Below are 56,590 nucleotides of genomic sequence, written 5' to 3' on the forward strand. Positions count from 1 at the left end.
GCCCGCGCCCGCGGCACCCGGTCGTCGCGCACCAGCTCACGCTCGGCGAGCAGGGCGGGCTCCTCGGGATCGAACAGATAGGCCAGCATGTGCATGCTGATGCCGTCGACACGGCAGGACAGCTCGGCTCCGGTCACCAGCGTGAGCCCCCGCGGCAGCGCGGCGACGGCCTCGGCATGTCCCCGGGTGGTGTCGTGATCGGTCAGCGCGACGACGTCCAGGCCGGCGGCACCCGCGTTGCGGACCAGCTCGGCCGGGGTGTCCGTACCGTCGGAGGCCGTGGAGTGGCAGTGCAGATCGATGCGCACGACGCAGGCTCCAGGCGGTGACGGGACGGAAGGGGACGCTCCAGCATAGCCGGTAATCAACCCACTCCTGTCACACCCAAAACCACCGAGCACCCCCTACACGGGCGGCACCGAAACCTCCAGGAGCACGGGGACGCCGGGACGCGCCGATCGCCGTGGGCGATCAGGGGCGCGGTGAACTGCGCGACCGGCCATGGCGGCGCCGCAGACAACCAGGACCGCCGGCGCACCACACCCGGTCCCGCAACGCAGCGGAGCGCTACGGCTTCAGCAGGCGCGGCGACAGCGCCCCGCACGGCACCAGTTCCAGCTCGGCCCCCGCGTCCCGCAGATCCGTGAGCACCAGCTCGTCGTACATCAACAGCCCGGACTGCTCGGGCCACACCACCGCCCACAGCCACAACCCGCACGCCTCCCCCGCGAAGACGGCCCGGTCGTCCGGTGTGGCGGAGACATGCCAGAGCGGGGTGGGCCGGCCGGCGGCCAGGACCTTGGCCTGCGGGGGTTTCTCGACGCTCATGTACGGACCCGGGTCCGGCCCGTCGACGCCGGCATAACGCGCGCCCAGCCCGACGCCCAGCTCCTCGGCGACCAGGATCAGCTCACCCATACCGCCGAGCGGGCCCGGCCCGGAGCAGGCCACCGCGGTGGCACGGCCTCCACTGCGGTCGTCCCCCGCGTACGTCACGCCCGTGAAGAGCCAGCCGACCGGCAGCGGCCACGGCATCCACACCGGTACCTGCGTGCGATGCACGACGACGCTGAGAGCCTCGACGCTGGGCGGGATCACGGGCTGAAGCGGATGCACCGTCCCGTGCACATCGCACTGCCAGGAATCGGCGAAGAGTCCGGGAGCCCTGACCCGGCCACCACACTTCGGGCAACTGGGTTCGCCCCTCATAGAGCCCCACGGTCCTACCCGAGCACGCCCACGTCAAGGACGATCACCCGTCCGGACGGAACCGACCGCCCCGCGACCGCCTCGGCCCTCCACCTCCGGCATAGATGTAACTTGCATTAATTAGGCGATCTAACTTATCGTGTGTATATACCAACTACCTTCCGAGGGGTGAGCGGAACCATGGATTCATTCGATGCGGGAGCCGGAAGCATCCTGCGACAGCCGAAGGCGGTGTGGGCGACGGCCGGCGCGTCCGTCGTCGCCTTCATGGGCATCGGCCTCGTCGACCCGATCCTGCCGTCCATCGCCCAGGGGCTGGACGCCACGGCCGGCCAGGTCTCCCTGCTCTTCACCTCGTACTTCCTGATCACCGCGTTCGCGATGCTGGTCACCGGCTTCGTCTCCAGCCGCATCGGCGGCCGCAGGACGCTACTGGTCGGCCTCGCCCTCGTCATCGTCTTCGCGGGCCTCGCGGGCACCTCGGGCTCGGTCGGCGAACTCGTCGGCTTCCGGGCGGGCTGGGGGCTCGGCAACGCGCTGTTCGTGTCGACCGCCCTCGCGGTGATCGTCGGCGCGGCGGCCGGCGGCAGCGCGGCCGCCATCCTGCTGTACGAGTCCGCCCTCGGCCTCGGCATGGCGTGCGGACCGCTGCTCGGCGCGCTGCTCGGCGACGCCAGCTGGCGCTACCCGTTCTTCGGCACCGCGTTCCTGATGGCGATCGGCTTCCTGTGCATCACGGTGTTCCTGAAGGACCAGCCGAAGCCGGCCCGGAAGATCTCCGTCCTGGACCCGATCAAGGCGCTCGGGCACGGTGGCCTCGCCTCCGCCGCGGCCTCGGCGTTCTTCTACAACTACACGTTCTTCACCGTGCTGGCCTTCACCCCGTTCGTGCTGAACATGACCCCCTACAAGTCGGGGGCGGTGTTCTTCGCCTGGGGCGTACTGCTCGCCGTCTTCTCGGTTCTCGTGGCGCCGCGGCTCCAGGAGCGGTTCGGCTCGCTGAAGGTGCTCGGCGGCTCGCTGGTGCTGCTCGCCGTCGACGTGTTCGTCCTCGGGTACGGCGACCACACCACGGCGATCGTCTGCACGATCCTGTCGGGCGCGTTCATCGGCGTGAACAACACCGTCTACACCGAGTTGGCGCTCGGCGTCTCGGACGCCCCGCGTCCGGTGGCGAGCGCCGGCTACAACTTCGTGCGGTGGTTCGCCGCCGCGGCCGCTCCCTACTTCGCGCCGAAGATCGAGGAGTGGACCGACATCCATGTCCCGTTCGCCGTCGCGGCGGTCACCGCGCTGCTCGGCGCGGTCGTGGTCGTCGTCCGACGCAAGGCGCTCACCGGCGAAGCCGAGGAACTGGAAGCGCGGCACGCGACGCAGGACGGGGTCTCGGTCTTCGCCGACTGAGCCGACCGGGCGTCAACTGACGATCGAAGCCCGAGCGTTGGTGACATCGGTCACCCGGACCTCAATCGAGCGGGACGGACCTGCGGGACGGATCCCGCAGGTCCGTCCCGTTCGTCAGCCAGCGCTCCTGGAGGGCCTGGGCGCCGTGCACGCGCTTCCAGGCGGCCTCGTTGGGGGTCATGGGGAGCAGGGGCAGGAAGCGGACCGGATCGAGGGGCTCGTCGAGGGCGAGATCCTCGACCAGGCCGCCCGGCTCGGCGACCAGGACCGAGGTGAACGGGGCACCCGGCCACAGGGGTTCACCCACGTCGAGGGAGCTGCCGGGAGCCACGACCACACCTTCGACCTGCGGGGACGCGGCGAGCACGGCCAGCGGGCGGAGCACCTTGTCGGTGTCGGACGCGCCGGGCCGGACGGACAGCACCAGCTCGGCACGCGGTCCCTCGACCGGGTCGGCGAGCATCGCCGTCGGGTCGCTCATCGGCTGCGCGGACATGCCGAGCGTGGCGTAGCGGACGACGTCGCCCTCGTGAAAACGCAGCACCTCGAGGCGGTCCGTACCGAGGAAGGTGACCGCGGCGCGGGCGTCCGGCTCGCCCAGCGCGCTGCGCAAACGAGCCTCGACCAGAGGAAGAACATCAACCATGCGGCGAGCATAGAACTCGTCGGTGCTGGGCAAAGCAGCGCCTTGACACTTCAGTCGACTGCTATTCTGAGCCGGTGGTTCGGGGCAGCACGCAGAAGCGTCGCGATCTTGCCCCGACGCAGACGAGACTCCCTTACGAGGGACCGGCTGGAGGAGGTGGGGCTGTCATGGATCGAAGTCACCCGTGCAGTACCACTCGCTCTTCCTGCCGCTGACGCAGCTGCTCCGGCTTCTTGGCCCCCGGCTGGTCGCCACCTCTCGCGCTCATCTTCATGCGGAAGAGCACTTCGTTTCCTTTTTCACCTGATCTGCTCGATCTGTCTGATCTGCCAGATCTCTCCGGTCTGATTCAGTAGCGAAGCTCGCCACCGCGACGGAGCGGTGCTCCCCGCTTTGTGGACGTGCCAAACCTCCGCTCTCAGGACGTCCTCATTCCGGGCAGTTCCACGCGTCGTGGCGGTCTTTCTTTGCTAGTCGCGAAGGAGCCTGCCATGTCGATGATCCGCGACCTCCGTGCCGTTGTCCGCCCGGCCCGTCCCTCCCTGCGCAAGGGGGGCGGGCGTACGGACACCGGCGCCTACGACACCACCCGCGACCCCGCGACGCCGTCGGCCGTCGTCGACTGCGCGGTCTACCGCGACGGCGCGCGCGTCACCTACGCGCAGCCCCCGACCCCGCAGGAGGCAATGCGCCGGGTGCGGCGCGACGGAGGCTTCGTGTGGATCGGTCTGCACGAGCCGACCGAGGCCGAATTCGCCGGTATCGCCAGCGAGTTCGGGCTGCACCCGCTGGCCGTGGAGGACGCCGTGCAGGCGCACCAGCGGCCCAAGCTGGAGCGCTACGACGACTCGCTCTTCACGGTCTTCAAGACCATCCACTACATCGAGCACGACCGGCTCACGGCCAACAGCGAGGTCGTCGAGACCGGTGAGGTCATGTGCTTCACCGGCAAGGACTTCTTCATCACCGTCCGGCACGGCGGCCAGGGCTCGCTGCGCGCGCTGCGCCACCGCCTCCAGGACGACCCCGAGCTGCTCGCCAAGGGCCCCTCGGCGGTGCTGCACGCCATCGCCGACCACGTCGTCGACGGCTACATCGCGGTCGCGGACGCCGTCCAGGACGACATCGACGAGGTCGAGACGGAGGTGTTCTCGCCGGGACGCAAGGGCACCCCGCGCGGCACGGACGCCGGCCGGATCTATCAACTCAAGCGTGAGGTACTGGAGTTCAAGCGCGCGGTGTCGCCGCTGCTGCGGCCGATGCAGCTGCTGAGCGAGCGGCCGATGCGGCTGGTCGACCCCGACATCCAGAAGTACTTCCGGGACGTCGCCGACCACCTCGCCCGGGTCCAGGAGCAGGTCATCGGCTTCGACGAGCTGCTCAACTCGATCCTCCAGGCCAACCTCGCGCAGGCGTCCGTCGCGCAGAACGAGGACATGCGGAAGATCACCTCCTGGGCCGCCATCATCGCCGTACCGACGATGGTGTGCGGGGTGTACGGGATGAACTTCGACTACATGCCGGAACTGCACTGGAAGTTCGGCTATCCCGTGGTCATGTCGGCCATGGTGGCGCTCTGTGTCGGTATCCACCGCACGCTGAAGCGCAACGGCTGGCTGTGAGTGCCCCGGTACCGGCTGGCTAGGGTTGAGCCATGACAAGAGAGCTGCTGCTCGACCAGGCCCTCGTCGAGGAGGCCACCAAGAAGTCCGGCCTCGTCTGGGTCCAGGGCGCCGGTGAACCGGCCGCGCGTGCGCTGTGGCACGTGTGGCACGAGGGCGCGGTCTGCCTCGTCGGCGACGGGCCCGGGGAGCAGCCGCTCGCCGGGCTGACCGAGGGCGGTGCGGCCGAGGTCACCGTCCGCAGCAAGGACAAGGGCGGCCGGCTGGTCTGCTGGACGGCGAAGGTGGTCGCCCTCGCGCCGGGCTCCGAGGCGTGGCAGGCGGCCGTCGCCGAGCTCAAGGGCAAGCGGCTGAACGCGCCCGACGGCGAGGCGATGACCGAGCGCTGGGCGCGCGAGTGCCGGGTGCTCCGCCTGGAGCCGACGGGGGCCACGCTGCCCCTGCCCGAAGGGGATCTGGCGGCACGGCCCGTGCCCTCGCCCGCCACCACCCGGGAGCCGGCGCCTGCGGGGCTGCCGAAGCTGCTGCTGCGCAAGCGCAAACGCGCGTAGCCGGTACCGCGAGCGGTCGGGAGCCGGTGCCGCGAGCGGCGGCTCACGAGGTCGGGAGCTGCTTCCCGTAGTCCACCGTCTCGTCCTTCGCCGGTTCCTTCAGGGCGAAGTCCTTGCCCCAGGAGGAGAAGCTCAGCGTTCCTGCTCCGCCGGCGCGTTCCAGGCGCAGCGGGTAGGGCTTGCCCTCCAGCGACACGTCCAGCTTGCCGCCGGAACCACCGTCGCCCGTGATGCGGATCGTCCGGACGCCGGACTGCTCGTGGTGGCCGTCGGTGGCCAGCGAGCCGTGCAGCGTCAGCAGACCGTCGAGGAGGAGGTCCTTGTCCGTGAAGCCGCTGAACTTCTTGTACGAGGGGTCGCCCGTCGGCACCTTCACGTACTTGCCGTCGAGCTTGTCGGCGGCCGCCGTGTCCGAACCGTCCTCGCCGGACTTGCCGTCCTCCTTGTTCCAGAACGCCGCGTCGGCCTTCAGGTACAGCTGCTCGCCGACCCGCAGCAGGTGGAAGGTGGCGCCCTCGGCAGTGACCGACCCGGTGCCGCCGTCCGCCTTCAGGCTCATGTCCAGCTTGTACGTGTGCCCGCTGGTGACCACGCTCCCGGCGAGCCGCACCGCGTCCACGGCGCCGGCCGCGGCCTTCGTCTTCGCCTGGATCTGCGCGGCGGACAGCTTGCCCACCCCGTTCGTGCCCGCGTCCGGATCCTCGCCGCATCCCGTCAGTCCCATGCCCACGACCAGTGCGCACATCGCGCTCACCAGCGAGGCTCGGCGAGTTCGGCCCTGGGGAATCGCAGTCACAGAGAAGGCCGCCTTTCTGCGGGGGTGTGCTGAGCGGCGTACGGCAGCGTACCGGGGTCGCGGTGCGCGAGCGGAGCCAGTCCGTCCGGACCGCCCACCAGGGCGGATCCGATCGGGACGGGCTAGCCTGAAGCCCGCACGAGCGGGCAATTGGGAAAAGAACATCACCGGCAACAGGCCTGACGGCAGTACGGAAGAAGGAGGTGCGGTCATGGTGGCGGGCGCCCCGCGGATCTTCGTCTCGCATCTCTCCGGCGTTCCGGTCTTCGACCCGAGCGGCGACCAGGTGGGGCGGGTACGCGATCTGGTCGTCGTGCTGCGGGTGCGGCGGAGGCCGCCGAGGGTGCTCGGGCTGGTCGTCGAACTGTCCACCCGGCGCCGCATCTTCCTGCCCATGACCCGGGTGACCGGCATCGAGTCCGGCCAGGTCATCACCACCGGCGTGCTCAACGTCCGCCGCTTCGAACAGCGGCCCACCGAGCGCCTCGTCTTCGGGGAGCTGCTCGACCGGCGCGTCACGCTCGGCGAGACCGGCGAGGAGGTCACCGTCCTCGACGTGTCGGTGCAGCAGCTGCCGGCCCGCCGGGACTGGGAGCTCGACCGGGTCTTCGTGCGCAAGGGGAAGAAAGCGAGCGCCTTCCGGCGGGCGAAGGGCGAGACGCTGACCGTGGAGTGGTCGGCGGTCACCGGGTTCTCGCTGGAGGAGCACGGACAGGGCGCGGAGAGCCTCCTCGCCACCTTCGAGCAGCTGCGCCCCGCCGACCTCGCCAACGTCCTGCACCATCTGTCGCCGAAGCGGCGCGCGGAGGTCGCCGCCGCGCTCGACGACGACCGGCTCGCCGACGTCCTCGAGGAGCTCCCGGAGGACGACCAGATCGAGATCCTCGGCAAGCTGAAGGAGGAGCGCGCGGCGGACGTCCTGGAGGCCATGGACCCCGACGACGCGGCCGACCTGCTCTCCGAACTCCCGGAGCAGGACCAGGAGCGGCTGCTGAGCCTGATGCAGCCCGACGACGCGGCCGACATGCGGCGCCTGATGTCGTACGAGGAGCACACCGCGGGCGGGCTGATGACCACCGAGCCGATCATCCTGCGCCCCGACGCCACCGTCGCCGACGCCCTCGCGCGGGTGCGCAACCGCGACCTCTCCCCCGCCCTCGCCGCGCAGGTCTACGTCTGCCGCCCGCCCGACGAGACCCCGACCGGCAAGTACCTCGGCACGGTCCACTTCCAGCGGCTGCTGCGCGACCCCCCGTACACGCTGGTCAGCTCGATGCTCGACGACGATCTCCAGGCCCTGGCGCCGGACGCGGCGCTGCCCGTCGTCGCCGGGTTCTTCGCGACCTACGACATGGTCGCGGCGCCCGTGGTCGACGAGGCGGGCTCGCTGCTGGGCGCGGTGACCGTGGACGACGTCCTGGACCACATGCTGCCGGAGGACTGGCGGGAGACGGAGTTCCACCTCGACGAGGACGCGACCGAGGACGCGACCGAGGAGGTGGGCCCGCATGGCTCCTGACCGCGAGAGCGGGCGCGTCGAGCGCACCCCGGCCGGCGCCACGGCGACCAGCCGTCCCCGGGCCCGGCTGGACCAGCCGCGGCCGCCCCGGCACCGGATCCTGCCCGAGTGGGACCCGGAGGCCTTCGGGCGGCTGTCGGAGCGCATCGCGCGGTTCCTGGGCACCGGGCGGTTCATCGTCTGGATGACGATCGTCATCATCGTCTGGGTCCTGTGGAACATCTTCGCCCCGCGCGACCTGCGCTTCGACAACTACCCCTTCATCTTCCTGACCCTGATGCTGTCGCTCCAGGCGTCCTACGCGGCCCCGCTGATCCTGCTCGCGCAGAACCGCCAGGACGACCGTGACCGGGTCAACCTGGAGCAGGACCGCAAGCAGAACGAGCGGTCCATCGCCGACACCGAGTATCTGACCCGGGAGATCGCCGCCCTGCGGATCGGTCTCGGCGAGGTCGCCACCCGGGACTGGATCCGCTCGGAGCTCCAGGACATGGTCAAGGAACTGGAGGAACGGCGGGACGGGCATCGCGAACATGCCGTATTCCCGGCAGAACGGTCGCGGGGACGTGACGTAGAAGACCGGTGACGGGCTTACCGGCGCCCCCGCCGGGCGCCGTACCATCGTTCCTATGGCTAGCGAAGACGCGGTGCGCGAGGCACTGGCGACGGTGAACGACCCCGAGATCAACCGGCCCATCACCGAACTGGGGATGGTGAAGTCGGTAGAGATCGGCGTGGACGGGACGGTCGCGGTCACCGTGTACCTGACGGTCTCCGGCTGCCCGATGCGCGAGACGATCACGCAGCGGGTGACCGACGCGGTCTCCCGGGTCGACGGTGTCACCCGCGTCGACGTCACGCTCGACGTCATGAGCGACGAGCAGCGCAAGGAGCTGGCGAACGCCCTGCGCGGCGGTCAGACCGAGCGCGAGGTCCCGTTCGCCAAGCCCGGCTCGCTGACCCGGGTGTACGCGGTCGCGTCCGGCAAGGGCGGCGTCGGCAAGTCGTCGGTGACGGTGAACCTGGCGGCGGCGATGGCGGCCGACGGTCTGAAGGTGGGTGTCGTCGACGCCGACATCTACGGCCACAGCGTGCCGCGCATGCTGGGCGCGGACGGCCGTCCCACCCAGGTCGAGAACATGATCATGCCGCCGTCCGCGCACGGTGTGAAGGTCATCTCCATCGGCATGTTCACCCCGGGCAACGCCCCGGTCGTCTGGCGCGGCCCGATGCTGCACCGCGCGCTCCAGCAGTTCCTGGCCGACGTGTACTGGGGCGACCTGGACGTGCTGCTGCTCGACCTCCCGCCGGGCACCGGCGACATCGCGATCTCCGTGGCGCAGCTGGTCCCGAACGCCGAGATCCTGGTCGTGACGACCCCGCAGCAGGCGGCGGCCGAGGTGGCCGAGCGGGCGGGCTCCATCGCCGTGCAGACCCACCAGAAGATCGTCGGCGTGGTCGAGAACATGTCCGGCCTGCCCTGCCCGCACTGCGGGGAGATGGTCGACGTCTTCGGCACCGGCGGCGGACAGTCGGTGGCCGAGGGCCTCACCCGCACGACCGGCGCGAACGTCCCGGTGCTCGGCTCCATCCCGATCGACGTCCGGCTGCGCGAGGGCGGTGACGAGGGCAAGCCGGTCGTCCTGACCGACCCCGAGTCCCCGGCCGGCTCCGCCCTGCGGGCCATCGCGGGCAAGCTGGGCGGCAGGGCGCGCGGTCTCTCGGGACTGTCGCTCGGCATCACGCCCAGGAACAAGTTCTAGCCCGGCGCTCCGGCCCGGCCGCGAGTCCCGTACATCGCCTTCCCACGACAGCGGGGGCGCCGTCCAGCACGGACGGCGCCCCCGCTCTCGTACGGCTGATCAGGCGTAGGTCTCGATGTCCTTGATCATGGCGAAACCGAGGCCGTACGCGCTCATGCCCCTCCCGTACGCCCCCACGTGCACCCCTTGCGAGGTAGAGCCGGCCAGCACCCAGCCGAACTCCGACTCGCGGTAGTGGAAGGGCGTCGGCACGCCGTCGACCGGCAGGGACAGCGTCGACCAGTCCGGCCCCGCGAGGTCGTCGGCGAGGACCCACGCCGTCTCGGTCTGCTGGTCCAGCCAGTCGTCGCGCAGGCTGTGGTCCATCTGGCCGGGCCAGGTGAAGGTCAGCAGGCCCACCCCCGCCAACCAGGCCGCAGAGGACACCGAGGTGGCCTCCAGCAGGCCCGTGCCGTCCGGGCTGCGCCGTACGGGGTTCGCGGCGACGGTCACCACGACCGCGAACTTCCCGCGGTCCTCACCGGCCGTCTCGTGCCGTACGGAGGGTTCGTCACCGTGGCCGATGGAACCGTGCTCGACGGCCCCGTCGGCCGCCGCACCCACCTGCATCAGCCAGCGCGGCCCCGTGAAGGCCTCGTCGAGGCCGTACCAGGGGAAGGGTGCCTCCAAGTAGCCGTCGACCGTACGCCGCGCGGAGGGGACCTGTTGTCCGCCCTCCGCGGCCGGCGTCTGCTCGACTGCCCGACTCGTCGTCTCCATGTGCCCGGACGCCTCCTCGTTCTCGACGGAACGACCGGCCCGCCCCCCTTCGGGCGTACTCGTCCGCTCCGCACAACAACCAGGCAGCATAGCCACCCCGCTCCGCACTGCCGGGAAGCCGCCCGGCGCGTGCGGCGTGCGCCCCCTCACATCGGGGAGCGCGAGTCGCTCAGGTGGCGTCCGCGTCGTAGGGCGGACGGTCGTCCTTGGCGGGCTCCTCGGGCTTCTTGGTCATGTCGATGCGACCGTCCCCCGAAGACGCCGCCGAACCCGACGAAATCGCCGAGGCGGCCGAACCCGAGACGGCGGCGTCCGTGTCGCGGCTGTGGACCGCGTCCGTGACCTCGGCCATCTCCTTCTTCAGGTCGAAGCCGTTGCGGATCTCCTTGAGCCCCAGCTCGTCGTTGTCCAGCTGCTTGCGGATGAACGTCTTGGGGTTGAGGTCCTCGAACTCGAAGTCCTTGAACTCCGGACCCAGTTCGCTGCGGATGTCCGCCTTGGCGCTCTCCGAGAACTCACGGATCTTCCGGACGGTACGCATCACGTCCTGAATGACCTTCGGGAGCTTGTCCGGACCGAAGACGAGCACGGCCAGGACGACGATCGTCACCAGCTCGAGCGGTCCTATGTCATTGAACACCTGAAGCTCCTTGCGATGTCCGCGGCCCTCGGCCCTCGGCCCTCGGTGGTCAAGTCGGGTCTTCCGTGGTCCGGGCCGGGTCCACGGTACCTGTCGCACCTGTCCGACCGGTACCGTCCGGGGACGTCCGAGTACGTGTACGCGGCCGGTTTTCCGCGTTGTTTGCCTTGTGGGACCGGGTTTCGGGGCCCGACCTGTGACGTTTCTGTCAATCCCTGGGAAAGCGCCGGAAAAGGGGGCGGGCCGCGTCAGCCGCCGCCGGACGAGCCGAGGACCAGGGTGAGGGTGCGTTCCCCGCCGTCCCGTTCGATCGTCAGCGCCAGCCGGTCGCCGGGACGGTGGGCGCGGGTCTTGACGATCAGCTCCTCGCCGGAGTGGACGCGCCGGCCGTCGATCTGCGTGATGACGTCCCCCGCGCGGACGCCGGCCCGGTCGGCGGGCCCGCCCGCGGTGACCGGGTCGCCCGCGGCGCCGTCCGCCGTACCGACCCGGGCGCCGTCGCCCGCGTAGTCCATGTCGAGCGTGACGCCGATGACCGGGTGGGTCGCCCTGCCGGTATTGATCAGCTCCTCGGCGACGCGCTTGCCCTGGTTGACCGGGATGGCGAAACCCAGGCCGATCGAGCCTGCCCGGGCGGTGCCGGAGTCGGTGCCGTCGTCGGCGGAACGGATGGCGGAGTTGATGCCGATGACATGACCCTGCGCGTCGAGGAGGGGGCCGCCGGAGTTCCCCGGGTTGATCGGTGCGTCGGTCTGCAGGGCGTCGACGTACGACACGTCACTCCCGTCGCCGCTCCCGCCGCCGGCGGTGATGGGCCGTTCCTTGGCGCTGATGATGCCGGAGGTGACGGTGCCCTCGAGATCGAAGGGGGCACCGATGGCGACGACCGGGTCACCGACCCGGACGTTGTCGGAGTTGCCGAGGTACAGGGGCTTCAGCCCTTTCACCCCGGTCACCCTCACCACGGCGAGGTCGTAGCCGCTGTCCCGGCCGACGACCTCGGCCTCGGCGGTCTGGCCCCCGTTGAACACGACGGTTATCCGGCCGTCGCCTCCGGCGGGCTCGACGACGTGGTTGTTGGTGAGGATGTGGCCGAGCGAGTCGAGTACGAAACCGGTACCGGTACCGGACTCCTCGCTTCCGCTGACGTGCAGCGTCACGACGCCGGGCAGGGCGCGCGCGGCGATGCCGGCCACGCTGTCCGCGGACCGCCCGGTGGGCGCCGCGGCGGCCTGCGGCAGCTCCACCGGGTCGAGCCCGCCGTTGCGCTCCAGATAGACGCCCACGGCTCCGCCGAGCCCGCCGGCGACCAGCGCGATGGCCAGCGCTCCACCGACCAGCCGCCCCCGCAGCTGCCTGCGCTGCTGGGACTCGCTGAGGACGCCCGCCCCGGGGTACCGGCCGAGCCCGCCCGCACCCTGGTACTGAAGCGGCCCACCGACGAGCGCTCCGCGCCCCGGACCTCCGGAAGCCGCGGCCCCGGCAAGGGGGTCGGCGGACCAGGGGTCGTAGCGCTGCCAGGGGTCGGCAGGGAGCGCGGCACCGGGATCCCCACCGGAGACCTGCCCCCCGACGGAACCGACGGCAGGTGCGACGGGCGGCGCGGTGGGTGCGGCAGACGAGAGGGGCACGGCAGGCGCAGTGGCCGTCGTTCCGGGGCCCGTGGGTTCCGACGTCATCGGCACCGTGGCGAGCGCGGGCGCGGGTGTGGCCGACGCGGCGCCATGTGCGGCCGGAGCGGGCGTGGAGGTCGCCGTCGGGTGCTGGACCGGCGGCGCGGGCGCCCAGGGGCCCGGTTCGCCGTACGGCGGGGTGCTGTAGGGGTCGGGGTCGTGCAGGGGCTTGGGCCGCTCGTCGGTGACCGACGGCGGCTCGGTGGCAGGCACCTCGACGGAGGCGACGGCGTCGGCTCGACCGGCCGCAGCCTCCGTGCCGACCTGCTCCGCCGGGGCCCCCGGGCCAGCCAGGACCTCTGGAACAGCCGAGGCGTCCGGGACAGCCAGGGCCCCCGAAGCAGCCGGAGCAGCCAGAGCCTCCGAGGCCGCCCAGGCGTCCGGGACAGCCGAGGCCACCGGAACAGCCGGCGCAGCCGCAGCAGCCAGAGCCTCCGAGGCCCCCGGGGCAGCCGAGCCCTCCGGAGCAACCGGAACAGCCAGAGACTCCGAGGCAGCCGGCGCAGCCGCAGCAACCGGGGCCTCCGGAGCCGCAGCCTCAGCAACCGGGGCCGCAGGCGCAGGCGACGGGACTGGGGGTGGCGGCGGAGGAGTCGTTTCTGTTGCGGGGCGGCTCAGTTCGTAGTCGCCGTCGTCGGTGAGGGGTACCGGCCGTGCGGGTCGGGCCAGTTCGAAGTCGCCTTCGTCCTCGGTCCTGGTCGACGGCTCGGGGCCGACGGTCTCCTCGGGGGCCGGCTCCGCCGTCGTGGCGTCGACCGGGTCCGCGGGGCTCTGTCGCCCCGGGGACGCCTGCGGTCGAGGCCGGCTCCACCACTTCGCCCTCGTGGGCTTCCCGTCGTCCATGCTCTCCCCCACCCGCCTTCGCGCCCGGCTGCCTGGCAGGGCGCGGTCCTCCCCGGATCCTCCCTGGATTCAACCAGGTTCGTGGCGGAGCGGCGCAGGGCCCGGGTCAGCGGGTGTTCTGCGAGGAAGGCGAGGTGGTGGTGGCGGGGACGGGTGCGGCGAGCAGACCGAGCCCGGTGACCTCCGGAGCGGTGGTCAGGGAGGTCAGGGTGATCGGCGGGGTGGTGCCGAGCGGGCGTATCAGCGGGGACATCACCGCGGCGCCGGCCACCATGGGCGAGGTGAGCCGGTGCAGGGCCTGCTCGACCGGACCGGTGGCCGGGGCGGGCACGCCGGGCAGCAGCGGTGCGGACACCTCGGTCGGGGCGACCGGGGTGTCGCCGAGCTGGCCGCCCTGGGAGAGCAGCGGGCCGACGGAACGGCGGCGCTGGTTCTCGGGCGACGTCGCCGAGCCCGTGCCCGGAGTGCGGGCCGGTGTCACATTGCTGCCGGAGCCCGAGCCCCCGCGACCGTCCGCGGTGGTGTCGATCGGCGCGACGGTCGTCATGCCGCCCAGCGCGATCGCGGCCAGCGACACCGCGCCGGCGGCGACGAACGCGAACCGCATACCGCGCGAACGCTCGGCGTCATGGCGGTCGCCACGGCCGACGGGGTGGATACGGAAGCCCCGGTCCGAGGCCGGTGACAGGAAGGAGCCGTGGCCATGGGCGGGTACGTAGCCGAACTCGAACGGCTCGTCCCGTCTTGTTCCACTGACTCCGAAGACTCCGTCGCCGAACCCGCCCCCGCCCAGCGGCGTACCGCCGCCGTCCGGGTCGCCTCCCCCGGGGAGCCCCTGGAGGCGGGCCAGGAAGCTTTCGGAGGGGGTCGGCGGGGCGACTTCCGCGAAGACGTTCTTCAGCCGACGCTGTGCGTCGACCTCCGACTTGCATTTCGGGCAGGTCGCCAGATGCGCCAGCACCCGCTCGCGGGTGTCGTGACCGAGTTCGCCGTCCACCAGGGCGGAGAGCCGGTCTCCGAGGTGCTGCTCGGCGAGGAGCCTCTCGGCGGAGTTGTGTCGGGATCCACTCACGCGGTCGCTCCCCTTCCTCCTCCCAGAGCGGGCACGCGGGGTACGAAGGAGCGGCGCTCGGCACGCGCTTCGGGCGAGCGGTGCGCGAGAGCCTTGCGCAGCTGCGAACGGCCGCGGTGGATACGCGAGCGGACCGTGCCCAGCTTGACACCCAGGGTCGCGGCGATCTCCTCGTAGGACAGGCCTTCGATGTCGCAGAGGACGACCGCGGCGCGGAACTCCGGCGCGAGGGTGTCGAGGGCCTGCTGGACGTCCGCGTCGAAGTGGGCGTCGTTGAAGAGCTGCTGGGGGGTGGGCTCCTTGCTGGGCAGCCGCTCGGCCGCGTCGTCGCCCAGCGCGTCGAAGCGGATGCGCTGCTTGCGGCGGACCATGTCCAGGAAGAGGTTGGTGGTGATGCGGTGCAGCCAGCCCTCGAAGGTGCCCGGGGTGTACGTGGAGAGGGAGCGGAAGACGCGGACGAAGACCTCCTGGGTGAGGTCCTCGGCGTCGTGCTGGTTACCGGTCAGGCGGTAGGCGAGCCGGTAGACCCGGCCGCTGTGCATGCTGACGATCTCCTCCCACGTGGGCGGAGTCCACGCCTGCCCGTCCGCGTCGGTGGAGAAGGTCGCGGTCTGGGCGGGGCCGGCGGCGGTGCCTGCGGCCTGGCTGTGGTCAGCAGCGGTGTCGTTCACGGATTTCGGCCTGCCTGCCGAACCGAGAAAGCGCCGCAGCACTCCTCCCCGATCCACGGGCGCGGCCGCACCTCCCCTGTCGGCTCTGGTGGTGATGTCCAGTGGAGCCCCTACCATAGCCACCTCGCCCGTTAGCTCCGGATAAGCGGTTTTACGAGAAATTGATCTGTGCTGATACGGCTCATACGGCTGCGTCAGCACTTGCTCGACACCCGGTCCCTCGTCGTGATCCAACTGTGTCCCCCCGTTGTCGTTCCCACCCCTTCAAACGCGCGGTCCCATCTGCGGGTTCCCGGCGGCAACGGATACAGTCACGCCCAGGCAACCACGGGGACAGGAGAGGGTCATTAGCGGCAACCGGCAGGCAAGCTGGGCGTTCGCCGACGCCTATGCCGCCGAGGACGAAGCGCTGCACTGGGCCCGTGACCGGGCCCGCGAGGCAGGGCTGCGCTCGGTGTCGCCGAGCACGGGCGCCGCGCTGCGGATGCTCGCCGCCACCGTGGACGCGAAGGCTGTCGCGGAGATCGGTACCGGCACCGGCGTCTCCGGGATCCACCTGCTGCACGGGATGCGCCCGGACGGCGTCCTGACGACCGTCGACCCCGAGCCGGAGCACCAGCAGTTCGCCCGCCAGGCCTTTCGCGCCTGCGGCTTCGCCAGCAACCGGGCCCGGTTCATCCCCGGCCGCGCGCTCGACGTCCTGCCCCGCCTCGCGGACGCGGGCTACGACCTCGTCTTCTGCGACGGCGACCGCCTGGAACTGATGGAGTACCTCGCTGAATCGTTGCGCCTGCTGCGGCCGGGAGGACTCGTCGTCTTCGAGGGTGTCTTCGCCAATGGCCGCACGGTCGATTCGGGACCGCAGCCCACGGAGGTCATAAGGATCCGGGAGCTGCTGCGGGCGGTGCGCGAGAGCCAGGAACTGGTGCCTTCGCTGCTCCCGGTGGGCGACGGACTGCTGTGCGCGGTCAAACGCTGAGTCCGCAGGTGCACGGATCGCGGCCGGGAGGCACGTGGTCGGCAGGCCCGTGGTCGACCCTTGGGCCTTTCGGGCCATGCGGCCCCGACGGACCGCGGGAAGGCTGACAAAACAACCGCTCCGGCACCCTGAAGGATGCCGGAGCGGTCGAAAGAGTAGGGTCGCTTGCGCGTCAGCCGACGACCTTCTTGAGGGCGTCGCCGAGCGCGTCGGCCTCATCGGGGGTCAGCTCGACGACGAGTCGACCGCCGCCTTCGAGCGGAACGCGCATGACGATGCCCCGCCCCTCCTTGGTCACCTCGAGCGGGCCGTCACCCGTTCGCGGCTTCATGGCCGCCATGCTCGTTCCCCTTCCTGAAACCAGCTCATCGCCAAAGCCGACGGCCCCGTGGAGGGCAGCCGCGGTCCAGCGTGGGACACACGACACCGGCATCGAACACATTGCTTCCAGGCCATTATCCCGCATCTCAGGACCCGATGACCAACATCAGTCGGCATCGCTTGGGCAACGCGCGCGAGCAAAACCACTCAATTCGGCGATGTGACTGCGATACTGCACCGCCGCACGGACTTCCACGCACCGGAAACCGTCCCGAATTCTTTGACGCAGGTCACATGTCGGGTCCGGTCCATGGACGGTGATCTCCGCCATGCTGTCCTCGTACACCGGACGTACTGACCAGTAGTACGCCGGAGCCGCGACACGGAGGGGAAACGCCATGGCCGACACCGTGCTCTACGAGGTGAGCGACGGGCTCGCGACGATCACGCTGAACCGCCCCGAGGCGATGAACGCGCTGAACGTCGCGACCAAGGTCGCCCTCCGGGACGCGGTCCAGTCCGCGGCCGCAGACGACGCCGTACGGGCCGTCCTGCTGACCGCCGCCGGCGAGCGGGCGTTCTGTGTGGGGCAGGACCTGAAGGAGCACATCGGGCTGCTGGCCGAGGGCTCGAAGCAGGTCATGAGCACGGTCGCCGAGCACTACAACCCGATCGTGCGGGCCCTGACCGAGGCGCCCAAGCCGGTGGTCGCCGCCGTGAACGGGGTCGCCGCCGGAGCCGGTTTCGGTTTCGCGCTGGCCGCGGACTACCGCGTCGTGGCCGACACGGCGTCCTTCAACACCTCGTTCGCGGGGGTCGCGCTCACCGCCGACTCCGGTGTCTCGTGGACCCTGCCCCGGGTGATCGGTCCGGGCCGGGCCGCCGACCTGCTGCTCTTCCCGCGCAGCATCACGGCCCAGGAGGCGCACGAGCTGGGCATCGCCAACCGGGTCGTACCGGCGGCCTCGCTGCGCACGGCGGCCGAGCAGCTGGCGCGGATGCTGGCCGAGGGGCCGACGGTGGCGTACGCGGCGATCAAGGAGGCGGTGGCCTACGGGTCCTCCCACTCGCTCGCCGAGACGCTGAACCGGGAGGACGAGCTGCAGACGCGGGCCGGGGCCTCCGAGGACCACGCGATCGCGGTGCGGGCCTTCGTCAACAAGGAGGAGCCGAAGTATCTGGGCCGCTGAGCCCGGTCACAGGAGCGCAGGAGCGGCTTCGGGGGCTTCGTGGGGGCGGGACCGGCGTGGCCGGTCGCGCGGCTCCCCGTGCCCCTCATGGGGCGGTTCTCACCACGCAGGTCTCCAGGTGGTCGTCCACCAGGCCGCAGGCCTGCATCAGCGCGTACGCCGTCGTCGGGCCCACGAAGCGCAGGCCCCGCTTCTTCAGGGCCTTGGACAGGGCCGTCGACTCCTCCGTCACCGCCGGCACGTCGGCCAGGGTCTTCGGGACCGGCCGGCCGGCCGGGTCGGGAGCGTGCGACCAGATCAGCTCGTCCAGGTCACCGGGCGCCCAGTCGGCCAGCACGCGCGCGTTGGCGAGGGTGGCGTCGACCTTGGCGCGGTTGCGGATGATGCCCGGGTCGGCGAGCAGGCGGGTGCGGTCCTCGTCGGTGAAGACGGCGACCGAGGCGATCTTGAAGTCGGCGAAGGCGGTGCGGAAGCCGGGGCGTCGGCGCAGGATCGTGATCCAGGACAGGCCGGACTGGAAGGCCTCCAGGCTGAGGCGTTCGAACAGCGCGTCGTCGCCGTGGACCGGGCGGCCCCACTCCTCGTCGTGGTAGGTCACGTAGTCCGGCGTGGACAGGGCCCAGGGGCAGCGCAGCGCGCCGTCCGCGCCGGCGAGGGCACTCCCGTCGCTCACTGCTGGTCCTCCGGGGCCGGCTTCTCCATGGAGACGTGGCCGCCGCCCGCCGGGGTCCTGGCGCCCGCCAGGGCGGACTCCAGGTCGGCGATGCGCGCGTCACGCTCGGCGAGTTCGGCGGCGACGCGGTTGAGTGCGTCGTCCACGTCGGCCATGCGGTAGCCGCGGACGGCCAGCGGGAAGCGGAGGTGGTCGATGTCGGAGCGGTCGACCGGGCGGTCCTGGGGCAGCGGGTCGTGCAGCCGCTCGGGGGCGACCTCCGGCAGCGGGCCGGTGCCCTCGCCGCCGCCCACCACGGCGAGTGTCACCGCGGCGACCACGACGGCGAGCGCGATGACCAGGAACAAGAACATAACCATCGGTGGGTCCCCACGCTCGGTGTGCTCGGAGTGGATGTGCTTGGGTCCGATCGTGCCATGCGGGTCCGACAGTTAGGGTCGCAGGCGGTGGATGTGCAGGACGTACTAGGAGAGGTCACAGGGGATGCTCAGGCTGGGCAGGCGTGAATTCGGCGCGCACGAGCCGGTGATCATGGCGATCGTGAACCGGACCCCCGACTCCTTCTACGACCAGGGGGCTACCTTCCGTGACGAGCCTGCCCTCGCACGCGTGGAGCAGGCGGTGGCGGAGGGTGCGGCCATCATCGACATCGGCGGCGTCAAGGCCGGGCCCGGTGAAGAGGTCACCGCACAGGAGGAGGCCCGGCGGACCGTCGGCTTCGTGGCCGAGGTGCGGCGGCGCTTCCCGGACGTGATCATCAGCGTGGACACCTGGCGGGCCGAGGTCGGCGAGGCGGTCTGCGAGGCGGGGGCCGATGTGCTCAACGACGCCTGGGGTGGCGTCGATCCGCGGCTCGCGGAGGTCGCGGCGCGGTACGGGGCGGGGCTGGTGTGCACGCACGCGGGGGGCGCCGAGCCGCGGACCCGTCCGCACCGGGTGACGTACGACGACGTCATGGCCGACATCCTGCGGGTCACCGTGGGGCTGGCGGAGCGGGCGGCGGACCTGGGCGTGCCGAGGGAGTCGATCATGATCGATCCGGGGCACGACTTCGGGAAGAACACCCGGCACAGCCTGGAGGCGACCCGGCGGCTCGGGGACATGGTGGAGACGGGGTGGCCGGTGCTGGTGTCCCTGTCCAACAAGGACTTCGTGGGCGAGACGCTGGACCGGCCGGTGAAGGAGCGGGTGGTGGGGACCCTGGCGACGACCGCCGTGTCGGCGTGGCTGGGGGCGCAGGTGTACCGGGTGCACGAGGTGGCGGAGACCCGGCAGGTGCTGGACATGGTGGCGTCGATCGCCGGGCACCGGGCGCCGGCGGTGGCACGGCGGGGGCTGGCGTAGTCTCCTCGCCCCCGCCGCCCCTTCCCGTCCCGAACCTGGGGGCCGCCGCCCCCAGACCCCCGCTTTCGGCCGAAAGGCCTCGTCCTCGAGCGCCGGACAGGCCGATCCGTCAGCGGCCCGCCTCCTTCGACACCAGGGCCACCGCCTCCTCCACGTCGTCCGTGACGTGGAAGAGGAGGAGGTCCTTCTCGGAGGCCTTGCCCTGGGCGATCAGGGTGTTCCGCAGCCAGTCGATCAGGCCGCCCCAGTACTCCGTGCCGAAGAGGACGATCGGGAAGCGGGTGACCTTCTGGGTCTGGACGAGGGTGAGTGCCTCGAAGAGTTCGTCCAGGGTGCCGAGGCCGCCGGGCAGGACCACGAAGCCCTGCGCGTACTTCACGAACATCATCTTCCGCACGAAGAAGTAGCGGAAGTTCAGGCCGATGTCGACGTACGGGTTGAGGCCCTGCTCGAAGGGGAGCTCGATGCCCAGACCCACCGAGATGCCGCCCGCTTCGGACGCCCCCTTGTTGGCCGCCTCCATCGCGCCCGGGCCGCCGCCCGTGATCACGGCCCAGCCGGCGTCGACGAGGGCACTGCCGAGCCGCACGCCCGCCTCGTACTCCGGGGAGCCCACCGGTGTGCGGGCGGAACCGAACACGCTGATCGCGGGAGGGAGTTCGGCGAGGGTGCCGAAGCCCTCGATGAACTCCGACTGGATCCGCAGCACCCGCCAGGGGTCCGTGTGCACCCAGTCGGAGGGCGCCCGTTCGTCCAGCAGCCGCTGGTCCGTGGTGCTCGACTGCACCTGGTCCCGCCTACGGAGGACGGGTCCCAGGCGCTGCTCGTCCGGTGGCTGCTTCTTGCCCTCGGGGTTCCCTGTAGCCATGGTGAGCTCCCTCCGCGATTGGGGCCTCCCCGGCTCGGGCGAAGCCGAGAGCTGGGGAAGTTTGTTCCACCTCAGCGTAGATCTACGCGGGTTACGGACGGGGGACGTCGGCGTGTCCGCCCTGAAGCGCCCCCGCGCCGGACGTCTCCTCAGGCGGTGAGCCAGGCCCTCAGCCGCTCCTCGCCCGCCAGGATCTTGGCCGTCTCCACGCGCTCGTCCCGCTTGTGCGCCAAGTGCGGGTTGCCGGGGCCGTAGTTGACCGCGGGGACGCCCAGCGAGGAGAAGCGACTCACGTCCGTCCAGCCGTACTTGGGCATCGGGGTGCCGCCGACCGCCTTGATGAAGGCCGCCGCCGCCGGGTGGGAGAGGCCGGGGAGGGCGGCCGGGCTGTGGTCGTCGACGACGAACTCCGCCACCCCGCAGTCGGCGAAGACCTCGCGGACGTGGGCGACGGCCTCCGCCTCGCTCCGGTCCGGCGCGTAGCGGAAGTTGACGGTGACGACGCACTCGTCGGGGATGACGTTGCCGGCCACGCCGCCCGTGATGCCGACCGCGTTGAGTCCCTCGCGGTACTCCAGGCCGTCGATGACCGGGTAGCGCGGCTCGTAGGCGGCGAGGCGGGCCAGGATCGGGGCCGCCGCGTGGATGGCGTTGGAGCCCATCCAGCTGCGCGCCGAGTGGGACCGCTCGCCCTTGGTCTTCAGCAGGACCCGCAGGGTGCCCTGGCAGCCGCCCTCCACCTGGCCGTCGGAGGGCTCCAGCAGCACCGCGAAGTCGCCCGCCAGCCACTCCGGACGGTGCTCGGCCACGTGCTTGAGGCCGTTGAGGTCGGCGGCGACCTCCTCGTTGTCGTAGAAGACGAAGGTCAGGTCGCGGTTGGGCGCCGGGACCGTCGCCGCGATGCGCAGCTGGACCGCGACCCCGGACTTCATGTCGCAGGTGCCGCAGCCCCACAGGACCCCGTCCTCGTCCAGCCGCGAGGGGACGTTGTCGGCGATCGGGACGGTGTCGATGTGGCCGGCGAGGACCACACGCTCCGCGCGGCCCAGGTCCGTGCGGGCGATCACGTTGTTGCCGTAGCGGTCCACCGTGAGGTGGGGCAGCGCGCGCAGGGCGGCCTCGATCGCGTCCGCGAGCGGCTTCTCGGTGCCGCTCTCCGAACGGAAGTCGACGAGCCGCGCGGTGAGTGCGGCGGCGTCCAGAGTGAGGTCAAGGGTGGTGTCGGCCATGCCGTCGACCCTAACGCGCCCGCTGCGCGTCCAGCTTTTCCGCGCTCAGCGCACGGGCCTCCTGCTCCTCAGTACTCTCCAGTACCTTGTACGCGTGCCAGAGCCGTCACCCTCTCCCAAGCGCCGCGGCCGCCTCCTCCGTTTCGGGGCGGCCTGCGTGGTCCTGTCCGCCGTCGCGGGTTATGTCGTGGTGCAGTACGTCACCGGCGGCACCGACGATCCGGGCTGCCGGGTCGTCTCGGGCGGCGCGAACGGGGCGACGTACGAGTTCACGCCGGAGCAGGCGGTGAACGCGGCCACGATCGCCGCCGTCGGCACCAACCGGGCCATGCCCGAGCGCGCCGTGGCGATCGCGCTCGCGACCGCCCTCCAGGAGTCGGGGCTGCGCAACCTCACCCACGGCGACCGGGATTCGCTGGGCCTGTTCCAGCAGCGGCCCTCGCAGGGCTGGGGCACCGAGAAGCAGGTCACGGACCCGGCGTACGCGGCGAACATCTTCTACGAGCACCTCGCGAAGGTCCGCGACTACACCGAGCTCCCGCTCACCGTCGCCGCGCAGCGCGTGCAGCGCAGCGGCTACCCGGAGGCGTACGCCAAGCACGAGCCGGACGCCACGGTGCTGGCCGCCGCGCTGACCGGGACGGCGGCGGCCACGCTGACCTGCAACGGCCGCTCGGCCACCACGCCGACGACCACCGGTCCGGACGCGGTGCGGGCGGCGCTGGTGCGGGACTTCGGGCGGGACGCACTGCAGCAGGCGGGCTCGGAGGCCGACGCGCAGGACGTCTCGTCCACTCCCCCGGCGGACCCGGACGCGCCGGCCGCCGAGAGCGCCGGGCGGACCGTGACGCTGCCCGTGACCGAGACCACCACCTCCGGTGGGCGCAGTGTCGGCGAGCGCGGCTGGCAGCTGGCGCACTGGGCGGTGGCCAACGCCTCGGCGCTGCGCATCGAGAGCGTGTCGTACGCGGGCCGGGAGTGGGTCTCCGGGAACACCGACAGCCGGTGGCGGGCGGCCGGCTCGACCAGCGCGGAGGCCGCCGGGGCGACGGGGGCGGGCGGCGGAAGCGGCAGCGTACGGATCGTCACCGCGCAGTAGACCGCGCAGCAGTACGGGTCGTCACTCGATGGGGTCACGTATGGACCGTTCGGGCGACCTGGTGCTCAGGTTTTCGCGCCGTCACCCCCGCATCCGACGAATCCCTTGCGGACAAAGGGCTACAGGGGTTTGACGGACTTTCACATCGGGCGGTTTTTGCCCGTTTTTATCCGCAGGCGATAATGCGACGCATTGCCAACTCTTTACGTTGGCCGTGCGCAACCTTCGCGGGGTTCGAGCGGTAGTCACTGCGTCCGGGCCCGGACAGACAGACAGTCACAGCAGTCACAGACAGTCCTTGTTCTCTCCCGTCGAAGGAGCATCATGTCCCTCCCCCTGACCCGCCGGATCGCCCGTGCCGCGCTGCTTGTCGCTGCGGGAGCGGCCGCCGGGGTCGGTGCGGCCGGCTCCGCCAGTGCGGCCCCCAGCCTTCCCGCCGCTCCGAACCTCGGCGGACTGACCGCCCTGGACGCGGCGAGCGTCGGCACCACGGTCGACGGCGCGGCGCAGAACGTCACCGGACTCGCGGGTGAGACCGGTGGCAAGGCCGTGAAGCAGACGGTGCCGGCCGCGGGCAAGACCAGCGGCAAGGCCGTGAAGAAGGCGGCGCCCGCGGCGCAGAAGACGGCCGGCGAGGCGGCGGGCTCCGCCGGGGGCCTCCTCGGTGACACCGCGTCGACCGCCACCAAGGGCGGACTGCCGACGGACTCGCTCACCAAGGGCGGGCTGCCCGGCGCCGAGACCCTCCCGGTGAAGAGCCTGCCGCTCGGCTGACGCCCGCGGCCCTCGAGCCGGTGACGGGGTCCAGGGTGCTCCCTGGGCCCCGTCTCGTCGTCGTGGCAGGCGGGCGGGCGCGGGAGGCGTCCTAGCGGGCGAGCCGGGCCACCGCCGCCGCGATCCGCTCGTCCGTCGCCGTCAGGGCCACACGGACGAAGTTCTCGCCCGCCTCGCCGTAGAAGTCGCCGGGGGCCACCAGGATGCCCAGGTCCGCCAGGTGGGCGACGGTGGTCCAGCAGGACTCGTCCCGGGTGGCCCAGAGGTACAGGCTGGCCTCGCTGTGCTCGATGCGGAAGCCGTGGGCGAGCAGTGCCTCGCGCAGCGCGGTGCGGCGGGCCGCATAGCGTTCCCGCTGCTCACGGACGTGGGTGTCGTCGCCGAGGGCCGCCACGGCCGCCGCCTGCGTGGTCGCCGACGTCATCATGCCGCCGTGCTTGCGGATCTCCAGGAGCGGGGCCAGGACGGCCGGGTCGCCCGCCAGGAAGGCCGCCCGGTAGCCCGCCAGGTTCGAGCGCTTGGACAGCGAGTGGACCGAGACGATGCCCTCGTACGAGCCGCCGTTGACGTCCGGGTGCAGGACCGAGACCGGATCGGCCTCCCAGCCCAGCTCCAGGTAGCACTCGTCGGAGAAGAGCAGGACGCCGTGCTCACGGGCCCAGGCCACGATCCGGGTCAGCTCGTCCTTGGAGAGGACCTGGCCCGTGGGGTTGGACGGCGAGTTCAGCCAGAGCAGCTTCAGCCCCTCCGGGTCCAGCTCCGTGGGGTCGTCGTAGACCTCGTACCCGGCGCGGGCCAGCCGGGCGCCGACCTCGTAGGTCGGGTAGGCCAGGCGCGGGTAGGCGACCCGGTCGCCGGGGCCGAGACCCAGCTGGGTCGGCAGCCAGGCGACCAGTTCCTTGGAGCCGACGATCGGCAGCACGTGCCGGTGGGTCACACCGCGGGCGCCGAGCCGCCGCTCCACCCAGCCGGTGATCGCGTCGCGCAGCTCGGGCGTGCCCCAGACCGTCGGGTAGCCGGGTGAGTCGGCCGCGTCGATCAGGGCCTTCTGGATCAGCTCGGGGACCGGGTCGACGGGGGTGCCGACGGAGAGGTCGACGATGCCGTCCGGGTGGGCCGCGGCCGTCGCCTTGTACGGCGCCAGCTTGTCCCAGGGGAAGGTGGGGAGACGGTCGGAGACTGCGGACACGGCTTCTGGCTCACTTTCTGGTACGGGAGCTGCCCCTTACGGCAAACGCCTCGGCCCCGCACGGCGATCTCAGGTGATCAGGCCGTACGGGACCGAGGCGGCACGAGGTGCGGGCCGCTTTACTGGTTCTGCGGCGGCAGCGCGGCGACGAAGGGGTGGTCGCGCTCGATCAGCCCCAGCTTGCTGGCGCCGCCGGGAGAGCCGAGCTCGTCGAAGAACTCGACGTTCGCCTTGTAGTAGTCCTTCCACTCCTCCGGAGTGTCGTCCTCGTAGAAGATCGCCTCGACCGGGCAGACCGGCTCACAGGCGCCGCAGTCGACGCATTCGTCCGGGTGGATGTACAAGGACCGCTGGCCCTCGTAGATGCAGTCGACCGGGCACTCTTCGATGCACGCCTTGTCCTTGACGTCGACACAAGGCTGCGCGATGACGTAGGTCACGCTGTCGTTCCTCCTCGATAGGGCGCCGGCGGGCCTCCTCAGGCTCCGCCGCCTGGCGCGCGGGAGCGCGGCGTCGTCGATGCCCGCCTCTAGTATCTCCGTTCCTGGGCATGATCCGAACAGGAGGGGTGAACTGACCTGTGGAAATCTCGGCCGCCGGACGCCTCGAGGTCCGCATCACCACTGCTGACGTGGGCAAACGTGTCTCCGTACGCTGCCTGACCGAGGCGGGTACCGCCGGGGGGAAATTCACCGACACGGTAGGCGTTCTCACATCATGGGACGCCGGTGTGCTGGTGATCACACGGAAGAGCGGCGAGAGCGTCCGCGTTGACGCATCCTCGCTGGTCGCCGGGAAGGTCGTACCGGCCGCCCCGGCGCGCCGCCGGGGCCCCGCCGCCGGGTACGAGGAGCTCGCGCAGGTCGCCTCCCGGGCGTGGCGTCCGCTGGAGAGCGCGCGGCTCGGCGAGTGGGAGCTGCGGGCCGCCGCCGGGTTCACCCGCCGGGCCAACTCGGTGCTGCCGCTCGGCGCGCCGGGCGTCCCTCTCGACGAGGCCCTGGACGTCGTACGGCATTGGTACGGCGAGCGCGGGCTGCCCGCCTACGTACAGACCGCGACGGGGGCCGAGGGCACCCAGGAGCTGCTGTGCGCGGAGCTGGAGCGGCGCGGGTGGGTGCGTGAGGTGAGCGCCGAGCTGTGGATCGGGGCACTGGCGCCCCTCGCCGACCGGGCGGAGGCTGAGGGGGTGGTCCTGGCCCGGGAGGCCGACGAGGCGTGGCTGGCCCGGTATCAGCGCAAGGGGGTGAGCGAGGTGGCCCTGAAGGTACTGGGGAGCGGGGCCTCGGTGTGGTTCGCGTCGGTACCCGGGAAGCCCGGCGAGGCCCCCGCCGCCATCGGGCGGTGTGTCGTGGACGGGCGCTGGGCCGGGTTCGCGGCGGTCGAGGTCGATCCGGCGCAGCGGCGGCGGGGGCTGGCCACCGTCGTGATGGCCGCGCTCGCCCGGCAGGCACTGGAGGAGGGCGCGTCGGCGGCCTGGCTCCAGGTGGAGGAGCAGAACGCGGGAGCACGGGCGTTGTACGCCGGGATGGGCTTCGCGGCACATCACGCGTACCACCACTATCGGGAGCATGCGTGAGCGGGTTCGAGGCCGGGGAGGTACGGCGGCGGTTCGCCGAGGAGGCGCGGGCCGAGCGGCCCGATCTGGCCCTGCTGTGCCTGCTGATCGGCGCGGAGCCGGACCGGGAACTGGACGAGGCCGCACTGGACGCCGCGCAGATCGAACTGGACCGGCTGGCGGGAGAGCTGCCGTACCGGCCCGGCGGGCCGCGCGAGTGGGCGGTGGCGCTGCGGGAGCTGCTCGGTGAGCGGTACGGGTTCCGTGGCGCGGCCGCGGACTACGAGCGGCTGGAGTCGTCGCTGCTGCATCGGGTGCTCGTACGGCGGCGGGGCCTGCCGATCCTGCTGTCCGTGGTGTGGGTGGAGGTGGCGCGACGGGCCGGGGCGCCGGTGTACGGGGTCGCGCTGCCGGGGCACTTCGTGGTGGGGTTCGGGCCGCCCGCGGACCGGGAGCGCCAGGTGCTCGTCGATCCCTTCGACGGGGGCCGGATCCTGTCGGGCGATGACGCCGAGTCGCTGGTCACCGCGGCGACGGGGGCGCGGCTCGAGCCGTCGATGCTGGTCCCGGCGGAGCCGTTGGACGTCGTGATGCGGATCCTGAACAACATCCGGTCGTGGGCCCTGGCCCGGCCGGAGCGGTCGGATGTCGCGCTGTGGGCCGTGGAGCTGGCGCTGGCGGTGCCCTCCCATCCGGCGCGGTTGCGGTACGAGAAGGGGCAGTTGCTGGTGCAGCGGGGGGACTTCGTCGGCGGGGCCGTGGAGCTGGAGGAGTACGCGGGGCTGGTGGAGGTCGTGGACGAGGGGACCGCGGAGCGGGTGCGCAAGGAGGCGTTCGCCGCGCGGGCGATGCTGAACTGAGGCCCGCGGGAGGCTCGTCGGACGGCCGTCGGACGGCCGGTGGGGGACGTCGGAGGCTGGTGGGGGCGCTGCCCCTCACAGCCAGCCCTTCTCCCTCGCGGTCCGCACCGCCTCGGCCCTGTTGCGTACCGCCAGTTTCTGTATCGCCGTCGACAGGTAGTTGCGGACCGTGCCCTGGGACAGATGCAGGGCCGCCGCCAGTTCCGCGTTCGTCGAACCGTCGGCCGCCGCGCGCAGGACCTCGCGTTCGCGGTCGGTGAGGGGGTTGGCGCCGCCCGCCAGGGCCGCCGCCGCGAGCGTGGGGTCGATGACCCGCTCGCCCGCCAGGACCTTGCGGACCGCCGCCGCGAGCTGCGCCGCGGGCGCGTCCTTGACGAGGAAGGCGTCGGCGCCGGCCTCCATGGCACTGCGCAGATAGCCGGGGCGGCCGAAGGTCGTGAGCACGACCAGCTTCAACCCCGGTAGTTCCTTGTGGAGTTGCGCGGCGGCCTCGATGCCCGTCGCGCCCGGCATCTCGATGTCGAGGAGGGCCACGTCGACGTCGTGCGCGCGGGCGGCCGCGAGGACCTCGTCGCCGCGCGCCACCTGGGCGACCACCTCGATGTCGTCCTCGAGGCCGAGCAGGGCCGCCAGGGCCTCGCGGACCATCGACTGGTCCTCGGCCAGCAGGACCTTGATCATGCCACCACTCATGAGCCGGATCCTACGTCCGGCACCGGGCCGGCCGGGACCCGGGCCGTCAGCCGGAAGCCGCGCCGGACGCGGCCCGCCTCCAGGGTGCCGCCGGCCTTCTCCAGGCGCTCGGTGAGGCCGGTGAGGCCGTTGCCGGGGCCCTTGCCGGAACCGCCGGACCCGTCGTCCTCGACGGAGAGTTCGAGGACGGGGCCGTCCAGGGTCTGGCGCCGCACCAGGTCCACCGTGCAGCGGGTGCCGCCGCTGTGCCGCACGACGTTGGTGATCGCCTCGCGCAGGGTCCAGGCGAGGGCGGACTCGCTCTCCTCGGGGACGCCGTCGAGGTCCGGTTCGGCGGGGATCACGGCGGTGATGCCGGCCGCCGTCAACGCGACCTGCGTGCCCGCGAGTTCGGCGGCGAGACGGGGCCGCCGATAGCCGGTGACGGCCTCCCGGACGTCCACCAGGGCCTGGCGGCTGACCTGTTCGATGTCGGCTACCTGCTGCGCGGCCTTCTCGGGATGGCCGGGGAGCATCCGGCCGGCCAGCTCGCTCTTGAGGGTGATCAGGGAGAGCGAGTGGCCCAGCAGGTCGTGCAGGTCCCTGGCCAGGCGCAGCCGTTCCTCGTTGGCGGCGAGCTGGGCGACCGTCGCGCGGGCCTTGCGCAACTCCACCGTCGTGCGGACCAGTTGGCTCACCCCGGTCATCGCGAAGCCGATGAGCAGGACCAGCAGGAGGAGGTTGAGCGCCTCGTCCTCGTCGGTGCGCAGGCCGACGAGGAGCATCACCGCGGCGGTGCCCGGGATCGTCCAGAACGCCACCCGCAGCGGGAGCACCATCCCGCAGGCCACGGAGACGTAGCAGTACAGGCCGAGCCAGGCGGAGCCGAGGGTGAGGCACAGGACGGTGGCGAGCACCGCCATGGAGCCGATCAGGGCGGCGACGAGCCTGTCGGGGTAGGGCGCGGCCCCCATGTCCCGGAAGAGCAGCGACAGGTAGACGGTGACGAACACCGCCAGGCCCAGCCAGCCGGCCACCGTGCCGCCGGTGGTGTGGTCGCCCGAGACGAGGTCGTGGACCGGCGAGCTGAGGAACACCAGCCAGACGCCGATCCACAGCACCTTGCGCCGCCACAGCTCGCGCGTCGTGCGGGCGGTCTGGCCCAGCGCGATCGGCGATCCGCCCCGGGCCTTCTCCGACAGCCGGTCGTCCGTCATGACGCTCACGCCTTCAGCGTGTCCTTCCGGTACAGCCAGGCCGCGCCGCCCGTGAACAGGGCGAAGAAGACGACCAGGATGACGATGTCCTTGGCATGCGGGGCCTGACTCTGCTCGATGGACTGCCCCAGGGCAGCGTACGCGTGCGTCGGCACCCACTTGGCTATGTCCTGGAGCCAGGTCGGGAAGGTCGTCGTCGGCATCCACAGGCCGCCGAGGATGGACAGGCCGAAGTAGGTGATCATCGTGATCGGGCGGACCGCGTCCCCGTTCGCGAGGTAGCCGATCGCCACGCCCAGGGCGGCGAAGACCAGGCTGCTGGCCCAGATCGCGCCGGTGAGGGCGCACCACTGCCAGGCGTCCAGCCGTACGTCCTTCACGGCGGCGGCGACGGCGAAGACCACGACGATGGACGGCAGGCTGACCACGGCCGCGCTCGCCGTCTTCGCCAGGACGTAACCGCGGCCCGGGAGCGTGGTCAGGCGCAACTGCCGCACCCAGCCGCTCTGGCGCTCCTTGGCGATGCGTTCGCTGTTGCCCATCAGGACGGCCGTGAGGGCGCCGAAGGAGGCCATCGAGACCATCATGTAGGTCGGCAGGGTCAGGCCCGTGCCGTCGACCTTCTCCGTGCCGTCGGCGCTGCCCGCGATGAGCAGGAACAGGACCGACGGGTAGATCACCGAGAAGAACAGGAACTTGCGGTTGCGCAGGGCGCGGGTGAGTTCCAGTCTGATCAGGCCGTTCACTTGGACTTCGCCTCCTCGGCGGTGGTGAGGGCGACGAAGGCCTGCTCCAGGCCGAGCCCGGCGACTTCGAGGTTGCGGGGGTAGAGCCCGAGGCCGTAGACCGCGTGGACGGTGGCGTCGGCGTCGGTGGACTGGATGCGGACGGTCCGGCCGGAGCCCGCGCCGGAGCCGCTGTGGGACACCGTCAGGCCGGTGAGGAACGGCAGGGCGCGCAGGGCTGCCTCGTCGATCCCGTCCGCCAGGTCGAAGGCGATCCTGCGCGCCCCCGCCTTGGCCTTGATCTCGGCCGCCGTGCCGTCGGCCAGGAGCCGGCCCCGGTGCAGGACCAGCACCCGGTCGGCGATGGCGTCGGCCTCTTCGAGGTAGTGGGTGGCGAACAGGACCGTGCGGCCCTGGTCGGCCTGCTCGCGCATGGTGGCCCAGAACGCCTGCCGGGTGGTGACGTCCATGCCGGTGGTGGGCTCGTCCAGGACGATCAGGTCGCTGTCGCCGGCGGTGGCGAGGGCGAACCGGACGCGCTGGGCCTGGCCGCCGGAGAGCTTGTCGACCTTGCGGTCGGCGATCTGGGTGACGCCCGCGCGGGCCAGCACATCGGCGACCCGGTACGGCTTGGGGTGCAGTCCGCAGGCCAGCGCGACCAGTTCGGCGACCGTGACCTCGTCCATCAGGCCGCCGCTCTGGAGCATCGCGCCGACCCGGCCGGCGACGATCGCCTCACGCGGGCCGGTGCCGAAGATGCGGACCGTGCCGCTGTCGGGCTGCTTGAGGCCGAGCAGCAGATCGAGGGTGGTCGACTTGCCCGCGCCGTTGGGACCCAGCAGCGCCACGGTCTCCCCCGGGCGCAGGGCGAGTGTCAGGCCATCCACGGCCCGCACGTCCCCGAAACTCTTGCTCACCTGGTCGAACCCGACCACCGGTGCTGTCGTCGTCATGACAGCGATCGTCGCCCCGGGGGCCGGGCGGGCGGCAGTGTCTGCCGTCCTCGGTGCCGCATGACAGATGTCATGCGGCACCGCCGTCGGATCAGCTCGGGTCGGTGTCGATGACCCCGGTCCGCTCCGTCTCGCTCTTCAGGGCCGGGCGCAGGGCGCTGATGACGTCCTGGACCGTGACGGCCGTCTTCTGGCCGGTGCCGCGGGTGATCAGCACACCGTTGAAGGTGCCGCCGTAGAGCTCCGTCAGCGCGGCCTGGTCGTAGCTCTCGACGAGCTTGCCGTTGACCGCCTTGACCTGGAGGAACTTCCAGAGGGAGTTCTTCGGGCTGAAGGAGACCGTGTGCGCCGCGTCGGTCATGACGGTGACCTTGCCGGACATCGCCGGTTCGGCGAACTCCTTCATCATCCGGTCGACCTCGGCGTCGGAGATCGTCGGCTGCTTGTCGGTCGTCGGGACCTTCACCCCGGCGGCCGTACCGGTCTCCACCTGGGTGCGATAGGCCTCGACGACGGCCTCCTGGGCCTGCGCCGCGTCGATGCCCTTGCCCGCCTTGCCGTAGACGGCGACGGCCTTGCCGGACTCGAACTTGATCGTGCCGTCGGTGGCCGAGCCGGAGCCGCCCGCGGCGGACTCGAGGGCCGCCTGGAGCTTCTCCTCGTCGACCGGCATCGCCGGCTCGACCTCACGGTGCTGCCCGAACAGCGAGCCGATCACGGAGACCGGGTTGTAGTCGCTCTTGGCGGCGTCGTCGACGGTGGCCTGCAGGTCGAACTGGAGGCCCGCCTGATCCGGCTTCAGGGTGACGGTGCCGCCGTCGACGGACAGCTTCAGTGCCTGGGTGACCCGCTTGCCGAAGGCGTCGTCGAGCTTCTTGACGGCGTCGTCGCTGGTGCCGCCGCCGACGTCGACGCCGAGCACGGTGGTGCCCTTGGGCACGTCGGAGTGGTTCATCAGCAGGCCGGCGCCGTAGAGGCCGATCCCCGCGACGACCACCAGGCCGCCCAGCAGGGGCAGCTTGCTGCGGCCCTTCTTCTTTTTCTTCTGGGAGTTCCTGGATTCGCCCGCGGGCGCGCTCTGCGGGGCCGGGGCCGGTCCCTTCGGCGGGGTGTGCGGCAGCGGACCGTCGGTGCGCGTACCGCCCTGGCCGCCGGGCACGACGGGGATGCCGCTGGTGACGGTGTTCCCGGAGACGTTGTCGACGGGACGGCCGCCGTAGCCGCCCGCGCCCGGTTCGGGGGCGGGCTTCTGCGGGGTGAGGATCGCGGTGTCGTCGCTCAGGCCACCGCCGGGGAGACGACCGGTGCCGGGGCCGGTGCCGGGGCCGGGGCCGGGGCCGGCGCCGAGGGCACGCGGACCGCCGGGACCTGCCTGGCCACCGGGGCCGGCCGGACCACCCGGACCGCCACGGCCGTTGGGGCCGCCGGGGCCACCAGGACCGGAGGGGGCGCCGGGCGGGCGGGTCACACCGGGAGCGCCGGGAGCGCCGTGCGGGACGCCGCCCATCGGAGGCACCATCGGGCCGTCGCCGGTGACCGGACCGCCGGTCGGGCCCGCGGGGCCGCCCTGCGGGCCGCCACGGCCGCCGGGACCGCCGGGTCCGTCCGGGCCGTTGAAGTCGTAGGAGCCGCCGGGACCGGCCGGGAGACCGCCCTGGGGGCCCGGGCCGTGCGCGCCGTTCGGCACGCCGAAGCCCTGCTGGCCGTACTGGCCGTTCTGACCCTGCCGGCCGTTCTGACCGTTGTCGGAGAAGTACGGCAGGTTGTCACGCCGCGGCTCGGCGCCGCTGGCGCCCTGCCCCGGCCCCGGTGCCGACCCCGGCCCCTGTCCCTGCACCGGCGGCTGGCCCGGCTGGCCCGGCCGCGGGCCGTTGCCGAGCGGGCCCGCGGCGAGTGCCTCGGTGACGTCGAAGGAGCCCGTGCCGCCGCCGTGTCCCGGAGCCACGGGACCGCCGGTGGCGCCACCGGGGACCCCGGCGCCGTTGGTGCCGCCGGGACGCGAACCGCCCGGCACGCTCATGGAGCCGACCACACCACCGGGACGTCCGTTGCCGGGCCGCGCGCCGCCGGGCGCACCTGCGCCGGTTCCGGCACCCGGTCCCGCCGCGCCGGCGGGGGCACCCGTGGGCGCGGCCGTACCGGCGGCGGAACCGCCCGGCAGACCGGCGCCGTTGGTGGAGCCACCGCCCTGCCCGCCCTTGCCCGGCCCGGACTTGCGGGGCGCGAACCAGTTGCTCGTCTCCGCGGCGGGCGCGGGTTCGGCGGGCAGCTCGAACGAGCCCGTGTCGGACGAGGAGTGGCCGACGGCGGGCGCGGACGGCGCCGACTGCGCGTCGGCACCGGCCTGGGCGTTGCCGTCGGGGCTGTCACCGCCCTTGCTCTCGGTGTCCGCGACGGGCGTGCGCATCACGACCGGCGGAATCGGCCGCGAACCCGGGATGTTGATGCGGATCCGGGTCGTCAGCGTGGTCTCGGTCTTGCGTTCCTCCGGCTGCGCGGACGAACGGCCCGCGTCCGCACCGCCGTCGGACACCACGGGGGTGCCGTACGGCGGCGTGCCCGAGGGGTATGCGGCTCCGCCGCGCCCGTTGGGCCCGGAGGACGGACTGTCAGTTTCACGACTCAAGGCAGGTTCTCCAGGTTGGCTCCGCCGCCCGCACGGCCTCACGGGCAGCTCGGCGGCGCGCACCACCATACTGGCCACTTCTGGCCCGTATCCCACGACCGCCGGGGAAACCCACACCGGACTCCCACGGGCACGCCACGGTGAAGTGGTACGTCACTTGCCAAGTCGGACGTCGCCGCCGACCGGTTGCCGCCCCAAACCAATGGTGGCGCAGATCACAGCAAGTGCCATGCCGCCGAGCAGGAAGAGGTACGAACCGCCTCCCGCGCCGAACAGGAAGTCACCCTCGGGACGGCCCGCCGTGCACAGGATGACGGAGATCATCCAGCCGGCGGCGGGCGCGACGGCCCCGGCGCGGCTGCCGAGTGCCCGTGCGCCGCCGAGGAACAGCCCGGCCGCGCCCACGAGCGCGAGGAGCAGTCCGCCCGGGAACCAGCCGGCCTGGACGAGCGCCCCCGCGAGACCGGTGACGGCGCCGAGCAGCAGGAGCCCCGCACAGGCGGCGATCCGTCCGGCGGGGGGCATCCGCAGCGGCTGGGCGAGCATCGAACCACGGTCGGCCATCACGCCACCTCCGTCGCGTCGCCCGTACCGGCGAACAGGTCGGTCTCCCTCTTCCCGGCGGGCTCCCCGCGTACGAGTTCGTAGTACTCGATCGGGAACAGGGGCTGCGCGAGCTCGTTGGAGAGGGCGAAGTACTGCTCGCCGGGGGCGACTTCGACCTGGGTGGCATGCGCGCGCATCGCGGCGGCCTTGGCGGCGGTGTGCGTCGGACCGCCCTCGATCGCGGCGGTGACCAGGCCGTCGTCCACCACGCCCGGCACGTCGGAGACGACGGCGCTCTTGGCGAAGGGCAGTCCCGGCAGTTCCTCCCGGAGCCGCGCGAAGGCGGCCCCGACGACGGAGCGCGGGACGCGGTTGACGTACACCTTCGGGATGCGCCACCCGGCGTCCTCGGCCAGCTCCGCGGCCCGCATGGCGACGCGGTGGGCCTGGATGTGGTCGGGGTGGCCGTAGCCGCCGTCGTCGTCGTAGGTGACGAGGACGTGGGGGCGCACCTCGAGGACGACCTGGACGAGGGACGCGGCGGCCTCGTCGACGTCGGCCCGCCAGAAGCAGGCGGGGTCGTCGTTGTCGGGGAGGCCCATCATCCCGGAGTCGCCGTAGCGGCCGGGGCCGCCGAGCAGGCGGAAGTCGTCGACGCCGAGTTCGGCCATGGCGGCGGCGAGTTCACCGCGCCGGTGCTCCCCCAGGGCGGCACCGGTCAGATGCCGCAGCTCCGGCGGGATGACCTCGCCGCGTTCACCGAGGGTGCAGGTGACCAGCGTCACATGGGCACCCTCGGCCGCGTACCTGGCCATGGTCGCGCCGTTGTTGATCGACTCGTCGTCCGGGTGCGCGTGCACCAGCAGCAGACGCCGAGCGGCGCGAGCTGGGGGTCCCCCCGGCCGGAGGTTGGGGGAGGGGAGTTCCGTCATGGGGCCAACCCTACGAGGCAGGACTACATCTCCCGCGCAGGGGCAGACGCAGGGTCGGCACGCGTCAGAACTTGATGCTGCCGATCATGCTCGCCACGCTCGTCGTCAGGTCGCTGATCGTGGGCGCGATCGTCGAGGAGGCCAGATAGAAGCCGAGCAGGATGCAGACGACCGCGTGACCGCCTTTCAGCCCCGACTTCTTGACCAGCAAGAAGACGATGATCGCCAGCAGCACCACCGCCGAAATCGAGAGTGCCACGGCGGTTCACCTCCAAGGACCCGGGAACGTGGGGGCAAAAGCAGAACAAGGGAACTTGTAAATCCATACATCAGCCAGCAGGTTCATACCCACACAGCGCTAGTGATCATAACTATGTGTGGGTGCGCATCTCGCGGCGCACAGCCGCACAAGGGGGTCGCATGGCCAATATGGTCGGAGGATGACGACCGAGTCCGACTCCTTCCCCCGCAGACACGCCCGCACCCAGCGTTTCACCCTCGGCGCGCCGCGTTCGTTCACGGTGGCCCCCGACAGCTCCCGGGTCGTGTTCCTGCGCTCCGGCTCCGGCACGGACCGCGCGGGTGCGCTGTGGGTCCTCGACCCCGCGGACGGCACGGAGCGCCCGGCGGCCGACCCGCGCGCCCTCCTCGGCGGCACCTCGGAGGACCTCTCGCCGCAGGAGCGCGCCCGCCGCGAGCGCAGCCGTGAGGGCGGCGCCGGGATCATCGGCTACGCCACCGACGAGGCCGTCGAGCTGGCGTCTTTCGCCTTGTCAGGGCGGCTTTTCACGGCGGAGCTGCGGGCCGGTACGGCGACCGAACTCGCGGTCCCCGGGCCGGTGATCGACCCCCGTCCGTCCCCCGACGGGCGGCTCGTCGCGTACGTCGTCGGGGGCGCCCTGCGGGTGGTGGGCGCCGAGGGCGACGGCGACCGGGCGCTGGCGGAGCCGGAATCGGACACGGTTTCCTATGGATTGGCCGAGTTCATCGCGGCCGAGGAGATGGGCCGCTCACGGGGGTTCTGGTGGTCTCCGGAGTCGGATCGACTGCTGGTCACGCGGGCGGACGACGCGCCGGTGGAGCGGTGGTGGATCGCCGATCCGGCCCAGCCGAAACGTGATCCACAACACGTGCCCTATCCGGCTGCCGGGACGGCCAACGCCGAGGTGCGGCTGTTCGTGTTCGGGCTCGACGGGGTGCGCACGGAGGTCGTCTGGGACCGGGCGCGCTATCCGTATCTGGCGCGAGTGCACTGGTCAGGGGCGGGGGCGCCGCTGCTGCTCGTACAGGCGCGCGACCAGCGCAGTCAGCTGTTCCTGGCGGTGGACACCGACTCCGGGGCGACCCGGATGGTGCACGCCGACGAAGATCGGATTTGGCTCGATCTTTTCCCTGGCGTGCCGTGCTGGAGCCCGTCGGGACAGTTGGTCAGGATCGCCGACGAGGGCGGCGCCCGGGTCCTGGCGGTCGGGGAACGTCCGCTGACGGGCGCCCAGTTGCATGTACGTGCGGTGCTCGACGTCACCTCCGACGACGTGCTGGTCGCCGCCTCGGCCGGGGCGGACGCCGCCGCGTCGGAAACCGGCGAGGTGCACGTCTACCGCGTCAACGAACTCGGCGTCGAGCGCCTCTCCCAGGAGCCCGGGGTGCACTCGGCGGTGCGCTCGGGGAACGTGACCGTCGTGGTGTCGGCGGTGCTCGACCGGCCGGGCAGCGTGGCGCGGGTACTGCGGGACGGGAAGCCGGCGGCGACTGTCCGGTCGTACGCCGAAGATCCCGGTCTGTCCCCCCGCGTACAGCTCACCGAAGGGGGCGCACGGCGTATCCCGTGCGCCGTGCTTATGCCTACGGACTACCCCGGTGACACCCCCCTGCCCGTGCTCATGGATCCCTACGGCGGCCCGCACGGGCCCCGGGTGCTCGCCGCGCACAACGCGCACCTGACCTCCCAGTGGTTCGCCGACCAGGGTTTCGCGGTGGTCGTCGCCGACGGGCGGGGCACCCCGGGCCGTTCCCCCGGCTGGGAGAAGGCGATCCATCACGACCTCACGGTCAGCCTGGACGACCAGGTCGAGGCACTGGAGGACCTGGCGAAGAGCCATCCCCTCGACCTCTCCCGGGTGGCGATCCGCGGCTGGTCCTACGGCGGTTGGCTCGCGGCCCTGGCGGTGCTGCGCCGCCCCGACGTCTTCCAAGCCGGCATCGCGGGCGCCCCGGTGACCGACTGGCGGCTCTATGACACCCACTACACCGAGCGCTACCTCGGCGACCCGGCCACCACCCCGGAGGCGTACGCGAAGAGCTCGCTCGTCACCGACGAGGGGCTCTCCTCACCCGCCGAACCCCACCGCCCGCTGATGATCGTCCACGGGCTGGCCGACGACAACGTGGTGGTCGCCCACAGCCTGCGGCTCTCCTCGGCCCTGCTGGCCGCCGGCCGCCCGCACGAGGTGCTCCCCCTGTCGGGCGTCACCCACATGACCCCCCAGGAACAGGTCGCGGAGAACCTGCTGCTGCTCCAGGTCGACTTCCTCAAGCGTTCCCTGGGCCTGACGTAGTGCCGTAGGCATGGCAACGGGCCGGGAGACATGGCGCTCCCGGCCCGTTTACGGCACCCGCACGGCCGTACGCTGTTCAGAGTGGCCCGTCCGTATATCGGAATCGGGTCGGTCAAGTTGCCTGTGTGTTAACGCGGTTGCTGAGCAAATGTGCTGCTATACACCGCCGTTGGTGTGATCATCCGGTGGTTCCTCCCGTGGTTCCTCCGGTGGGACCACCTGCTTCTCCTCCGCGAAGTGACATGCCGAGTCGTGTGCCGCCGGGCCGGTCGCGTGCCGGAACTCCGCCGGGACCGCCAGCACCGGCACCTCCAGCTCGCACCGCTCCCGCGCCTTCCAGCAGCGGGTGCGGAAGCGGCAGCCGGAGGGGATGTTCGTCGGGGACGGGACGTCGCCCGCCAGGATGATCCGCTCCCGGTGCTCCCGCGCCTCCGGGTCCGGAACGGGCACCGCGGAGAGCAGGGCCTGCGTGTAGGGATGCGTCGGATGGTCGTAGATCTCGGCGTCGCGGCCGATCTCCACGATCCGGCCGAGGTACATCACCCCCACCCGGTCCGAGATGTGGCGGACGATCGAGAGGTCGTGGGCGATGAAGAGGTAGGACAGGTCGAACTCGCTCTGGAGCCGGTCCAGCAGGTTGATCACCTGCGCCTGCACCGACACGTCCAGCGCGGACACCGGCTCGTCGGCGACGATCACCTCCGGACGCAGGGCCAGCCCCCGCGCGATGCCGATCCGCTGCCGCTGGCCGCCCGAGAACTGGTGCGGGTAGCGGTTGATGTACTCGGGGTTGAGCCCGACGACGTCCAGCAGGTCCTGGACCTGTCTGCGCCGGTCGCCCTTGGGCGCCACCTCGGGGTGGATCTCGTACGGCTCCCCGATGATGTCGCCGACGGTCATGCGCGGGTTGAGCGAGGTGTACGGGTCCTGGAAGACCATCTGGATGTTGCGCCGGACGGTCCGCAGCGCCTTGCCCGACAGGCCGGTGACGTCCTCGCCCTTGTAGCGGATCTCCCCCGCCGTCGGCTTCTCCAGGTTGACCAGCATCTTGGCGACCGTGGACTTGCCGCAGCCGGACTCCCCGACGATGCCCAGGGTCTCGCCGCGGTGAAGGGTGAAGTCGACGCCGTCGACGGCCTTGACCGCGCCGACCTGCTTCCTGAACAGGATGCCCTGGGTGAGCGGATAGTGCTTGACCAGCCCGGCCACTTCGAGGATCGGCTCGGCCGATGCGGAACTAGCCATGCAGGCACTCCCTCCAGAAGTGGCACGCGCTCGTGCGGTCCGCGTCGGACTCGTCGACCTCGTACAGCGGGGGTACGTCCCGGCGGCACACGTCCTGGGCCATCGGGCAGCGCGGGTTGAAGGCGCAGCCGGGCGGGATGTGCATGAGGTTGGGCGGCAGGCCCTTGATGGCGTAGAGCTCCTGGCCCTTCTGGTCCAGCCGCGGGATGGAGTCGAGCAGGCCTCGCGTGTAGGGGTGGGCCGGGGCCTTGTAGATGTCGTGGACCGGGGCCGACTCGACGATCCGGCCCGCGTACATCACCGCGATGCGGTCGGCCACGTCCGCGACCACGCCCAGGTCGTGGGTGATGAGGATCAGGCCCATGTGGTACTCGCGCTGGAGTTCCGCGAGCAGGTCCATGACCTGGGCCTGGACGGTGACGTCGAGGGCGGTGGTGGGTTCGTCGGCGATGATGAGCGCCGGCTCCAGGGCCATCGCCATCGCGATCATGATGCGCTGGCGCATACCGCCGGAGAACTGGTGCGGGTAGTCCCTGACCCGTTCCCGGGCGCCCGGGATGCGGACGCGGTCCATCAGCTCCACGGCCTTGGTCCGCGCGTCCTTCCGGGACATCCCCCGGTGCACGACGAACATCTCGCCGAGCTGGTCGCCGACCGACAGCACGGGGTTCAGGGACGACAGGGCGTCCTGGAAGATCATCGCCATCTCGGCGCCGCGTACCTTGCGGCGTTCGTCCTCCTTGAAGCGCAGCAGGTCCTTGCCGCGGAAGAGGATCTCGCCGCCGGTGATCCGGCCGGGCGGCACATCGAGGATGCCCATGATCGCCTGGGCGGTGACGGACTTGCCGGAGCCGGACTCGCCGAGCACGGCGAGGGTCTCGCCCGCGTCCACGCCGTAGCTGACGCCGTTGACGGCCCTGGCGATCCCGTCCCGGGTGCGGAACTCCACGTGCAGGTCGCGTACTTCGAGCAGCATCCGGCCGTCACCTCAGCTTCGGGTCGAGGGCGTCGCGCACCGCGTCGCCGAGCATGATGAACGCCAGGACCGTGAGGGCCAGGGCGCCCGAGGGCCACAGCAGGGCGTGCGGGGCGTTGCGGATGTAGGGCGAGGCGGCGGAGATGTCGATGCCCCAGGAGACGGTCGGCGGTTTCAGTCCGACGCCGAGGTAGGACAGGGTCGCCTCCAGCGAGATGAACGTGCCGAGCGCGATGGTCGCCACGACGATCACCGGGGCGACCGCGTTCGGCGCGATGTGCCGCAGCAGCAGCCGGGAATGGGTGGCGCCCAGGGCCCGGGCCGCCTGGACGAAGTCGTTCTGCTTGACGGTGATCACCGAGCCGCGGGCGATCCGGGAGATCTGGGGCCAGCCGAGCAGCACCATGAACCCGATGACCGGCCAGACCGTATTGCTGGTCACGACGGAGAGGAGGACCAGGCCGCCGAGGACGACCGGGATGGCGAAGAAGATGTCGGTGATCCGGGACAGGATCGAGTCCCCCGCCCCGCCGAAGAACCCGGCCAGACCGCCCAGCACGCTGCCGAGCAGGGCGACGCCGAGGGTGGCCAGGACACCGACCGTGACGGACGTCCGGGCGCCGTAGACGACGCGCGTGTAGACGTCGCAGCCCTGGCCGTCGAAGCCGAAGGGATGGCCCGGCTGGGAGCCCTCCTGGGCCTTGGCGAGGTCGCACTTGAGGGGGCTCAGCCAGGTGATCGCCCCGGGCCACAGGGAGATGAAGACCAGGAAGAGGATGACCAGGCCGGAGATGATGAAGACCGGGTTGCGGCGCAGGTCCCGCCAGGCGTCGGACCAGAGGGAACGGGCCTTCTCGGAGGGCCCGGTGCCCTGCGGTCCGCCGGGTGTCTTCTCGAGGGTCTCCCCCTCCGCGGTGGCCAGGTCCATCGCGCCGCCCATGCCGGTGTCGGCGATGGCTCCCTCCTCCGGGGTGCGGCCCGCGCCCGGCAGGTGCTCCGGCGGCATCGGCTCAGGCATAGCGGATCCTCGGGTCGAGTACGGCGTACAGCAGGTCGACGAGCAGGTTGGCCACCAGGAAGACCAGGACGAGGACGGTCACGAAGCCGACGACGGTCTGGGTGTTCTGGCGGAGGATCCCCTGGTAGAGCTGGAAGCCGACGCCGTGGATGTTGAAGATGCGCTCGGTGACGATCGCGCCGCCCATCAGGGCGCCGATGTCGGTGCCGATGAAGGTGACCACGGGGATGAGGGAGTTGCGCAGCAGGTGCCGGGTGACGACCCGGCGGCGGGGCAGCCCCTTGGCGACGGCCGTGCGGACGTAGTCGGACCGTCGGTTCTCCGCGATGGAGGTGCGGGTCAGCCGGGTGACGTACGCCAGGGAGACGGAGGCGAGCACCAGGCCCGGCACGATCAGCTCGCCGAAGGTGGCCTCCGAGGAGACCGACGGTTTGATCCAGCCCCATTCCACGCCGAGCAGCAGTTGGAGCAGCAGGCCGGTGACGAAGGTGGGGACGGAGATCACGACGAGGGTGAGCAGCAGGACCCCGGTGTCGACGGGCCGGCCGCGGCGCAGACCCGTCACCACGCCGAGGGTGATGCCGATGACGATCTCGAAGACGATCGCGACGATCGTCAGCCGGATGGTGACCGGGAAGGCCGTCGCCATCAGCTCGGTGACCGGCTGGCCGTTGAACGCCGTACCGAAGTCTCCGGTGAAGACGTTCCCCATGTAGGTCAGGTACTGCTGCCAGACCGGCTTGTCGAGACCGAACTCCTTCTTCAGCTGGGCGGCCGTGGCCGGGTCGCATTCCCGGTCACCGCACAGGCCCGCGATGGGGTCGCCCATCACGTTCACCATCAGAAAGATCAACAGCGTGGCACCGATGAACACCGGGATCATCTGGAGCAGACGCCGGATCACATACCGGCCCATGGCGGGTCAGCTGACCTTGATCTCGTTGTAGACCGGGACGGAGAACGGGTTGAGCTTGACGTTCGAGAGCCGCTCCGAGTAGCCGGCGCTGCCGTTCTGGTACCAGAGCGGGATGGCGGCCATGTTGTCGCGGACGACCTCCTCGGCCTGCTGGAAGATCTCCACGGCCTTGGCGGTGTCGGTCTCGGCGTTGGCCTGGTCGACGAGCTTGTCGAAGTCCTTGTTGGACCACTTGCCGTCGTTGGAGGAGGCGTTCGTGTAGTAGAGCGGCTGGAGGAAGTTCTGGATCAGGGGGTAGTCCATCTGCCACCCCGCCCGGAAGGGTCCGGTCATCTTCCGGTCACCGATCTGGGTGCGGAAGTCCGCGAACGTGCCGACCGGGTTGCCGACGCAGGCCTTGTCGTTGTCGAGGGCGTTGTTGATCGAGTTGCAGACCGCGTCGACCCACTGTTTGTGCGATCCGGTGTCCGCGTTGTATGTGATCTTGACCTGGCCGCCGGGCAGGCCGCCGCCCTCCTGGATGAGCTTCTTCGCCGCGGCGGGGTCGTACTCGCAGGCGTCCCCGCACAGGCCTTCCTTGAAGCCGCCCTCCTCGCCGAGCACCGGGGAGGTCCAGTCGGTGGCGGGGGTGCGGGTGTTCTGGAAGATCGTCTCGGTGATCTGCTTGCGGTCGATCGCGCGGGAGAGGCCGGTACGGACCTTGTCCGAGCCGGTGGTGTTCCACTTCTTGTCGTAGAAGGGGAAGGCCAGGGTCTGGATGATGCCGGCGGGGGTGTTCAGATAGCGGTCGCCGAGGTCGTTCTTGACGTTCTTGAGCTGGGCCGCGGGCACGTCGTCGACCAGGTCGAGGTTGCCGGCCAGCAGATCGGTGTAGGCGGTGTTGTTGTCGGTGTAGACCTTCAGGGTCACGCCGCCGTTCTCCGCCTTGTCGTCGCCGGGGTAGCCGTCCCACTTCTTCAGGGCCATCTGGGAGCCCTTGGTGTAGGAGTCGATCGTGTACGGCCCGTTTCCGATCGGTTTCTTCACCCAGTTCGCGTGGTCGGTGAAGAAGGCCTGCGGCAGCGGGGCGTAGGCGGGGTAGCCCAGGGTGTCGGGGAAGGTCGAGAACTTCTGCTTGAGCTTGACGGTGAAGGTCCTGTCGTTGACGACCTTGAGCCCGGACAGGACGTCGGTGGTCTGCGAGCCACTGGCGGGATGGGCCGCGGCGTAGCCGTCGATGTACTCGAAGAAGTAGGCGTTCTTCTGGTTGTTCTTCAGACTCGCCGCGTAGTTCCACGCGGTGACGAAGGATTTCGACGTCACTTTTTCGCCATTGCTGAACGTCCAGCCGTCCTTGACGGTGATCGTGAAGTTCTGGGAGTCCGTGGTCTCGATCTTCTCGGCCAGCATGTCCTCGGCCGCGCCGGTCTCCGGGTTGTACTTCTTCAGGCTGCGGAAGATCATGTCGAGGACCTTGCCGCCCTGCACCTCGTTGGTGTTGGCGGGCTCCAGCGGGTTCTGCGGGTCTCCCCAGGAGGAGCTGAGCACCGCGCCGCCGTCACCGCCGCCGCTGTCGCTCCCCCCGCCCCCGCACGCCGTCGCCGCGAGTGCTGCCGCCGCCGCGCATGCGGCCCACTTGGCGTGCGTGGCTCCACGCATGGATGCCTCCTCATTGACCGCGCTTTTACCTGAGCGCTGTGCCGTCAGCACCGAAGCACTGATCCATTACCAGTAAATATCAACTTAAAAGGTGCATGACGCACAGGGGCCGCGCCCAACGGGAGGCCATCGGAGGGCTATTCGGGGGACGGCGCGAGTGCGCCGGAGGCCGGCAGCAGGATCCTGGCGGGGGGTCGAAAAGGATCTTCTTCGCAGGTCACAATGGATCTTCGGTGCAGTGCGCAACGGATCTTCACCATCCGATGCCGAACCGTTGGATTGTGACCCCGAGATGTACGCATTCCGACACCCCGGCGTCCGAATATCGAACCCCTTGCCCGTTTCGCGTAGTTGGCCCGAATTCAGACACGGAACGATCACGGCGCGCTACACGCGTAGCTACGATATGGTCAAGCTCAGGTAAAGAAAGTAAAGAGAAAACCAAGGGAGACCAGAATTTATTGACCGTGAACGAATTGCGTTGAAAAAGTCCGGCGTAGCCCGTAGGGAGTGCCCTGCGGAGTCATCAGACCCTCCCGTGGGCCAGGAGCACCATGACCCCCCCAACTCCATCAGCGGCTGCCCCGCTTGAGGTGACCGACGAGAGCGTCGAGAAGTCGCCCACGCCCTCCACCCACAAGGGCAGCGAAGGCCGCTCCCCCGGACGGCTGGCGTGGAACCGCTTCAAGCGGGACCGCACGGGCGTCATGTCCGCGTGCATCGTGGGCTTCTTCTTCGTGATCGCCGTCGCCGCTCCGTTGATAGCCAAGCTGTACGGCAAGGACCCATACACCACGTACGCCAGTCAGCGCCCCGAGCTGCTGAACCCCTTCGCCTACCCGTCGGGTCCGAACGGCGGCATGAGCTCGGAGTTCTGGTTCGGCATCGAACCCCAGCTGGGGCGCGACGTCTTCACCTTCCTGCTCTACGCGATCCGCAACTCGCTGGGCATCGCGCTCGCCGCGACCGTGCTGACCGTGGTCGTCGGTGTGGTCATCGGCACCACCGCGGGCTATCTCGGCGGCAAGACGGACTATCTCGTGGGCCGGGTCATCGACATCCTGCTGTCGTTCCCCTCCACGCTCTTCTTCATCGCCTTCATGCCGGTCGTGTTCGGGCTCTTCGTCGCCCCCGACGAGGAGATCCCGACCTGGCTGCGGGCCACGGCTCTGATCATCGTCCTCTCCGCCTTCGGATGGGCGTCCATCGCCCGGCTGCTGCGCGGTCAGGTACTGGGCCTGCGTGAACGGGAGTTCGTCGAGGCCGCGAAGGTCACGGGTGCATCACCGGGGCGTATCGTCTTCAAGGAGCTGCTGCCCAACCTGTGGACGCCGATCATCATCCAGACCACGCTGATGCTCCCGGCGTACGTCACCGCTGAGGCGGGTCTCGCCTTCCTCGGAGTCGGCATGATCGACCCGACCCCGGACTGGGGCGTCATGATCGCGCGGGGTGCAAGTTTCTACACCGAGGACCTCACCTTCATGCTCTTCCCGGGCCTGTCCATGGTGATCTTCGTCCTCGCGTTCAACCTGCTCGGTGACTCGGTGCGTGACGCACTCGACCCGAAGTCCAAGCGCTAGCTCCGGCCCTCTTCAGGACCACGGCAAGGACGCCGGGGTGCCGGATCTCTCTCATCACTCCCACTTCAAGGCAGGCAGCATGTCCTTCTCGCGCAGAAACTTCCTCATCGCCACCGGTGTCGCCGCGGCGTCGACGTCGGTGCTGAGCGCGTGCAGCAGTGGCAACGAGGGGGGCTCCTCGCAGGACAAGGCCCCCAAGGTCACCGGGGCCAAGACCGTCGAGATCCCGGTCGGCACCAAGGCCGACTCCACCGGTCCGGCCGCCGAGGTGGCGGGCGCGGTCAAGGGCGGGACGATCTACTCGCTCCAGCAGTTCGACATGGACCACATGGACCCGGCGCAGATCTACGTCTCGACCGAGGCCGCCATCACCGTGCCGATCATGCGCGGTCTGACCGGTTACAAGCTGGACGCCAAGGGCAACGCCACCCTGGTCGGCGACGCCGCGACCGACGCCGGCACCATGAAGGACGGCGGCAAGACCTGGACCTTCACGCTGAAGGACGGTCTGAAGTGGGAGGACGGCGCCGAGGTCTCCTCGGACGACCTCCGCCACACCTTCGAGCGCATCTTCGCCGGCTTCATCACCGAGGGCCCGCGCTACGTCCAGGACTTCCTGGTGGGTGGCGACAAGTACAAGGGTCCGTACGAGGGCAAGAGCCTCGACTCCATCGAGGTCGACGGCAAGACCATCACCTTCCGTCTCAAGGAAGCCCGCGCCGACTTCAACTTCACGCTCGCGATGCGCGCTTACTCCCTGGTGCCCAAGAAGCACGACACCAAGGAGAAGTACGACAAGCAGCCGATCTCCTGCGGCCCGTACAAGGTCGAGAGCCGCAACATCGGCAAGTCGATGACCTTCGTGCGCAACGAGCACTGGGACCCGAAGACCGACGCGATCCGCAACGCCTACCCGGACAAGTACCTGTTCCAGATGGGCTACGAGCTGGTCGCCTCGACCGACCGCTGGATCGCTGACAAGGGCACCGACCAGTACGCGGTGCCGATCTTCAACGAGGTCGCGCCCGAGCGCATCGCCCAGGTCCTCACCAACGCCGAGCTGAAGAAGCGCGTCCTCACCGCGGTCGACACGGTCACCTACTACTGGCCGATCAACATGACCCGGATCACGGACCTCAAGGTCCGCCAGGCCATCAACTACGCCTGGCCGCACCAGCAGCTGCAGACCATCGGTGGCGGTGCCTACAGCCAGGAGATCGCCACCACGATCTTCGCCCCGGTGACCCCCGGCTACACCAAGTTCGACCTGTACGGCGTGGACAAGAAGCCGGGCGGCAACGCCGAGAAGGCCAAGGCCCTGCTGAAGGAGGCCGGCAAGGTCGGCCAGAAGCTGGTCATCGCCTACCAGCAGTCGGACACCGCGGTGAAGACCGCCGTCGCCATCAAGAACGCGCTGGAAGAGGCCGGCTTCACGGTCGTCAACAAGCAGGTCGACAAGTCGACCTTCTACACCCAGATCGGCAAGATCGACAACGACTTCGACCTGTTCGCGGCCGGCTGGAGCCCGGACTGGCCGAACGGTTACTCGCAGTTCTACCCCTGCTGGAGCGGCAAGAACATCGGCGACGGCCGCAGCAACTACGCCCAGCTGAACGACCCGAGCGTCAACAAGGCGATCGACGCGGCCTCCCAGATCGCGGACGTGGAGGAGGCCAACAAGGCCTGGGGCAACATCGACAAGATGATCATGGAGCTCGCCGCGGTCGTCCCGGACTACCACAAGATCCGCAACTACCTGTACGGCTCCAAGGTCGGCAACGTCCTGTGGGACAACGCCAACACCTGCGTCGCGCTCTGCAAGCTCTACGCCAAGAAGTAAGCGCACGCCTCCTGGGGGTGGCCGTCACCGCGGCCACCCCCCTGCGGCCCACCCCCCTCTCCTTACCGCGGCGACGGCGCCCCGTCCGGAAAGTCACGCCTCATGCTCCGCTTCCTTGTCCGCCGAGTCATCGGCGCGCTGGTCATTCTGTTGATCATCAGCGCCATCACCTTCTGGCTCTTCTACGCCGTGCCGCGTGACCCCGCCATGATGTCCTGCGGCAAGAACTGCACGCCTGAGAACCTCGCGCAGATCCGGAAGAACCTGGGCATCGACCACTCCATCCCGGTGCAGTACTGGTACTGGCTGAAGGGCGTCTTCGCCGGTCGCGACTACGCCGGTTACGGGTACTGCGACGCGCCCTGCTTCGGCTACTCCTTCGCCAACAACGTGCCGGTCTTCGACACGATCATGGACCGCCTGCCGACGACCCTCTCGCTCGCCTTCGGCGCGGCCGTCGTCTTCCTCGTCCTCGGTGTCGGCGCGGGCATGCTCGCGGCCCTCAAGCAGGGCAGGTTCCTGGACAAGTTCGCCAGCTCGGCGTCGCTGCTCGGCTCGTCGCTCCAGATCTACTTCGTCGGCTACATCGCGATGTACTACTTCGTCGCACAGCTGGGATGGCTCGACCAGCCGTCGTGGACGCCCTTCAGCGACGACCCGGTCGCCTGGTTCTCCGGACTGCTGCTGCCCTGGCTGGTCCTGGCGATCATCTTCACCGCCAACTACACCCGTATGACCCGCTCGCAGCTCGTGGAGCAACTGAGCGAGGACTACGTCCGTACCGCCCGCGCCAAGGGCCTGTCCCGGGCGAACGTGTTCTTCCGGTTCGCCTGGCGCGGCGCGATGGGCCCCATCGTCACGGTGTTCGGCATCGACCTCGGCACGCTGATCGGCGGCGCCATCATCACCGAGCAGACCTTCAGCCTCCCGGGCATCGGCCGGCTCGCGGTGAAGTCCGTCGACCAGAGCGACCTGCCGATGCTGCTCGGCGTGACCCTCCTGGCGGCCGGTGCGATCGTGTTCTTCAACATCATCGTCGATGCCGTCTACGCTCTCATCGACCCGCGGATCCGGCTCGCCTGACCTCCGCCAAGCCCCCTACCTCTCGCATCACCCCCCAGGAGCGTCCCCGTGACGAGCACCGATCAGCAGCCCTTCCTCTCCGTCAGGGACCTGAAAGTCCATTTCTCCACCGAGGACGGCATCGTCAAGGCCGTCGACGGGCTCTCCTTCGACCTGTTGAAGGGCAAGACGCTCGGCATCGTGGGCGAGTCGGGCTCCGGCAAGTCGGTCACCAACCTGGCCATCCTGGGTCTGCACGACCGCGACCGCACGGCGATCGAGGGCGAGATCCTGCTGGACGACAAGGAACTGCTGACCGCCTCCGAGAAGCAGCTGGAGCGGCTGCGCGGCAACAAGATGTCGATGATCTTCCAGGACGCGCTGGCCTCACTGTCGCCGTACCACACGATCGGCAAGCAGATCGGTGAGACGTACCGCAAGCACACCGGCGCCTCCAAGAGCCAGTCGCGGGCCCGGGCGATCGAGATGCTGAGGCGGGTGGGCATCCCCCAGCCGGAGGTCCGGGTGGACGACTACCCGCACCAGTTCTCCGGCGGTATGCGCCAGCGCGCGATGATCGCGATGGCGCTGGTGTGCGACCCGGAGCTGCTGATCGCCGACGAGCCGACCACGGCTCTCGACGTGACCGTGCAGGCGCAGATCATGGACCTGCTCAAGGACCTCCAGCAGGAGTTCGGCACCTCGATCGTCTTCATCACGCACGACCTGGGCGTCATCGCCGACATCGCCGACGACGTGCTGGTGATGTACGGCGGCCGGTGTGTGGAACGAGGCACCAAGAGGGAGGTGCTGCAGAGCCCGCAGCACCCCTACACGCTGGGCCTGCTGAGCTCGATGCCGAACCTGGAACACCCGGTGGACGTCCCGCTCAACCCGATCCCCGGTTCGCCGCCCTCGCTGCTGAACCCGCCCACGGGCTGCCGCTTCCACCCCCGGTGCACCTTCGCCGAGAAGGTCGAAGGGGGCCTGTGCTCCAAGGAGCAGCCGCCGCTGGAGGTCACGAACGGCCGGGGTTCCGCCTGCCACCTGACCGCCGACCAGCGCGCCGAGTTCTTCACAGACCTCGCCGGCAGCGCCGCGAACTGACGTACAAGAGACGGGATTTCACCACCATGAGCAGCACCACTCCCCTCCTGGACGTCTCCGGGCTCACCAAGCACTTCCCGATCAAGGGCGGCTTCCCGATCCGGCGTACGGTCGGTGCCGTGCAGGCCGTCGACGGGCTGGACTTCCAGGTCGCCGAGGGCGAGAGCCTGGGCCTGGTCGGCGAGTCCGGCTGCGGCAAGTCGACGACGGGCCGGCTGATCACCCGGCTGCTGGAGCCGACCGGCGGCCGGATCGCCTACCGCGGCGAGGACATCACGCACGCGGGCCGCAAGCAGCTGGCCCCGATCCGCTCCGAGATCCAGATGATCTTCCAGGACCCGTACGCGTCGCTGAACCCGCGTCAGACGGTCGGCAAGATCATCTCCGGGCCGATGGAGATCAACGACATCCACCCGGCCGGCGGGCGCGAGGCACGCGTGCGCGAGCTGCTGGAGATCGTCGGTCTCAACCCCGAGCACTACAACCGCTTCCCGCACGAGTTCTCCGGCGGCCAGCGCCAGCGCATCGGTGTCGCCCGGGCGCTGGCCCTGGAGCCGAAGCTGATCGTGGCCGACGAACCCGTCTCCGCGCTCGACGTCTCCATCCAGGCGCAGGTCGTCAACCTGCTCCAGAAGGTCCAGCGGGACCTGGGCATCGCGTTCGTCTTCATCGCCCACGACCTGGCCGTCGTACGGCACTTCTCGCAGCGCGTGGCGGTCATGTACCTCGGCCGGATCGTCGAGATCGCCGACCGCGACGACCTGTACGGCAACCCGCGCCACCCCTACACCCGGGCGCTGCTGTCCGCCGTGCCCGAGGCGACCGTGCAGGACGAGGGAGTCCAGGGCCGTGAGCGCATCCGCCTCGTCGGTGACGTGCCCTCGCCCATCAACCCGCCCTCCGGCTGCCGCTTCCGCACCCGCTGCTGGAAGGCGACGGAGAAGTGCGCGACCGAGGCCCCGCCGCTGGTGCAGGTCGAGGGCAACAAGCCCGGCCACCTGACGGCGTGCCACTATCCCGAGACGGCGGACGTCCCGGCCACCGTGCCGGCTCCCCGTCTCGCCAAGGACCCCGAGGCGGCGGCCTGACACACCCCTTTTCGTCAGCCGCCCCCTTTCGGAGCGGACTTTCTCGGCCCATTGACCCGAGCCCATGAACGTCCGGTCCAGGGGACGAAGGCCCGCGCTCACCCAGCGCGGGCCTTCACTCGTACCGCCAGGGGCGCGGGGAACTGCGCGACCGGCCACGACGCACCCCGCACCCGACGAGACGGACCAGAACCACCACCCCCTCAGGGGCGCGGGGAACTGCGCGACCGGCCACGACGCACCCGCACCCGACACCACGGGCCGGAACCACCCCCTCAGGGGCGCGGGGAACTGCGCGACCGGCCACGACGGACCCGCACCCGACGACGCACCGCAATCCCGCCCACACCCCACCGCGCCCCCGGGCCCCCGGGCCCCCGGGCCGAGCCAAGCCGGCGGCAGCCGTGCAGCATCCATGCGCCAGCCGAACACCTCGCGCGCACAGTGGTGACTCGAGTGGTTCGAGGTACGGGGGGTACATGGAAATTCAGCTGCTTGGCTGCGTCGAGGCACGGGCCCGCTCCGGCGACAAGCTGCCGCTTCCGCACGGCACCAAACTGCTGCTGGCGGCACTGGCCTGGACCCCAGGCGCGTTCGTCGCCGACGAGACGCTGATCGAGCGCGTGTGGCAGGAGCGCCGGCCCCAGCACCCGCGTGACGCGCTGTACATCCAGGCCACCCGCCTGCGGAAGGCGCTGCGGGCGGACGGGCAGCTGACCGAGGGCTTCGAACTGATCCGGAAGCGGGGCGGATACGTCCTCGCGATCGACGAACGCTGCGTCGACACCGCGCGGTTCCGCGCCCTGGTCCGGCAGGCGCAGCAGGAGGCCCGCGGCGGCGACACCGAGACGGCTCTCGGCCTCTACGCGCGGGCCCTGGAGCTGTGGCGGGGCGAGCCGCTGTCCGACGTGCGCACGGCCTGGGCGGAGTCGACGCGGGTGACGCTGCGGCGTGAGCACCGGGAGGCGCTGGTCGGCAGCACCGAGCTGTACCTGCGCGTGGGACGGCACGAGGAGTGCCTGCCGCAGTTGCACTGGCTGGCCGAGATGCACCCCTTCGACGAGAAGGTCACGGGCCTGCTGATGCTCGCCCTGCACCGCGGGGGACGCCAGGCGGACGCGCTGGACTGCTTCCAGCTGCTGCGCCTGCGGATGATCGACCTGCTGGGCTGCGAACCGGGCCCGGAGCTGCGGTCCCTGCACGAACGGATCCTCGCCCGCGACCCGCGGCTGCGGCTCGGCAGCGCGTACGCCACGTCCGTCTGAACCGGCTCAGCCGTCGAAGTGCTCGGTCAGGTACAGGGTGAGGCGGGACTCGGCGTCCGGAGGGAGTTCACGGTGACGGTGGTGGGGCAGCGGGCGGGACGGGGCGGGCATCCCCGGGAGATGCCGGACGCCCAGCGTCGCGTACAGGGCGGTCGCCTCCGTCCTGGCCTCGTGCGCCGGGCCGGTGTCACCGTGCGCCTCGTGGGCGAGGGCGAGGGCCGCCGTGGCACGGGCGTGCAGGAGGCGCTGGCCGGAGTCCCGGGCGAGGGCGGCGGCCAGGGTCGCCGCGTCGCGGGCCCGGGCGGGTGCGGCGTCGGTGCCGGTGTCGGTGTCGGTGTCGAGGAGCGTCAGGGCGGTGGTGAGGTGGACGCGCGGGAGGGTGAGGGGGTTGCCGTCGGACGCGAGGCGTTCGGCGCGCTCCAGATGGTCCAGGGCGTCGGCCGGGCGGCCCTGGGCGCGGGCCAGGTCGGCGCGGGCCAGCAGGACCTCGACGAGGCCCGCCCGGTGACCGGTGCGCTCGGCGATCTCGAAGGCGGCGTCGAGGTGTTCGGCCGTCTCGTCGGCGCGGCCCGCGCGCAGCTTCACCGAGGCGACCCCGACCAGGCTGTCGACCTGGCAGTTGCGGTTCTCCACCCGCCGGGAGACGGCGAGGGCGTCCTCGTAGGCGAGCAGCGCCCGGTCGTCCCGGCCGGCGTCGGCGCGGACCCGGCCGAGCGCCTCCAGGGCCACGGCCTCCGTATAGGTGGACCCGGAGTCGCGGGAGACCAGGAAGCAGGTGCGCAGCGCCGCGGTCGCCTCGTCGAACCGGGCCTGCTTCTGCCGGACCAGGGCGAGGTTGACGAGGGCCATCGCACGGTTGTGGTGGACCGTGTCGCCGATCAGGTCGAGGGCCGCGCACGCCGCCTCCTCGGCCGCGTCCAGGCGCCCCAGGGCGAGGTTCAGGGACGCCGTGTTGATCAGCATGATCTCCACGTTCTTGACGTTGTCCAGGGTGCGGTAGAGCGCGAGGGCACGGTCGTAGCAGGGCAGCGCGCGGCGCAGTTCGCCCAGCAGCTTGAGGGTGACGCCCTTGCCCTGGAGGCTGCCGGCCTCGCCGTACGTCCAGCCGGCCCGGCGGGCCAGTCGCTCCGCCTCCTCGTACTCCGTCAGCGCGCCCCGCAGATCGCCGTTGCGCCAGCGGGCGCTGCCCAGGGACAGACACATGGAGGCCTGGCCGACCTCGTCCCCGCCGCGGGCGGCCACCTCCCGGGCGAGGGTGGCCAGCCGCATCCAGTCGGAGAGCGGCCTGCGGTGGTGGAAGAGGTCCTGGAGCGCGTCCACCAGCCACCACACGTACGGCGCGGGGCCGTGCTCGGCGGCGTGGCCGATCGCGGCCGCGATGTCGTCCCACTCGCCGTCGAACCAGGCGTACGCGTCCTCGGCGCCGTCGAACTCCCGCGGCAGGGAGCCGTCGACGGCGGGCGGGCGGGTGCGCATGACGTACAGGCCGGCCGTGGCGGCCGCGTTGACGACGCTCTGGAGGTAGTGGTCGAGGACGCGGGTGACGGCGGCGGCCCGCTCCTCGGGGGAGTCCTCGGCGGCCGTCCGGTCACGGGCGTACTCGTGCACGAGGTCGTGCCAGGCCGGGCGGCCGTGCTCGACGTCGCGCAGCAGATGAACCCGCTGGGCCAGCCGCAGCAGGTCGGCCAGACGATGTTCGTCGGTCCCGGCGGCCGCGGCGGCCGCCGGGACCGACCGGCCGGTGCCCGGCAGCGCGCCCAGCGCGCGGAAGGCCCGCCGGGCCTCGTCCGGCAGCGCTCCGTACGACAGGTCGAGCGCGGCCCGTACGGCGACGGACTCCTCGCCCTCGACGTGCAGCCGGGCCAGTCGCCCCCGGTCCGCGAGGTCACGGACGTAAGCCCGGATACTGCCTGGCCGGTCGCCGATCCAGGAGCCCGCGACGCACAGGGCGAGCGGCAGGTGGTCGCAGAGTTCGACGAGCCGCGCCGCGGCCTCCGGATCGGCGGCGACGGCCTCCGCGCCGACCGCGCCGCTGATCAGCTCCAGTGCGGCGGCGCTGTCCAGGACGTCGCAGGACACCCGGTAGGCGCCGTCCAGGGTGACCAGGCCGCTGAGCTTGTCGCGGCTCGTCACCAGCGTCAGCGAGCCCGCCGAGGCGGGCAGCAGCCGCCGTACGTACGACGCGTCGGCCACGTCGTCGAGGACGACCAGCACCCTGCGGTCCGCGAGCAGCGTCCGGTACAGCGCGGTCTGCGCCTCGGCGCCCAGCGGGATGTCGCGCGGGGCGCAGCCCAGGCCCTGGAGGAGCAGCGGCAGGGCCTCGCCGGGGGTCATCGGCTCGGCGTTGTCGAAGCCCCGCATGTCGAGGAAGAGCTGGCCGTCGGGGAAGCGGTCGGCGACCCGGTGGGCCCAGTTCAGCGCCAGCGCGCTCTTGCCGACGCCCGCCGGTCCCACGATCAGGGCGAGCGGCTCCGAGGTGCGCAGACAGGAATCGAGGCGGTCGAGTTCACGGTCGCGGCCGACGAAACGGCGTGGGGTGGGCGGGAGTTGGCGCGGCACGGGGCGCTCGGACGCAGGGGGGGGCCGCTCGGGCGGGGCGCCTGCGGAGAGACCGCCGCCTCGCAGCAGCCGCTGGTGCAGGTCCCTGAGGTCGGCCGAGGGCTCCATGCCGAGTTCGTCGACCATGCGCCGGCGCAGCGCGGTGTACAGCTCCAGGGCCTCGGCGCTGCGGCCGTCCTGGTGCAGGGCGCGCATCAGCAGGCCGTGCGGGCGTTCGCGCAGCGGGTGGGCGGCGGTCAGCCGGAGTAGTTCGGCGATGGCCTCGCGGTGCCGGCCGGTCTCGATCCCCGCCTCGGCCACGCCTTCGCGGGCCACGAGGTGCAGTTCGGCGAGGCGTTGGCGCTCGGCCTCGCGCACCGCGACCTCCGACAGGTCGGCCAGCGGCTCGTCCCGCCACAGCGCGAGGGCCTGTTCACCGCCTCGCCGGGCCGCTCGCCAGTCGCCGTCGGCCGCGGCCCGCGAGGCGTCCCTGATGAGGTTCTCGAAGGCCAGCAGGTCGAGTTCGTCCGGGCCCGCGTGTATGACGTAGCCGGGCCGACGGGTGGTCAGTAGCTCAGCCCCGGCCGGGCCGAGGGCGCGCCGCACCTCCGCGACGAGGGCCCGTACCCGGGCCGCGCCCGCGCCGGGCGGCCGGTCGTCCCACAGGCACTGAATCAGCCGGTCGACGGAGACGACATGGTTGGCGTGCAGCAGGAGCACGGCACACAGCGCGCGTTGCCGGCCGGTGAGTACGACGGCCCGTCCGTCGATCTCGACGTCCAGCGGTCCGAGCAGGCGGAACCGGGGCCGTGGGGTGAGCATTCACAGAACGTAGTCCAGGGGCGACTGCCGGGCAACGCCGACCTTCACGATCGGGAACCGACGGGTTCCCGGGCGTCGGAATCCGGCCATTCCCCGGGGGCCGGGGCCGGGGCGGCGGCCGGGTGCCGTACGAGGCGGGGCGGCCGGGCCCGGGGCGGGGCGGGCGCCGCGTGTCCCCCGTCGGTCGCCCGCCCCGAACAAGAGTCTCGCCGAGCAGTCTTTCCGGACCCCTTCGGCGATCTTTCACCGGCCTTTCGCGGGTCTTTCACCCGTCCCGACCAGCGGAAACCCCATCGCCGCGGGGGGAGAGACACGCGGCCGGACCCTAGACGCCGGTGCGGCCGTCGATCAGTTCGCGCAGGATGTCGAGGTGGCCGTTGTGCCGGGCCGTCTCCTCGATCAGGTGCAGGAGGATCCAGCGCAGGTTCACATGACGGCCGTCGCGCGTCGCCCGCTGTGCCTCGGTGCCGAGGTCGTGCTCGGCGACCAGCTTGCGGTGCCGTTCGGCGTGTTCGGCGTACTCGTCCAGCACCTGCGCGAGCGGGAGGTCGACGGCGATGCGCATCTCGCGGTCGGGGTCCTCGTCGGTCCACGGCCCCTCGTCCTCCTCGCCGAGGAACACGACCCGGAACCAGTAGTACTCGACCCAGCGCAGATGGTTGACCAGGCCGCTCGGGGTCATCAGCGGCGAACCCGGCAGGGGCGCCTTGCGGGCGTCCTCGGCGGAGAGACCCTCGCACTTGGCGCGGGCGGTGTCGCGGGCGTAGTCGAGGAAGGTGGTGAGCTGGGTGCGCTCGTCCCACGCGGAAGGCATGTCGTCTGTTCTCGTCATCGCGCCGAGCATGTCCGGCCCCGGCCCGCCTGTCGAGGGAATTCGGATGTTCTGGATCTTGTCCTGTGCCGCGCCGAGGTGTGGCACACTGCCGCGGTGGTCGATCATTCGTTCGCTGATCTGACACTCGCCGCGCTGTACGACAGCATCAATCCGTGGGGGCCGGACGACGACTTCTATCTGAACCTGGTGAGATCCGCCGACTCGGTGCTCGACGTCGGCTGCGGCACGGGCCGGCTCCTCGCGCGGGCCGCGTCGGACGGCCATCCGGGGCGGCTCACGGGCCTCGATCCGGCGGCCGCGATGCTCGTCCAGGCCCGGCGCCGGGCGCCCGGCGTGGAGTGGTTGCTGGGGGACCTCGACACCCGTATGTGGCAAGGCGACTTCGACCTCGTGATCATGACGGGCCATGCCTTCCAGGTACTTCTCGGCGACGAAGAGCTGCGCGGCGCGCTGCGAGCCGTTCGGTCGGCCCTGAGCGGCGGAGGGCGGTTCGTGTTCGAGACCCGCAACCCGGCCGCGCGGGCCTGGGAGAGCTGGACCCCGGACCGCGTCCGCGAGGTCACCGACGCGGAAGGCCGGGTCGTACGGGTCTGGCACGAGGTGGCGGACGAACCGTCCGGTGACCGGGTCACGTTCACGGAGACCTTCGACTCCCCCGGCTGGCCCCGACGCCACACCGGCCGCGCCACCCTCCGCTTCCTCACCCCGGGGAGCCTGACAGGTTTCCTGGCGGAGGCGGGGCTGCGGGTGGAGGAGCAGTACGGGGACTGGGACCGGGGCCCCCTGACCCGGACAAGCCCGGAGATCATCACGGTGGCAACACCGTCCACGTAACCCCGAGCGAAAGCCGGGGGCCCGGGGGCCCGGGGCCCGCAGGGCCCCAGGGGCGCGGGGAACTGCGCGACCAGCCACAACGAACCCGCACCCGCACCCGCCGGACGACACCGACATCTGCCCCCAGGGCGCGGGGAGTTGCTCCACCAGCCACCACGAACCCGCACCCGTCACCACACGCCGACACCTACCCCCCAGGGGCGCGGGGAACTGCGCGACCAGCCACCACGAACCCGCACCCGCACCCGCACCCGCCGGACGACACCGGAACCAGGCACCCCGCCGGAGCGGCGCCGGAGATCAGCCGCCGGCCGGCCGGAGTCACCCGCGCCCCTCCTCCAGCGC

General features: G+C 71.1%; 53 protein-coding genes (2 of these 53 running past the window's edge). 21 read left to right on the plus strand and 32 right to left on the minus strand.

Annotation, left to right across the window (positions count from 1 at the left end):
• A protein-coding gene (locus OG933_RS16050) for a PHP domain-containing protein (protein WP_362516920.1) crosses the window boundary here: on the minus strand, window positions 1-308 show its start. 550 nt of this gene lie to the left of the window's left edge; 308 of the gene's 858 nt are visible here — the first part of the coding sequence; it begins with the start codon at window positions 306-308; the stop codon falls past the left edge of the window.
• 259 nt (window positions 309-567) lie between these two features.
• Complete coding sequence (locus tag OG933_RS16055) at window positions 568-1,209, minus strand: DUF6758 family protein (RefSeq protein WP_171399324.1); 642 nt, start codon at window positions 1,207-1,209, stop codon at window positions 568-570.
• A gap of 180 nt (window positions 1,210-1,389) precedes the next feature.
• Here OG933_RS16055 and OG933_RS16060 point away from each other — a divergent pair, with 180 nt between their 5' ends.
• A complete protein-coding gene (locus OG933_RS16060; protein ID WP_405627582.1) occupies window positions 1,390-2,613 on the plus strand; it encodes an MFS transporter in 1,224 nt (407 codons plus the stop codon).
• A 61-nt stretch (window positions 2,614-2,674) separates the two neighbouring features.
• On the opposite strand, the gene OG933_RS16065 is transcribed toward OG933_RS16060, so the two are convergent.
• A complete protein-coding gene (locus tag OG933_RS16065; protein ID WP_385253824.1) occupies window positions 2,675-3,259 on the minus strand; it encodes a suppressor of fused domain protein in 585 nt (194 codons plus the stop codon).
• A 491-nt stretch (window positions 3,260-3,750) separates the two neighbouring features.
• Between OG933_RS16065 and OG933_RS16070 the strand changes: the two genes are divergently transcribed.
• On the plus strand, window positions 3,751-4,881 hold the full coding sequence (locus OG933_RS16070; protein ID WP_020127911.1) for a magnesium and cobalt transport protein CorA: 1,131 nt from the start codon (window positions 3,751-3,753) through the stop codon (window positions 4,879-4,881).
• Window positions 4,882-4,913: 32 nt separating this feature from the next.
• Window positions 4,914-5,432: a hypothetical protein gene (locus OG933_RS16075; RefSeq protein ID WP_405627583.1), complete on the plus strand. Its 519-nt coding sequence runs from the start codon at window positions 4,914-4,916 to the stop codon at window positions 5,430-5,432.
• A 43-nt stretch (window positions 5,433-5,475) separates the two neighbouring features.
• On the opposite strand, the gene OG933_RS16080 is transcribed toward OG933_RS16075, so the two are convergent.
• A complete protein-coding gene (locus OG933_RS16080) occupies window positions 5,476-6,228 on the minus strand; it encodes a hypothetical protein (RefSeq protein ID WP_362273642.1) in 753 nt (250 codons plus the stop codon).
• Window positions 6,229-6,439: 211 nt separating this feature from the next.
• Between OG933_RS16080 and OG933_RS16085 the strand changes: the two genes are divergently transcribed.
• From OG933_RS16085 to OG933_RS16095, 3 genes are read left to right on the plus strand one after another with little or no spacing between them, the layout of a single operon-like run.
• The gene (locus tag OG933_RS16085; protein WP_362516930.1) at window positions 6,440-7,747 is read left to right on the plus strand and encodes a magnesium transporter MgtE N-terminal domain-containing protein; all 1,308 of its coding nucleotides are present in this window, start codon (window positions 6,440-6,442) and stop codon (window positions 7,745-7,747) included.
• Window positions 7,737-8,333 (plus strand): DUF1003 domain-containing protein, encoded by a 597-nt coding sequence (locus OG933_RS16090; RefSeq protein WP_267018541.1) that lies wholly within the window; start codon window positions 7,737-7,739, stop codon window positions 8,331-8,333. The genes OG933_RS16085 and OG933_RS16090 overlap by 11 nt, the downstream gene beginning before the upstream one ends.
• Window positions 8,334-8,376: 43 nt before the next feature.
• The gene (locus tag OG933_RS16095; protein ID WP_362516933.1) at window positions 8,377-9,510 is read left to right on the plus strand and encodes an Mrp/NBP35 family ATP-binding protein; all 1,134 of its coding nucleotides are present in this window, start codon (window positions 8,377-8,379) and stop codon (window positions 9,508-9,510) included.
• Between the two features lie 99 nt (window positions 9,511-9,609).
• Here OG933_RS16095 and OG933_RS16100 read toward each other — a convergent pair whose 3' ends face one another.
• The 5 genes from OG933_RS16100 to sigE form a co-directional block, all read right to left on the minus strand.
• A complete protein-coding gene (locus OG933_RS16100; RefSeq protein ID WP_362516936.1) occupies window positions 9,610-10,269 on the minus strand; it encodes a hypothetical protein in 660 nt (219 codons plus the stop codon).
• A gap of 169 nt (window positions 10,270-10,438) precedes the next feature.
• Window positions 10,439-10,909: a sec-independent translocase gene (locus OG933_RS16105; protein WP_020127918.1), complete on the minus strand. Its 471-nt coding sequence runs from the start codon at window positions 10,907-10,909 to the stop codon at window positions 10,439-10,441.
• A 248-nt stretch (window positions 10,910-11,157) separates the two neighbouring features.
• Window positions 11,158-13,251 (minus strand): trypsin-like peptidase domain-containing protein, encoded by a 2,094-nt coding sequence (locus OG933_RS16110; protein ID WP_405633408.1) that lies wholly within the window; start codon window positions 13,249-13,251, stop codon window positions 11,158-11,160.
• A 280-nt stretch (window positions 13,252-13,531) separates the two neighbouring features.
• Window positions 13,532-14,497: a zf-HC2 domain-containing protein gene (locus OG933_RS16115; RefSeq protein WP_405627584.1), complete on the minus strand. Its 966-nt coding sequence runs from the start codon at window positions 14,495-14,497 to the stop codon at window positions 13,532-13,534.
• Window positions 14,494-15,210 carry an RNA polymerase sigma factor SigE gene (sigE, locus tag OG933_RS16120; protein WP_078615598.1) on the minus strand — a complete coding sequence of 239 codons (717 nt, stop codon included), beginning with the start codon at window positions 15,208-15,210 and terminating at the stop codon, window positions 14,494-14,496. The genes OG933_RS16115 and sigE overlap by 4 nt, the downstream gene beginning before the upstream one ends.
• A gap of 238 nt (window positions 15,211-15,448) precedes the next feature.
• Between sigE and OG933_RS16125 the strand changes: the two genes are divergently transcribed.
• Window positions 15,449-16,147 carry an O-methyltransferase gene (locus tag OG933_RS16125; RefSeq protein WP_078615599.1) on the plus strand — a complete coding sequence of 233 codons (699 nt, stop codon included), beginning with the start codon at window positions 15,449-15,451 and terminating at the stop codon, window positions 16,145-16,147.
• Window positions 16,148-16,319: 172 nt separating this feature from the next.
• On the opposite strand, the gene OG933_RS16130 is transcribed toward OG933_RS16125, so the two are convergent.
• On the minus strand, window positions 16,320-16,487 hold the full coding sequence (locus OG933_RS16130) for a DUF3117 domain-containing protein (RefSeq protein WP_003966491.1): 168 nt from the start codon (window positions 16,485-16,487) through the stop codon (window positions 16,320-16,322).
• A gap of 379 nt (window positions 16,488-16,866) precedes the next feature.
• Between OG933_RS16130 and OG933_RS16135 the strand changes: the two genes are divergently transcribed.
• Window positions 16,867-17,658, plus strand: a complete 792-nt coding sequence (locus OG933_RS16135; RefSeq protein WP_020127923.1) for an enoyl-CoA hydratase/isomerase family protein — start codon at window positions 16,867-16,869, stop codon at window positions 17,656-17,658.
• Window positions 17,659-17,743: 85 nt separating this feature from the next.
• Here OG933_RS16135 and OG933_RS16140 read toward each other — a convergent pair whose 3' ends face one another.
• Together OG933_RS16140 and OG933_RS16145 are read right to left on the minus strand one after the other, a co-directional pair.
• Complete coding sequence (locus tag OG933_RS16140; RefSeq protein ID WP_362273655.1) at window positions 17,744-18,331, minus strand: DNA-3-methyladenine glycosylase I; 588 nt, start codon at window positions 18,329-18,331, stop codon at window positions 17,744-17,746.
• Window positions 18,328-18,684: a DivIVA domain-containing protein gene (locus OG933_RS16145; protein ID WP_362518289.1), complete on the minus strand. Its 357-nt coding sequence runs from the start codon at window positions 18,682-18,684 to the stop codon at window positions 18,328-18,330. The genes OG933_RS16140 and OG933_RS16145 overlap by 4 nt, the downstream gene beginning before the upstream one ends.
• Window positions 18,685-18,814: 130 nt before the next feature.
• Here OG933_RS16145 and folP point away from each other — a divergent pair, with 130 nt between their 5' ends.
• Entirely contained in the window at window positions 18,815-19,675 is an 861-nt protein-coding gene (gene folP, locus OG933_RS16150) for a dihydropteroate synthase (RefSeq protein WP_362516950.1), read from the plus strand.
• Window positions 19,676-19,784: 109 nt separating this feature from the next.
• Here the strand turns inward: folP and OG933_RS16155 are convergent, their stop codons facing one another.
• The gene (locus OG933_RS16155; RefSeq protein WP_057603272.1) at window positions 19,785-20,543 is read right to left on the minus strand and encodes a TIGR00730 family Rossman fold protein; all 759 of its coding nucleotides are present in this window, start codon (window positions 20,541-20,543) and stop codon (window positions 19,785-19,787) included.
• Window positions 20,544-20,692: 149 nt separating this feature from the next.
• Window positions 20,693-21,772, minus strand: a complete 1,080-nt coding sequence (gene dapE, locus OG933_RS16160) for a succinyl-diaminopimelate desuccinylase (RefSeq protein WP_362516955.1) — start codon at window positions 21,770-21,772, stop codon at window positions 20,693-20,695.
• A gap of 94 nt (window positions 21,773-21,866) precedes the next feature.
• Here dapE and OG933_RS16165 point away from each other — a divergent pair, with 94 nt between their 5' ends.
• Window positions 21,867-22,871, plus strand: a complete 1,005-nt coding sequence (locus OG933_RS16165; RefSeq protein ID WP_405627585.1) for a heavy metal transporter — start codon at window positions 21,867-21,869, stop codon at window positions 22,869-22,871.
• A 324-nt stretch (window positions 22,872-23,195) separates the two neighbouring features.
• On the plus strand, window positions 23,196-23,645 hold the full coding sequence (locus tag OG933_RS16170; RefSeq protein ID WP_362516961.1) for an ATP-binding protein: 450 nt from the start codon (window positions 23,196-23,198) through the stop codon (window positions 23,643-23,645).
• 91 nt (window positions 23,646-23,736) lie between these two features.
• On the opposite strand, the gene OG933_RS16175 is transcribed toward OG933_RS16170, so the two are convergent.
• The gene (locus OG933_RS16175) at window positions 23,737-24,834 is read right to left on the minus strand and encodes a bifunctional succinyldiaminopimelate transaminase/glutamate-prephenate aminotransferase (protein ID WP_405627587.1); all 1,098 of its coding nucleotides are present in this window, start codon (window positions 24,832-24,834) and stop codon (window positions 23,737-23,739) included.
• A 119-nt stretch (window positions 24,835-24,953) separates the two neighbouring features.
• A complete protein-coding gene (gene fdxA / locus OG933_RS16180; RefSeq protein WP_003973842.1) occupies window positions 24,954-25,274 on the minus strand; it encodes a ferredoxin in 321 nt (106 codons plus the stop codon).
• A gap of 140 nt (window positions 25,275-25,414) precedes the next feature.
• On the opposite strand from fdxA, the gene OG933_RS16185 reads away from it, so the two are divergent.
• Window positions 25,415-26,410, plus strand: a complete 996-nt coding sequence (locus OG933_RS16185) for a GNAT family N-acetyltransferase (protein WP_405627589.1) — start codon at window positions 25,415-25,417, stop codon at window positions 26,408-26,410.
• Window positions 26,407-27,249, plus strand: coding sequence for a transglutaminase-like domain-containing protein (locus OG933_RS16190; RefSeq protein ID WP_362273671.1), 843 nt, complete (start codon window positions 26,407-26,409; stop codon window positions 27,247-27,249). The genes OG933_RS16185 and OG933_RS16190 overlap by 4 nt, the downstream gene beginning before the upstream one ends.
• Before the next feature lie 75 nt (window positions 27,250-27,324).
• Here the strand turns inward: OG933_RS16190 and OG933_RS16195 are convergent, their stop codons facing one another.
• The 8 genes from OG933_RS16195 to OG933_RS16230 form a co-directional block, all read right to left on the minus strand.
• Window positions 27,325-27,942, minus strand: coding sequence for a response regulator transcription factor (locus OG933_RS16195; protein ID WP_062641497.1), 618 nt, complete (start codon window positions 27,940-27,942; stop codon window positions 27,325-27,327).
• The gene (locus OG933_RS16200; protein ID WP_362518292.1) at window positions 27,939-29,138 is read right to left on the minus strand and encodes a histidine kinase; all 1,200 of its coding nucleotides are present in this window, start codon (window positions 29,136-29,138) and stop codon (window positions 27,939-27,941) included. Before OG933_RS16200 ends, OG933_RS16195 begins: the two co-directional genes overlap by 4 nt.
• 5 nt (window positions 29,139-29,143) lie before the next feature.
• Entirely contained in the window at window positions 29,144-29,884 is a 741-nt protein-coding gene (locus OG933_RS16205; RefSeq protein WP_405627591.1) for an ABC transporter permease, read from the minus strand.
• Window positions 29,881-30,816: an ABC transporter ATP-binding protein gene (locus OG933_RS16210; protein ID WP_362516978.1), complete on the minus strand. Its 936-nt coding sequence runs from the start codon at window positions 30,814-30,816 to the stop codon at window positions 29,881-29,883. The genes OG933_RS16205 and OG933_RS16210 overlap by 4 nt, the downstream gene beginning before the upstream one ends.
• Before the next feature lie 91 nt (window positions 30,817-30,907).
• Window positions 30,908-33,442, minus strand: coding sequence for a hypothetical protein (locus tag OG933_RS16215; RefSeq protein ID WP_405627593.1), 2,535 nt, complete (start codon window positions 33,440-33,442; stop codon window positions 30,908-30,910).
• 153 nt (window positions 33,443-33,595) lie between these two features.
• The gene (locus OG933_RS16220; RefSeq protein ID WP_362516984.1) at window positions 33,596-34,006 is read right to left on the minus strand and encodes a DUF6113 family protein; all 411 of its coding nucleotides are present in this window, start codon (window positions 34,004-34,006) and stop codon (window positions 33,596-33,598) included.
• Window positions 34,006-34,920: an N-acetyl-1-D-myo-inositol-2-amino-2-deoxy-alpha-D-glucopyranoside deacetylase gene (gene mshB, locus OG933_RS16225; RefSeq protein WP_405627595.1), complete on the minus strand. Its 915-nt coding sequence runs from the start codon at window positions 34,918-34,920 to the stop codon at window positions 34,006-34,008. Before mshB ends, OG933_RS16220 begins: the two co-directional genes overlap by 1 nt.
• Before the next feature lie 64 nt (window positions 34,921-34,984).
• Entirely contained in the window at window positions 34,985-35,179 is a 195-nt protein-coding gene (locus OG933_RS16230) for a hypothetical protein (RefSeq protein ID WP_020127941.1), read from the minus strand.
• 181 nt (window positions 35,180-35,360) lie between these two features.
• On the opposite strand from OG933_RS16230, the gene OG933_RS16235 reads away from it, so the two are divergent.
• The gene (locus OG933_RS16235; protein WP_405627597.1) at window positions 35,361-37,478 is read left to right on the plus strand and encodes a prolyl oligopeptidase family serine peptidase; all 2,118 of its coding nucleotides are present in this window, start codon (window positions 35,361-35,363) and stop codon (window positions 37,476-37,478) included.
• A gap of 156 nt (window positions 37,479-37,634) precedes the next feature.
• Here the strand turns inward: OG933_RS16235 and OG933_RS16240 are convergent, their stop codons facing one another.
• The 5 genes from OG933_RS16240 to OG933_RS16260 are packed head-to-tail and all read right to left on the minus strand — an operon-like array spanning window position 37,635 to window position 43,271.
• The gene (locus OG933_RS16240) at window positions 37,635-38,723 is read right to left on the minus strand and encodes an ABC transporter ATP-binding protein (protein WP_405627599.1); all 1,089 of its coding nucleotides are present in this window, start codon (window positions 38,721-38,723) and stop codon (window positions 37,635-37,637) included.
• Window positions 38,716-39,699: an ABC transporter ATP-binding protein gene (locus OG933_RS16245; protein ID WP_362516995.1), complete on the minus strand. Its 984-nt coding sequence runs from the start codon at window positions 39,697-39,699 to the stop codon at window positions 38,716-38,718. Before OG933_RS16245 ends, OG933_RS16240 begins: the two co-directional genes overlap by 8 nt.
• Before the next feature lie 7 nt (window positions 39,700-39,706).
• On the minus strand, window positions 39,707-40,717 hold the full coding sequence (locus OG933_RS16250; RefSeq protein ID WP_362516998.1) for an ABC transporter permease: 1,011 nt from the start codon (window positions 40,715-40,717) through the stop codon (window positions 39,707-39,709).
• Complete coding sequence (locus OG933_RS16255) at window positions 40,710-41,633, minus strand: ABC transporter permease (RefSeq protein ID WP_362517001.1); 924 nt, start codon at window positions 41,631-41,633, stop codon at window positions 40,710-40,712. Before OG933_RS16255 ends, OG933_RS16250 begins: the two co-directional genes overlap by 8 nt.
• A gap of 6 nt (window positions 41,634-41,639) precedes the next feature.
• A complete protein-coding gene (locus OG933_RS16260; protein ID WP_405627601.1) occupies window positions 41,640-43,271 on the minus strand; it encodes an ABC transporter substrate-binding protein in 1,632 nt (543 codons plus the stop codon).
• Between the two features lie 593 nt (window positions 43,272-43,864).
• On the opposite strand from OG933_RS16260, the gene OG933_RS16265 reads away from it, so the two are divergent.
• From OG933_RS16265 to OG933_RS16290, 6 genes are all read left to right on the plus strand, one after another.
• Entirely contained in the window at window positions 43,865-44,854 is a 990-nt protein-coding gene (locus OG933_RS16265; protein WP_267018562.1) for an ABC transporter permease, read from the plus strand.
• A 79-nt stretch (window positions 44,855-44,933) separates the two neighbouring features.
• The gene (locus tag OG933_RS16270; protein WP_362518294.1) at window positions 44,934-46,694 is read left to right on the plus strand and encodes an ABC transporter substrate-binding protein; all 1,761 of its coding nucleotides are present in this window, start codon (window positions 44,934-44,936) and stop codon (window positions 46,692-46,694) included.
• A 102-nt stretch (window positions 46,695-46,796) separates the two neighbouring features.
• Window positions 46,797-47,777 (plus strand): ABC transporter permease, encoded by a 981-nt coding sequence (locus OG933_RS16275; RefSeq protein ID WP_020127950.1) that lies wholly within the window; start codon window positions 46,797-46,799, stop codon window positions 47,775-47,777.
• A 48-nt stretch (window positions 47,778-47,825) separates the two neighbouring features.
• Entirely contained in the window at window positions 47,826-48,863 is a 1,038-nt protein-coding gene (locus OG933_RS16280) for an ABC transporter ATP-binding protein (RefSeq protein WP_362517008.1), read from the plus strand.
• 26 nt (window positions 48,864-48,889) lie between these two features.
• Entirely contained in the window at window positions 48,890-49,951 is a 1,062-nt protein-coding gene (locus OG933_RS16285; protein ID WP_362517011.1) for a dipeptide ABC transporter ATP-binding protein, read from the plus strand.
• A 479-nt stretch (window positions 49,952-50,430) separates the two neighbouring features.
• The gene (locus OG933_RS16290) at window positions 50,431-51,216 is read left to right on the plus strand and encodes a BTAD domain-containing putative transcriptional regulator (protein WP_020127953.1); all 786 of its coding nucleotides are present in this window, start codon (window positions 50,431-50,433) and stop codon (window positions 51,214-51,216) included.
• A gap of 6 nt (window positions 51,217-51,222) precedes the next feature.
• Here the strand turns inward: OG933_RS16290 and OG933_RS16295 are convergent, their stop codons facing one another.
• Window positions 51,223-54,576 (minus strand): BTAD domain-containing putative transcriptional regulator, encoded by a 3,354-nt coding sequence (locus OG933_RS16295; protein ID WP_405627603.1) that lies wholly within the window; start codon window positions 54,574-54,576, stop codon window positions 51,223-51,225.
• Window positions 54,577-54,901: 325 nt separating this feature from the next.
• The gene (locus tag OG933_RS16300) at window positions 54,902-55,408 is read right to left on the minus strand and encodes a DinB family protein (protein ID WP_405627604.1); all 507 of its coding nucleotides are present in this window, start codon (window positions 55,406-55,408) and stop codon (window positions 54,902-54,904) included.
• A 96-nt stretch (window positions 55,409-55,504) separates the two neighbouring features.
• Here OG933_RS16300 and OG933_RS16305 point away from each other — a divergent pair, with 96 nt between their 5' ends.
• On the plus strand, window positions 55,505-56,245 hold the full coding sequence (locus tag OG933_RS16305) for a class I SAM-dependent methyltransferase (RefSeq protein WP_362517021.1): 741 nt from the start codon (window positions 55,505-55,507) through the stop codon (window positions 56,243-56,245).
• A 321-nt stretch (window positions 56,246-56,566) separates the two neighbouring features.
• On the opposite strand, the gene OG933_RS16310 is transcribed toward OG933_RS16305, so the two are convergent.
• Window positions 56,567-56,590: the 3' end of an oligopeptide/dipeptide ABC transporter ATP-binding protein gene (locus OG933_RS16310; protein WP_362517023.1), read on the minus strand. The gene runs 1,098 nt beyond the window's last position; the window shows 24 of its 1,122 coding nt (coding positions 1,099-1,122); its start codon lies off the right edge, out of view; it ends in the stop codon at window positions 56,567-56,569.

Origin of the sequence: Streptomyces sp. NBC_00016 (genome assembly GCF_045040885.1) — a bacterium.
In the GTDB taxonomy this organism is placed as follows: Bacteria; Actinomycetota; Actinomycetes; order Streptomycetales; family Streptomycetaceae; genus Streptomyces; species Streptomyces coriariae.

Coding starts and splice junctions, on each gene's coding strand:
- OG933_RS16100 (WP_362516936.1), bottom strand. CDS start 10,269: ATGGAGACGACGAGTCGGGCAGTCGAGCAGACGCCGGCCGCGGAGGGC.
- OG933_RS16145 (WP_362518289.1), bottom strand. CDS start 18,684: ATGTTCTTGTTCCTGGTCATCGCGCTCGCCGTCGTGGTCGCCGCGGTG.
- OG933_RS16255 (WP_362517001.1), bottom strand. CDS start 41,633: ATGGGCCGGTATGTGATCCGGCGTCTGCTCCAGATGATCCCGGTGTTC.
- mshB (WP_405627595.1), bottom strand. CDS start 34,920: ATGACGGAACTCCCCTCCCCCAACCTCCGGCCGGGGGGACCCCCAGCT.
- OG933_RS16285 (WP_362517011.1), top strand. CDS start 48,890: ATGAGCAGCACCACTCCCCTCCTGGACGTCTCCGGGCTCACCAAGCAC.
- OG933_RS16245 (WP_362516995.1), bottom strand. CDS start 39,699: ATGCTGCTCGAAGTACGCGACCTGCACGTGGAGTTCCGCACCCGGGAC.
- dapE (WP_362516955.1), bottom strand. CDS start 21,772: ATGGCCGACACCACCCTTGACCTCACTCTGGACGCCGCCGCACTCACC.
- OG933_RS16235 (WP_405627597.1), top strand. CDS start 35,361: ATGACGACCGAGTCCGACTCCTTCCCCCGCAGACACGCCCGCACCCAG.
- OG933_RS16295 (WP_405627603.1), bottom strand. CDS start 54,576: ATGCTCACCCCACGGCCCCGGTTCCGCCTGCTCGGACCGCTGGACGTC.
- OG933_RS16055 (WP_171399324.1), bottom strand. CDS start 1,209: ATGAGGGGCGAACCCAGTTGCCCGAAGTGTGGTGGCCGGGTCAGGGCT.
- OG933_RS16170 (WP_362516961.1), top strand. CDS start 23,196: ATGTCCCTCCCCCTGACCCGCCGGATCGCCCGTGCCGCGCTGCTTGTC.
- OG933_RS16060 (WP_405627582.1), top strand. CDS start 1,390: ATGGATTCATTCGATGCGGGAGCCGGAAGCATCCTGCGACAGCCGAAG.
- OG933_RS16070 (WP_020127911.1), top strand. CDS start 3,751: ATGTCGATGATCCGCGACCTCCGTGCCGTTGTCCGCCCGGCCCGTCCC.
- OG933_RS16155 (WP_057603272.1), bottom strand. CDS start 20,543: ATGGCTACAGGGAACCCCGAGGGCAAGAAGCAGCCACCGGACGAGCAG.
- OG933_RS16240 (WP_405627599.1), bottom strand. CDS start 38,723: ATGGCTAGTTCCGCATCGGCCGAGCCGATCCTCGAAGTGGCCGGGCTG.
- OG933_RS16130 (WP_003966491.1), bottom strand. CDS start 16,487: ATGGCGGCCATGAAGCCGCGAACGGGTGACGGCCCGCTCGAGGTGACC.
- OG933_RS16090 (WP_267018541.1), top strand. CDS start 7,737: ATGGCTCCTGACCGCGAGAGCGGGCGCGTCGAGCGCACCCCGGCCGGC.
- OG933_RS16270 (WP_362518294.1), top strand. CDS start 44,934: ATGTCCTTCTCGCGCAGAAACTTCCTCATCGCCACCGGTGTCGCCGCG.
- OG933_RS16065 (WP_385253824.1), bottom strand. CDS start 3,259: ATGGTTGATGTTCTTCCTCTGGTCGAGGCTCGTTTGCGCAGCGCGCTG.
- OG933_RS16250 (WP_362516998.1), bottom strand. CDS start 40,717: ATGCCTGAGCCGATGCCGCCGGAGCACCTGCCGGGCGCGGGCCGCACC.
- OG933_RS16220 (WP_362516984.1), bottom strand. CDS start 34,006: ATGGCCGACCGTGGTTCGATGCTCGCCCAGCCGCTGCGGATGCCCCCC.
- OG933_RS16260 (WP_405627601.1), bottom strand. CDS start 43,271: ATGCGTGGAGCCACGCACGCCAAGTGGGCCGCATGCGCGGCGGCGGCA.
- OG933_RS16075 (WP_405627583.1), top strand. CDS start 4,914: ATGACAAGAGAGCTGCTGCTCGACCAGGCCCTCGTCGAGGAGGCCACC.
- OG933_RS16135 (WP_020127923.1), top strand. CDS start 16,867: ATGGCCGACACCGTGCTCTACGAGGTGAGCGACGGGCTCGCGACGATC.
- folP (WP_362516950.1), top strand. CDS start 18,815: ATGCTCAGGCTGGGCAGGCGTGAATTCGGCGCGCACGAGCCGGTGATC.
- OG933_RS16095 (WP_362516933.1), top strand. CDS start 8,377: ATGGCTAGCGAAGACGCGGTGCGCGAGGCACTGGCGACGGTGAACGAC.
- OG933_RS16085 (WP_362516930.1), top strand. CDS start 6,440: ATGGTGGCGGGCGCCCCGCGGATCTTCGTCTCGCATCTCTCCGGCGTT.
- OG933_RS16290 (WP_020127953.1), top strand. CDS start 50,431: ATGGAAATTCAGCTGCTTGGCTGCGTCGAGGCACGGGCCCGCTCCGGC.
- OG933_RS16195 (WP_062641497.1), bottom strand. CDS start 27,942: ATGAGTGGTGGCATGATCAAGGTCCTGCTGGCCGAGGACCAGTCGATG.
- OG933_RS16300 (WP_405627604.1), bottom strand. CDS start 55,408: ATGACGAGAACAGACGACATGCCTTCCGCGTGGGACGAGCGCACCCAG.
- OG933_RS16210 (WP_362516978.1), bottom strand. CDS start 30,816: ATGACGACGACAGCACCGGTGGTCGGGTTCGACCAGGTGAGCAAGAGT.
- OG933_RS16200 (WP_362518292.1), bottom strand. CDS start 29,138: ATGACGGACGACCGGCTGTCGGAGAAGGCCCGGGGCGGATCGCCGATC.
- OG933_RS16275 (WP_020127950.1), top strand. CDS start 46,797: ATGCTCCGCTTCCTTGTCCGCCGAGTCATCGGCGCGCTGGTCATTCTG.